Genomic DNA, 45,413 nt, shown 5'->3' on the forward strand with positions numbered 1-45,413 from the left:
AATTATAACGACTTAAGGTGGTTATTGCGGCGGGGCTCACCTCTTCCCATCCCGAACAGAGTAGTTAAGCCCGCCTGCGCAGATGGTACTGCAGTTATGTGGGAGAGTATGTCGCTGCCTTTTTTTATAAAACCCCGTTTCTTACGAAACGGGGTTTTTTGTTTTATAAATGTATAGAATAACTAGGGATTAAAGCAAAAACGGTTCAGGTGCAAAAGTTGGGGATTATGCATAAAGATTGGATAATCTAAACAAGAAAAAATCTATATTTCTCACTCCTCTAAACGCCTTAAAGAAAAGCCTACTTCCTAAAATCAATTTTTTCTACGACATCAGAATATTGCTGGGTCCGGTAGTTGTATCTCCTCAGATGAAATGAATCACAGTTAAATTCAAAATTAATTGTAGTATTTCTGAAAAGTTCGTAGGCTGTTTTCATTTTTTTTGTATCGAGGCCACGCGCAATACTTAAGTGGGCATGCGCGTTTTTAATTTTAAAACCTAAATATAGATGTAGATCTATAATGAGATTATCGAGGTATTGTTGTGAGATTTGATCTAGCGCAATAAAGAAGGTTCTTTCTCCAAAGGAATCCCAAGCGTTAAAAGTCACTTTTTGTGAAATGGCTGTGTTGCAGAATTCTCTAATCCTGTCTAGATGAAGTTGGAGTGACAGTTCGTTTTCAAAGTTGATTACGGTAATATGAGCTGCTGCATTGACACTTCCAAACCAGCCAATATGTTTTTTGAGCAATTGTTTATAAGACATAACTAATGTTGATTGCTCAGATTTAGGAAAAATGACCAACGAGTAAAGTGGCGGAATGGTTTTCATAATTCATAAATAAGGGTTTGGCCGAGCATGAATGAAGGTAGTCTATGAAATAGTTCTAAAAACTAACCCGTTTTGGATACGTTATGTTTCTTTAAATCGTTTTGAATGAATATTGACAATCTTTTATGATTGGACATTCTGGGCATTTTGGAGTGGGGCGACAAATTTCTCTTCCTAAAAATGAAATCGCCATCCCTATTTCTCCCCAAATATTTTTTGGTAAAATTTGCATGAGTTGTTTTTCAGCTTTATTACCATCTTTTGTTTCTGAAATTAATCCAATTCTGGGCGACACCCGAATCACGTGTAAATCAGCGATGATTCCTTCAGCAGGAAGGTTGGCTTCCCGCATAATGACATTGGCTGATTTTCGCCCGATTCCTTTCAAAGCGGTTAGATTCTCCATGGTGAGTGGGATGTTCGTGTCTTCTTGGATAGTCTGCGCAATTTCAATTAGCCAGTTAGCTTTGGTGCCAAAATTCCGAACTTTTGAAATATGAGGAATTAATTCATCGGCATTCGAAATGGAGAGGCTTTTCATGTTGGGAAAAATTTCGAACAAAGCAGGCGCAATTTTATTGATATTGGCATCCGAATCTTGTGCTGACAGAACAACCATAACCATCAGTTGGTAAAGATTTTGGTAATCTAACGGATGCTTTCTGTCTTTGTATTTTTCCAGAATTGGGACCAATTTAGTTTCCAAATCATTTGTTTTTCCAAATAAATCCATTGCGAATAATTTTTGATTAATAATTCACTGATATTAAATTTTATTTCTCAATATCTTTTATAAATTCGTCGTACTCTAAATAAAATAGTTCCAAAGCATTCATTTTTTCATAGAAAAAATCAAAAATTTCATCCCAATATTTGCGGTTGCTTACACTTACATTCAATTTTTCAACCCAAATACGGCTAATGGTTTTTCCATTCTCAAGAGTGTGATTTTTTTCGAAAACTAAATCTTTTACAAATTCTTCTTCGAGTATGTTTTTTAAGGCTAATAATTTTTCGAAATATTGTTTACGCATTTCTGTATTACGCATTTCGATATCGATATGTACTTGTGCCTTGGTATTTTCGACATAGAATTTAAACGAGAAATCTTTAATTTTGGTATCATATAAAACCCATTTTCTAGGATATTTTTGAGCAAATTCAACCCAAAATTCATGTTTTAGTTTTTGATTTTCTTCTTTGCTGTACATATTGTTGTTCTTTGGGTGTTTAAATTTGTTTTGAACCTATTTCTAAAGTATATTTAGGTATTATTTTATTTGCAAAAATAACCTTTGATTATGGATTTTCAAGATTTTTTACAAATTGTTCCTCATTTGGATGCTGTTATTCTTCCTGGAGAAGCGGCTCATAACATTATGGTGCCAATTGAACGTCTTGAAATTTTTAAAAAAATAGATTTTGAACAGATAACGCCAAAAAATGCCGGAGTAATGATGCTGGTTTATCCTAAAAAGGGTGAAACACATTTGGTTTTGATTGTGCGGAATTCCTATAAAGGAGTTCATTCTTCCCAAATAGCTTTTCCAGGCGGAAAATATGAAAAGGAAGATGTCAATTTTATGCATACAGCATTAAGAGAAACTTGCGAAGAAATTGGAATTCACCAAGATAAAATTGAAGTTTTGAAAGCGTTTACTAATTTATACATAGTACCAAGCAATTTTATGGTTTACCCTTTTTTGGGGATTTGCAGAGATGAAATAGCTTTTAATCCCGATCCTATTGAAGTAGCTGGCATAATTGAATTGCCATTAAATACTTTTTTAAGTGATTCCATTGTAATCAATGCAGAAATGACGACTTCTTACTCTAATTCCATTGTGGTACCAGCTTTTAAAATTGACGACCATATTGTTTGGGGTGCTACAGCTATGATGTTAAGTGAGTTGAAAATTGTTTTGAATTCTGTTTTAGATAAAATCAGTTTTTGAATGGTCTGTTTTGTTAAAAGGGTTGACTTTTAATACTAAAAAAGGAAAAATAATCGTAATTTTGCAATCCCAAATCTAAAAACAAATAAACAATCTTATGGGATTATTTAAACGAAATCCTTTCGGACATATATTATTTATAAAAAAATGGCTGATTAGAATCTTTGGATTTATTAGCCATAGACGTTATCGTGGTTTTAATGAACTGCAAATTGAAGGTTCTGAAATTATTAAAAAACTCCCAGATACAAACGTTCTTTTTATTTCGAATCATCAAACTTATTTTGCGGATGTGACAGCAATGTTTCATGTCTTTAATGCCAGTTTAAGCGGTCGTGAAGATTCCATAAAAAATGTTTGGTATATGTGGAACCCCAAATTAAATATTTATTATGTTGCGGCCAAAGAGACTATGAGGGCAGGGTTATTGCCTAGAATTATGGCCTATGCGGGTGCAATTACCGTTGAACGAACTTGGCGTGCTAAAGGACAGGATGTAATCGAAAAAAAGGATGTGAATCCAAATGATACAGAGAATATTAAAATTGCATTGGCTGATGGTTGGGTAATTACTTTTCCGCAGGGAACAACAAAATCTTTTAAACCCGTTCGAAAAGGAACGGCTCACATCATAAAACAGCACAGGCCTATAGTTGTTCCTATTGTAATTGATGGATTTCGACGATCGTTTTGCAAGAAAGGATTGTATATGAAAAAGAAGGGAATTCTCCAGTCGCTTGTCATCAAAGAGCCTTTGGCCATTGATTATGATAACGATTCCATTGATGAAATTGTTGAAATGGTAGAATACGCTATCGAGCAACATCCATCTTTCCTGAAAGTAATTCCACTGGAGGAATTGCAGGAGCAAGAAGAGCTGAATAAAAAGAGACAATGGGAATATTAGAAGAAGTGATTAGTGAATAGTCCTAGTAATTAGCTTAAGCACATTTTGCAAATTACTAAGGACTATTAATTACTCTTAAACTTTACAAATCAATTTTCTTCAATTCTTCGAAGTTATTCTGCAAGCGCTTTAATAAAATACCATAGATTAATTTATAAATCAACCAGAATGCAAAGGTAAAAATTGCTGTGGCCAAAATTAATACAATGAACGATATTAAGGCTATGTTTAAAGGCATTTCGGGATGTACGACTCCGTTTTTAGAAGCTCCTTCCAAGTAGCCTTCGTAAAACAAATAGCCACCAAAAATAATAAAAAACACTGCAAAAAAGGAAAGGTTAAAAGCGATGTATTGCTTTACCACTTTTCGGGTTTTCAATATCGTGGAAATGAGTTTTTTGGTATTATCATCAACCGCAATTTTACGATACATCGTATAAAACTTGAAAATAAAGTACAAAATAACAACATAAAGGATCACAGTAGCGGCTATATAGTAGCCATAAACACCCAAATGCTTAATTAATTCCACATTTTTCTCGTCGTATTTGGTGAACGATAAAGCCAATCCTAAAAATAGCCCTAATCCGAGTTCTATGATACTCACTATAAAAATCCACTTCACTACCGAAGACGATTTTTTGTGAATCATTTTATAAATTTCATTTTCAGATACCTGTTCAAAAGAAGCTGCGTTCTTTTTCCAGTCTTTTTTTAATAAATCCAACTCTTTCATACGCCTAATGGATTTAATATTTTTTTTAATTTCCCTTTAATTCGATTCATTTTTACCCTTGCATTCACTTCACTAATCCCTAAAGTTTCCGATATTTCGGTATAATCCTTGTCTTCCAAATACATAAATACTAACGCTTTTTCAATGTCATTGAGCTGATAAACTGCTTGGTACATCAATTTCAACTGCTCCTCTTCCTCATAATTATATTCTATGTCATGCGTAAAATGTTGTCTGCCTTCGTACTCAACGGTTGCAATGCTGCGCTTACTTTTTCGATACAAAGTGATTGCCGTATTCAAGGCGACTCGATAAGCCCAAGTCGAAAATTTACTTTCTCCCCTAAATTTTGGAAAAGCTTTCCACAGTTGAATCGTGATTTCCTGAAACAAATCCTTATGAGCATCCTCACCAGAAGTATACAATCGACAAATCTTGTGGATTATATTCTGGTTTTCTTGCAGTTGCTTGACAAAAGAAGGTTCTAGATTTTCACTCATATTCCATTAGTACGAAACCCGCACATTTTGTTACAAAACAGTTTTTTTTATTTTAAATAAACAGGGTAATAAGGAGCAGAAATCAGTCATTCATAATAACTTTACTCCCGCTGTACGCTATATCTTTTTATAAGGCAAAAAAGCGTTATAAAAAGGATGCCGCTTCCATCGGGGCTAATCCGGAAATTTAGTTTTTCAGAATATCTTTTTAAAACAGAAAAACTATAACCGAAAAATCACAACGGCCTCACCTCATAATAATTAACCATTAAATTCACAAATTTACTGTAACTGTCCATGCCCTCTTTTTGTTGGTTGATTTTTAGGAAGCGATCATAAAAAGCGTGGAATCCTGTCTCAATTGGGGTTTGGTATTGTTCCCAAAAATCTTCACTTTCTTGGTAATTTTTTAAAATTCCCGGATGAACGGTTTTGAGTAATTTTTTTAATACTTCTTCGTTTCGTACTTGCCAATTCCCTAGACAATAGCGTAACGCCATACTATATCCCGAATATTGAAAATATAAATTGTCATTTTTTATAGAAGACATAAAGCCAATAAAATTACATTCACTTTCGCTCGCATATCCCATCTGATGAGCCATTTCGTGATTGGTGGTCATCGGGAAACTGTACATTGGACCTAAATAATTTACCTGCGCCTCATTGGTAAACGGATTCAGATAACCTCCAAAACCCATATAGGTGAGAGGTAAACTAAAAAGAGATTTCTTAATACTCAAATGCGAGTAAGTGAAAAAAGCATATTCTTTAGACAGGTTCTTATACCCATTTTGATTCATTTCAAAAACTTGGTTTTGCGAATAGGGAAAAACCACTTTTAAACTATCGTTTTTTGTGATTTGACTTTGAATAGCATTCGTTTTTGCGATTAGTTTTTTGGTAAAAGCCAATAAATCGGCATCGGTATAATCTCTTTTGATATTCATTTTTTCGAACAATGGTTGACGATAATAATTCAATGCCCAAAGGAAATGAAAGAAAAAATAAAATACCGAAAGAACACTCAAAACCGTTAGGATGTTATTTTTCCAATTCAACTTCCAAGATTTTCTGTTTTTCCAAAACCATTTTAAAGCAAATAAAATCAGGATAAAATAAATACAATCACCTATAGAAAAAGGAATTTTACCTAAAACAATTCTTGAAAACTTAGAGATAAAAACATAAATCCCGTTGCTATAAAACCGCTCTACATTTTCCGGGAAAAACCGAATGATTTTTAGGATTACAATTTGCATCAACAAGAATAAAGGGAGAATGTAATTTCGTTTCATTTTTTATAAATTGTATTGTAAAGAAACAAATTTTGGTGGATTATTTATTTTAAAATAATTTAAAACTTTTATAAAACTAGCTTTAGGAGTTTGTAACTTTGAGGTTTTATTATTTTAAACGTTTTTAATTAAAAAATATACAGCAGAATGAGTCAAGAGATAAGAAATCTAGAACCAAAAGCACTTTGGAACAAATTTGCCGATTTGAATGCGGTACCTCGTCCTTCCAAAAAAGAAGAACGTGTAATTGAATTTATGAAAGACTTTGGAACCAATTTGGGACTAGAAACTTTTGAAGATGAAATCCGAAATGTAATTATTCGCAAACCTGCAACTCCAGGAATGGAAAACAGAAAAGCCCTTGTGTTGCAAGGACATTTGGATATGGTTCATCAAAAAAACACAGATACGGTTTTTGATTTTGATACTCAAGGAATCGATATGTATGTAGATGGGGATTGGGTTCGTGCCAGAGGAACGACTCTTGGAGCCGATAACGGTCTTGGTGTTGCAACTATTATGGCAATTTTAGAAAGCAAAGACATTCCGCATCCAGCAATCGAAGCTTTGTTTACAATAGATGAAGAAACTGGAATGACGGGAGCATTGAATTTGCAAGGTGGAATTCTTAAAGGAGATATTTTATTGAATTTGGATACCGAAGAGGATGATGAAATAGGTATTGGATGTGCAGGTGGAATGGATGTTACCGCCACTGCCGAGTATGATGAAGAGGAAACTCCTGAAGGTTCTGTTGCTTATTCTATAAAGGTAAAAGGATTAAATGGTGGACATTCAGGAATGGATATTCACAAAGGTTTGGGTAATGCTAACAAAATTATGAACCGTTTATTATTTGACGGTTTTGATAACTTTGGATTGCAAATTTCTGAAATCAACGGAGGAAGTCTGCGTAACGCAATCCCGCGTGAAAGTACAGCGAAAGTAATCATCGCAGCCGTTTACGACGAGGCTTTTGTATTTGATATGCAACAAATTGTAAACGAAATCAAAGCTGAGTTTCAAACTACTGAACCTAACTTGGAAGTGGTTTTCGAAAAATTGGATACTGTTCCTGCAACAGTAATGCCAACAATTGCACAGTTTTATTTCGTTAGAGCGATGTATACAGCTCACAACGGTGTTTATAGAATGAGTGCAGATTTTGATAATCTGGTTGAGACTTCAAACAATATTGCAAAAGTAGTGGTAGGAGAGGGAAAACTTTCTGTTCAATGTTTGACACGTTCTTCAGTAGAATCGTCAAAATTTGATATGGCAAATGCTTTGCGTTCTGCATTTGAACTAATGGGTTGTGAAGTGGAATTCTCAGGTTCATATCCAGGTTGGTCACCAAATCCTAAGTCTGAAATATTAGATGTTTTGGTTTCTATTTATGAAAAACAAAACGGTGAAAAACCAAACGTGGCGGCTTGTCACGCTGGATTAGAATGTGGAATTTTAGGGACAAACTATCCTGATATGGATATGATTTCTTTCGGACCAACTATTCACGGAGCGCACTCTCCTGATGAAAGAGCAAGTATTTCTTCTGCTCAAAAATACTGGAAATTTGTATTGGAAATTTTAGAAAATATTCCTGTGAAATAATAAGGAATAATTAAAACACAAAACCCTCGTTTATTACTAAACGAGGGTTTTTTTAATATCAGTAATTAATCCCTTTTCGGGCTGTTTTTCTTTTCTCTCTTTTCTTCCTTTTTTTCTTTAGCGGTTTTAAGAGGCTCTTTTTTGACGGTTTTCTTAGCGTCTTGACTTTTTGACATGATTCTATGTTTTTTTGTTTGTTTTTAATTCTATTCTAGTAAAGGTACATCTTTTTTTAATTTCATTTAGTTATTACTGTTGTCTGTAAACTTCTACACTATCTTTTTCCAATCTTTGCTTGAGCCAATTCATTAATTTTCTTTTAGAATCTAATTTCAATTCAGTTTTACTTTTGTATAAAAGTACAGGAATAGTTTTTTCTTTGCTCGCATACTGTGTGATAGCAATTGGTTTAACTTCTGGAAAAAGAATTGCGACTTCTTTACTAACCTTTGTATTATTGGCTTGATAATTTGAAATCGTTTTTTGTAAATTATTAATCAGTTCATCTTTATCGGCTCCAGATTTTTTATGACTATTGATGGTATTTAGAATATCATTTTTTAAATCAAAAGTATCCTGTTTGATCAAGAGTTGCGTATTCATTAAATCATATTCTTTTAATTTTTGATTGAAGGATTTAATTTCTGCAGTGCTGAATTTTTTGGACAAAAAAGCCAATTGTATAATTTTTGGATTGGTATTATAATCTGTTTTTTTATAAATAAGGGTATATTTTTTTTGAGGAAACTCATTTTCAATAAATTCTTCTGTTCTTTGTGTGTATTTTTTTTCATCAAATAATCGATAAGCAAAATAAACACTTGGGATAATCATGATTAAAAGAAGTATGGTAATTCCTTGTTTTACTTGTTTTTGATGTTTTAAATCAATTTGTTTTGCGATAGGATATTTTAAAAATTTGACAATGATAAAAGTCGAAATACATATAAAAACACAATTGATAGTGTACAAATAAAGGGCACCTCCAAAAAATAAATAATTTCCAGTTGCCAATCCATAACCTGCAGTACATAAAGGAGGCATCAAAGCTGTGGCAATTGCTACACCCGGGATAGGATTTCCTTTTTCGACTCTCGTAACTGCAATAACACCAACCAATCCACCAAAAAAGGCAATCAAAACATCATATATGTTTGGTGAAGTACGGGCCAAAAGTTCCGATTGAACTTCTTTAAACGGGCTAATGTAAAAGTAAAGTGTCGAAACGATTAAGCTTACAATTGTTGCTATCGCAAGGTTTTTGATTGATTTTTTTACCAATTCAAAATCATACATTCCCAATCCAAAACCGGCTCCAACGATGGGGCCCATTAATGGCGAAATTAACATTGCGCCAATAATTACTGCAGTCGAATTGACATTCAATCCTACCGAAGCAATCACAATGGCACAGGCCAGAATCCACAAATTGGAACCTCTAAAAGATATATTGCCAATAATGTTTTCCAATACTTTTTTCTTGTCTTCTTCTCCTTTTTGAAGATCGATAAAGTTTAGAAATTTCTGAATTATTTTATTCATTCTTATTTTGTTTGAAAGAAGATGGTGTATATTTTTCTGTTGAAAGTAAATTTAAGCAATAAAAAAATCCCCAACTAGTTTATAATTGGGGAATAATCTTAAAAACTGTATTTAGCATTAATTTTTCTTTATAAATAAAATTAAACCGAGCACACTTACAATCAAAACAACCAATGCAGCAAGAACCATTGTCAAATCCCGCACGTTTTTTCCAGCCCAATCCATAAACAAGAACTTATGAAATATAGCAAAAGAATAACCTTCTATTTTATCTGAATTTTCGATAACTGCTGCTAGCCTTGAAGTGGATGTTTCGATAAAGTAAGTTGTTTTTTCAGGTGTGTCATAAGCTAACTTGATAACGGGCAAGCGTTTATTAACAAAACCATATTCTCTACTTTCAAATTCATTTAAAACCTTTGTTTCCAATAAAGGTGTGTCCTCCAGACTTGTTTTTTCAGTTGTACCAGCTTCCATTTCACAACAAGCCGCTTTTGCACCAGTATCACTAAAATAATGAGCCAGGAATTTAGCGTATTCTAAATCAAGGTTTGGTGTGATTTTGTTTGTTTTGGTATTTACATAAACAATTTCCGATTTTGGATTTTCTTTTTTGCCCCATTTGGATTTTGAATCCATTTTTGGTGCCTCATATTTTTTATTTTTGGTTAAGGCTAATTGACATCTATAGTAAATACTGTCATTTAACGTAACGAGACTTACATTTTCCATTCGGTTCCAGTCAATAGCAATGGCATTGTTTGGAGTATGGATGTCTTTTGTTTCAAAAATGGGTTCATACACCATTTTGTCCAAAGTGTACGGATTCCATTTGGTTGTGGCATGATAGGCTCCACTAAAAGCAAATGTCAATGTAAACAGTGAAACCCAAATTCCGATTTGACGGTGGTATTTTCGCAATCCTTTTTTAGGAGCTAAGCTATCGGTTTTTTTGAATTGTTTCCAAAACAGACCATAAATTACAATACCGCTAATGGCTGAAAAAAAGATAATAGAAAGAAATAGAATCATCACTGCAATACGAATACTATTATTGCTAATGGCATCTACAAAAGACCAATTGTGAAAAGTATCAAAAAACCAAATGAAGGCTTGTCTTGATTTTGGGTTAAAAGTGGCGAGTTTACTTGAAGATGTCTCTACATAAACTTCCATTCCGTCAGGACGATCGAATGTAGTTTTGTAAACCGGTAAATAGCGATTGACGTATTTGTATTGAGAAGTAAATTCGGTTACGATATCAGTCTTTACAATAGCGCTTTTTTGGTCATCAAGGAAATAGCGTGACAGCCAATGTGCATATTTTTGATCCCCATTTTCCAATTTTTTTGCATTGAAAGCATTAAAATATGAAAGTTCGTCTTTTACCGTTTTTATTTGGTAAAAGGTTGCATTGTCAAATGAAACGATTCTGAAATTCTTGAATTCGGTTATCTTGTTTTGTTCTAAAACTTCTTGAATTGAGAGCGCCAATTGGGTTTTATCAATTGGTTTGGCTTCAAGTCTTTCGTTGGCGATTGTGGGTTTGAAAAAATGCGCCATAAACGGATGCATCAATCCGGATAATGTCCAGAAAATAACTGGAATTAGCGTAATGATTCCTAATGTACGGTGCCACTTGTACATTTTCTGTTTCAGTTTTTTAACTAGTTTGGAATCTTTCTTTTTTGAAGTTTTTTCTTCTTTTACTGGTTTGTTCATTGTTTCTGTTTTTTAGCCCCGATTACTTCACTGTACTTTTATTTTCATTGGAGTTCAGTGAACTTCGTTTGCAGTGGAAATCCTTTTGTGTTTCGTCTTTTCAGACGTGACACAAAAGATTGCAACGGATAGCGGGATTAGCTCCTAATTCTTATTTTTTTTAATGAAAAATTATACTGCAGTCCGATCATAAATGTTCTTGGCGCAGCAGCGGTATAAGTAGGCTGGGCACTTGTTGTGTTTCCTCTGGATACATTATAAGCGTATAATTTGTCGGTAATATTGATTATGTTTCCGTAAATTTCTATTCCTTTCCATTCGTAGCCAGCTCTGAAATTAAAAATATCATACCCAGCATATTTTACTGTGTTGATTTGGTCTTGGTAATAATTCCCTACTGATTGCCATTCCAGCGAAGTTCTGAATTTTGGAAACCAATTCGGGTAATAACTGATTTCAGAATTTCCGGACCATCTTGGGGCTTGAGGCATTTCATTTCCGTTCAGGTTTTGCAAAACATCTGTCGAATTATCCGAAACTTTGAAGTCGATAAAAGTATGCTGGGCAACCGTTCCGCCAAATCGAATGTTCAGTTGATTAGAAAGCAGTTTGTAATTTCCGCCAAATTCTACTCCTTTGTGTCTGGTTTCTCCAACAGAACGATAGTCAGTTGAATTATCGGGCAGACGCACGCTTAATAATTCGTTTTTGCCTTCCATATAATAAACAGCATAATCAAAGTTTAATTTGCCTTCAAGGAATGATAACCACCCGCCAATTTCATAATTATCAAAAGGCGCCGGTTCCAGATTATAGTAGAACTCTGCTGGTTTTCCTGTTGTTCCTCCAGTTCCAGGTTTGGTTCTAAAAATGGATGTGATTCCGGGAGGAGCAAATCCTTGGGAATAATTTCCGTAAACGCCGGTAAATGAAACAGGATTATAGTTGGCTCCCGCTTTGAAAGTAGGTTTGTCATATATTTTTGTTCCTGCAGAATTGTCTTGTGCATTGTTGTATTCTACTTTTAAATTATCATATCGTGCACCAGCGGTAATAACCAATTTGTCAATAGGATTGAAACTCAATTGTGCATATCCAGCGGTATTGAAAATATCGGCTGTATAATTGGCTAATTTTATATCGGGACGTTCGGCAGTAATTTCATAATAATCTACCGTTTGTTTCCCGGGAGCTCCTAGGTTTAAATTGGCTTTCATTTCCAGTAAGTAAGACCAATATGTAACAGGAGAGTAATCATAAAGAGCTCCGCCAACAATTTTGGTATTTAAAAAATCAAATTTTTGAGTGTGTTGTCCAATGGCACCATAGCTTTTGAAATTATTGGAGTTGACTTCACCTTTTGCTGTTGTTGGATTCACTGTTGGACTCCATCTTATTCCGTATGATGGATTTTGCCCTAATTTGTTGTCACGGAAATAAGCAGTAATGTAACTATTGGCATTATCATTCCAATCGTGTTCTAAGGTCAATCGTGTTCTCAAAGCATTCGATTTACGATACGTAAAATCGGTGGTACTTTTGTAAGTTCTATTGTAGAAGGCATCTTCATTCACAGAACCGCTCATATCAGAATTGTATTTACCCCACATCGTGCTACTGATTAATCGGGTTTTATCGTTTATGTTATAGTCAAGTCTAAAATTAAGATTGTCTTTTTTGTAATCAGAATAAGTCATCCAGCCATTTTCTTGTAAACTGGAAATTCCTGCGACATGAAAACCGATTTTGCCAATAGTGGCTCCGCCAGCCGCTTGAATTCTTTTATAGCCCCATTGGTCTGCTTGGATTCCAAATTTGAATTCTGGAATTATAGAAGGTTTTAGGGAGATTAAATTTATTGTACCACCTACAGCTTCTGGACCATATAAAGAAGAAGCAGGGCCTTTTACCACTTCGATATTTTGAAGATTAAATTGATTAATTTCTAATAAAGCATTGTGGTTGAAAATTCCCATCGGTCGGATTGGTAATCCATCTTCCAGATATAAATAATATGCATTGGTAGTCATTGGCTGGCGAATGGACATCGAATGTTGTTCATTTCCAAGATTTACCATTAACACACCTGGTGTTTTGTTTATGATTTCATAAGCTGCAACGGCTTTGGTTTCGTTAATGGTTTTCGCGGTTAATTTGCTAACAGCTGCAGGTGTTTCTTTTCGTAATGTTGCAGAACGATTAGCAGTTATAAATACACTTTCAAGTTCTAGTGTTTTAGTGCTGTCTTTTTCGGTTTTATTTTGCGCAATAGTGATTTGCCCCAATAATAGGAGGGAAAATAGAATTTTTTTCATTTCTGATTTATATAAATTTGGAATAATAACAATTTTTTCATTGACTTTGAGCCAATGAAAAACATTTCAAAAAAGTTTGAAAAGTGAAATTAGAATTTATATAAAATAGGAGGGTGGGCGAAAGTTTGATAAGGAAACCGAGATTGGTTTTTTATCGAAAGAAAAATAATTTTTTTCGCTGTGAAAAGTAGAAGTAACAATTGAAAAATTAGTTTCCAAAGTATTTTGAATATAAACCAACTCCAATTTTTCTTTGAGGTTGTTTTGCATTTCTTTCTCATTGTCGTCAAATTGTTTTAAACTTTTTTTAAGTTCACAATTTCCGTTACACGTATTGTTAGCTATTTTTCTTTGAATACAAATGGTTTTGGCAATCTCGTCTTGGTTTATTTTAAATTTGGCATATATAATTATGTTTCCAAAAGAAGGAAGCAGTAATATAGAAGAAAGTAATATGACAAAAAATTGTTTCAGGCTGTTTTTGATTTGGATGTAAAAATACTTTTTTTCAAGATAGTTTTATCCTTTTTATTAAAAAAAAATCCCCAACTACTTTCGTAATTGGGGATTCAAATCAAATTTATTCTTTATTAAGAAACCAAAACCCACGCTCCGCTAGCGATTAAGCTTTCGGCTTTCTTGAATTTCATTTCCTGTGTTTGCCCATTGGCTACATTTTGAATAGTTACCGTGTCGTTACGGTTTATTTTTGGCTGGTCGCGAACGATAGTTTCCGTTACTTGTCTTTGCTGTGTTTGTCCAGCTTCTTGATTAGCACCTTCACTGTTTGGAATTTCGTCTTTGCTTAACTGATAATCTTCAACTTGACGTTCAATTCTTGCTTCTTCAATGACAGGAGCATTTTGAGCTGGTAAATCACCTTTGAATAAAAACGAAATTACATCTTTATTTACATTGTCAAGCATACCTCGGAACAAGTTGAACGCTTCCAATTTGTAAATAAGTAATGGGTCTTTTTGCTCGTGAACAGCCAATTGAACCGATTGCTTCAATTCGTCCATTTTGCGTAAATGTTTTTTCCAAGCTTCATCAACAATAGACAAAGTGATATTCTTTTCAAAATCAGCTACCAGTTGTGCGCCTTCCGTTTCATATGCTTTTTTCAGATCAGTTACAACATTGAACATTTTTATTCCATCAGTAAACGGAACTACTATGCGTTCAAATTGATTTCCTCTGTCCTCATAAACATTCTTGATAATTGGATATGCTTCTCTGGCACTTCTTTCTGTTTTTTGAGTATAAAATTCAAGGGTCGCTTTATAAAGTTTACCTGTGATTTCAATTTCGGTTAATTTAGAAAAATCCTCTTGTGATACCGGTGATGTAAAAGAGAAATAACGAATAATGTCAAATTCAAAATCTTTGAAACTGTTTTTGGCTTTATTTTCATCAACAATTAGTTCGCAAGTATCATAAAGCATGTTTGCAATATCTAATTTTAGACGCTCACCAAATAAGGCATGACGACGACGTTTGTACACTACTTCACGCTGTGCATTCATTACGTCATCATATTCCAATAAACGTTTACGAACACCAAAATTGTTTTCTTCTACTTTTTTCTGAGCACGTTCGATAGATTTGGTCATCATCGAATGTTGAATCACTTCTCCTTCTTGAAGTCCCATTCTGTCCATTACTTTGGCAACTCTTTCAGAACCAAATAAACGCATTAAATTGTCTTCAAGAGAAACATAAAATTGAGAACTTCCAGGATCTCCTTGACGTCCTGCACGACCACGTAACTGACGGTCAACACGACGTGAATCGTGGCGTTCTGTACCTACAATTGCCAAACCTCCAGCAGCTTTTACTTCCGGAGATAACTTAATATCGGTACCACGACCTGCCATATTGGTAGCAATAGTCACAACACCTGCTTTTCCAGCTTCTTCAACAATTTGCGCTTCTTGTTTGTGCATTTTTGCATTCAATACGTTGTGAGCTACACCGCGCATTTTTAGCATTCTGCTCAATAATTCTGAAATCTCTACAGAAGTTGTTCCAATAAGAACCGGTCTTCCTGCTTTTGATAATTCGGTTACATCTTCAATAACTGCATTGAATTTCTCACGAGTTGTTTTGTATATAAAATCTTCTTTGTCTATACGAGCCATTGGTCTGTTAGTAGGAATCTCTACCACATCCAATTTGTAGATTTGCCATAATTCACCTGCTTCGGTTACAGCAGTTCCAGTCATACCACCCAATTTGTTGTACATTCTGAAATAGTTTTGCAAAGTAACTGTTGCAAAAGTTTGTGTGGCAGCTTCGATTTTTACGTTTTCTTTGGCTTCAATGGCTTGGTGTAAACCGTCAGAATAACGGCGTCCATCCATGATACGTCCAGTCTGCTCATCTACAATCATGATTTTGTTGTCCATGATTACATATTCTACATCTTTTTCAAAAAGACTGTATGCTTTCAAAAGTTGTGTCAAAGTGTGAATGCGCTCGCTTTTTACTCCAAAATCTTGGAACAATCTTTCTTTTTCTTCTGCTTCAGCATCTTTGTCTAATTTTTTCTTTTCGATAGCAGCGATTTCGGTTCCAATGTCTGGAAGTACAAAAAAGTCAGCATCAGTATCTCCTGAAAGGAATTTGATACCATTATCCGTTAGACCAACTTGGTTGTTTTTTTCTTCAATCACAAAATACAATGCTTCGTCCACTTTTGGCATTTCGCGGTTGTTATCCTGCATGTATTGATTTTCGGTTTTTTGAAGCAATTGTTTGATTCCTTCTTCACTCAAAAACTTAATCAATGCTTTGTTCTTAGGTAAACTTCTGTAAGCTCTCAATAATAAGAAACCACCGTCTTTGGTATTTCCTTCTTTGATTAATTTTTTAGCTTCAGCAAGAAAACCATTTGCTAATTGACGTTGTAATGCTACCAAATTTTCGATTTTTGGTTTCAATTCATTAAATTCATGACGGTCTCCTTGAGGAACTGGACCAGAAATGATAAGAGGTGTACGGGCATCATCAATTAAAACCGAATCAACCTCATCGACAATAGCGTAATTGTGTTTTCTTTGAACTAAATCTTCTGGCGAATGCGCCATGTTATCTCTTAGGTAATCAAAACCAAATTCATTATTGGTTCCGTAAGTAATATCTGCATTATATGCATTTCTTCTTCCTTCAGTACTTGGTTGGTGATTGTCAATACAATCAACTGTCAATCCGTGGAATTCGAATAATGGTGCTTTCCAAGTACTATCACGTTTTGCTAAATAGTCATTCACGGTTACCAAATGCACACCGTTTCCAGTCAAAGCATTCAAGTACAATGGCAAAGTAGCCACCAATGTTTTACCTTCTCCTGTTTGCATTTCGGCAACTTTACCTTCGTGCAAAACCATTCCACCAATTAATTGAACGTCATAGTGAATCATGTCCCAAGTAATTTCTTTACCTGCTGCATTCCACGTGTTCGCCCAGACTGCATTGTCTCCATCAAGGGTAATATAACTTTTTGTAGCCGAAAGTTCTCTGTCTTTTGGGGTAGCAGTAACTATAATTTGTGAGTTATCCTTGAAACGTCTTGCTGTTTCTTTAACTACTGAAAAGGCTTCAGGAAGAATTTCCATCAATGTTTTTTCAGATATATCGTAAGCTTCTTTTTCAAGAGCATCAATAGCGATATAGATATCTTCGCGTTTGTCAATGTCTTCAATGCTTTCTACTTCTACTTTAAGGGCAGCGATTTTGGCATCTTTTTCGGCACGAGCTTGTTTTATTTTTTCTTTAAAAAAAATAGTTCTAGCTCTTAATTCGTCATTTGACAAGGATTGCAAAGCGCTTTCAAAAGTCTTTATTTTGTTTAAATACGGTTGTAAAGCTTTGACATCTTTCTCGGATTTATCTCCAACAAAGATTTTAATGATACTGTTTATGAAACTCATGATTTATTTTTATTTCTATTTAATGTAACTTGTATATCTGTGTAAAATTAAACAAAAAAAAAGCCTCTTTTGAGACTTTTTCTTGGTTTACTTTTTAATATTCATCCTCGTTCCAAAGATAATCTTCGTCCGTTGGATAATCTGGCCAAATTTCTTCCATTGATTCATATATCTCGCCTTCGTCTTCGATGGACTGAAGGTTTTCTACTACTTCTAATGGAGCTCCTGCTCTAATAGCGTAGTCAATAAGTTCGTCTTTGTTAGCAGGCCACGGCGCATCGCTTAAATATGATGCTAATTCTAATGTCCAATACATATTTGTCGATTTAGTTTGTGCAAAAATAAATTTTTTACTGAAAAAGACAAGTAAAAAATGATTTATTTTTTTTAAAGTTAAGAACGTATTTTCAGACAGCAGATTTAAGTTCACAGTTTTCAGATTTTAAAACTGAAAATCTATGCTAAAATACTGTATACTGCTATCCGCAAACTGAATACTTATTTTCTAGGAATCCATTTCACTTCATCAGCGTTTAAATCTAAAGACAACTTTCGTGCCAATACAAAAAGGTAGTCAGAAAGTCGGTTTAAGTATTTAATGGCTATTTCGGCAACAGGTTCATTATGACTTAAATGCACTGCTAACCGCTCTGCACGACGACAAACACATCTGGTTATATGACAATATGACACAGTTTGATGCCCGCCAGGTAAAACAAAATGAGTCATTGGCGGAAGTGATTCTTCCATAGTGTCTATTTCATTTTCTAATAATTCGATGTCAGACTCTACAATTCCAAGTTTTTTTAAACGAAGTTCTCCATTCTTCATTACTTCTTTTTCAGGTGGAGTAGCCAAGATTGCTCCCACAGTAAATAACCGGTCTTGTACTTCAATTAGGATTTCTTTGTAATGATTGTTTATTTCTTGGTCACGAATAAGTCCAATGTAGGAATTCAATTCGTCTATTGTTCCATAACTTTCTATGCGCGCATGGTCTTTTGGCACTCGGGTTCCTCCAAAAAGGGCAGTAGTTCCACCATCTCCGGTTTTTGTATATACTTTCATTTGAATTTCTGATTTCTGATTTCTGATTTTAAATTTAGATCAGAAGTCTCAAGTTAGATTAAATTTAAAACAAAATTACTGTATTAATTCTATTATTGAAGCAACAAACCGTTGTAGAGCACCTTCGCTAAGGTCGAAATACAAATCGGGTTCGATACATTCGATTTCCATTAAATGCAATTCAGTATCAATTACAATTCCATCAACTCGGGCATATAATAATTTGTTATGAAAAGTATTTACGACTTTTTGGGCTTTGTCTATTAATTCTTGGCTTGGTTGTATCAAAGAGTATCTTCCTCCAAATTGAGATTGCACTCTAAAATCACCATCAATTGGTTTTTTATTGACGGCATGGGAGAATTTTTTATTGAAAAAGATAAAAGAGGTTTCTCCCAATGTTTGGATTTCGGGAATGAATTCCTGTAAAAGCAATTCTTTCTCTTGTGCTATTTTAGTGTATTCGTCATTTGTTTTTTTGATATCCGAGACATTAAAAACAGATGTTTGATAGGAACCTGCAGAAAAAGCAGGTTTTAAAACTGCTTTTTTCCAATGTTTTGGAATTATTTCGGCAAGATTAAGATGTTCGGTTTTGTCGATGAAAATAGTGGGAAGAATTGAAACTCCTTGCTTTTCCATTTCACGTAAATAAAATTTATGCTTATTTTCCTTGATGATTTCAATTGGATTGAGTGTTTTAATGCCCAGTTGTTCTATTTGGTCAAGCCAAAGATTGAATTCGGTTTCTTTTTCGAAATAATCCCAAGTATTGCGAAAGATTAAATAATCAAAATCACTCCAATTGATGGTTTTGTCATTCCAAATCACCGCTTTTGCAATGAGGTCGTGTTTGGCTAGCTCTGGAATTAATTGTTGATCTGAGATTGTTAAATCCGGGAGCTTTTCGCAGGTTAGTAAACCAATTGTCATTTGCTTTTGAGGTCTAAGAATTTAAGGAATTGTTTATAGGTTTATTCTAAAAGTGTTATGCTGAATACGGTTATTTATATATTGTTTCTTCAAGATACTGATCCTTCACGGTATCGCTCTCGATAATTCCATCTCTCAATCGAATAACACGATGTGCATAAGCTGCGATTTCTTCTTCGTGGGTTACAAGGATTACGGTGTTTCCATTAGCATGGATATCTCCAAAAAGTTTCATGATTTCCAAAGATGTTTTACTGTCCAGATTTCCCGTTGGTTCATCGGCAAGAATGATTGAAGGTTTATTGACTAATGCTCTTGCGATGGCAACACGTTGACGTTGTCCTCCAGAAAGCTGATTGGGCTGATGATCCATTCTGTCGCCTAGATTTACCTGGTTCAATACTTCGGTGGCACGTGCGTTTCTTTCGGTTTTTGAATAGCCTGCATAAATCATGGGCAAAGCTACATTGTCAAGTGCAGTCGTTCTAGGTAAAAGGTTGAATGTTTGGAAAACAAAACCAATCTCTTTGTTCCGAATTTCGGCCAATTCATCGTCTTTCATGTGACTCACGTCTTTTCCGTTTAGAATATAGGTTCCGGAAGTTGGTGTGTCCAAACAGCCCAATAAATTCATTAATGTCGATTTTCCGGATCCCGAAGGTCCCATTAAGGCTACATATTCCCCTTTGTTAATTTCTAAATCAATTCCTTTTAATACATATACGATTTCGTTTCCTAGTATAAAATCTCGTTTGATATTGGTGATTTTTATAAGTGGGTTTTTCATTAGAATATAGGGTTGATGATTGTTGATTTTAGTTTTTAAAATTACAAAAGACTTTTTGATTTATGATAAGTAGTTACAGTTGATTTTTTGTTACAATTTATAGGGGGTAATATGTTTTTTTGTATTAATAGAATAATTTAATGTGTTTGGTTTAAGTTGATTTTGTTTGATCTTAGTTGCTCTCGGGGTATGCCCAAATGTATTATTCTTGTTCCATGCTTGTGAAATTAGCATTGAGACCTCATTTGTTTCATATTTTTTGGAATTGTTTATATAATTACCACATATAAATTAGATATGATGTAACTAAGGCTACATTTGATTCAGAAATGTAAAACATATCAAAATTATGAAAACTAGAGAAATATTATTAGGAGTGGCAGTGATTGCTTTGGGATTTTCATCTTGTAAGGATGAGAAAAAAATTCAAGCTGAGAAATCGGTAGAAACTTATGTAGTTTACGTAGATTCATTGGGAAAAATGGATTCTGTGGCGACTATAGAAAATTGGGAATCTATTCAATCTACTTATGAATTGCGAAATGCAGAAGCTGAGGCGGCTTTAGCTGATTTGAAAGATGATATAAAAGCCCAAGAGCGTATTAATGAAAGCAGAGCTAAATATGAAGAGTTGAAAGCTAGAATGGATGCAGAAGCTGAGGCTAGAAATAAAGCCATAGTTGCTGATAGCCCAAAACAACGATTGAGAAATGCATTGTTTGGTGTAGGTAAAGTAGGTGATGACATGAATTTTAACTGGGTAAATGCCAAAAATATCCTTAGTGTTTACCAACTCTTTGTTGATACAGCACAGAAAAACAAAGATAGTTACTCACGTGAGGATTGGGATGAAGTGAAGTTGATGTATGAAGCATTGGATAGTAGAAAAAATACTGTGGAAAACGAAGGACTTACTTCAAGTGATAACGGAAAAATTGCATCATTGAAATTGAAATTTGCACCAATGTATACTTTAAACAGAATGGGAGCCAAATCTTCAGAAATGGCTAACGCAAAAAAATAATTTATTATTAATTCAAAAAAATGGCAGTCAGTAATGATTGTCATTTTTTTTAATATTTATTTAATTAGTAAGAAAAAAAAAGTTAAATATATTTATTTATGTATTTTATCGATAGTATTTGTTATTTTATCGTTTTTTAGTTTTTTTAATTCAAATATAATCCGTAGATTTGTAACCATAGAATTTTAATTGTTATACACTTAAATAGTAGTGTGGTTAGTGTAGAACATATTTTGATAATTGCTACAACAAATTAGGTTGATTAGCCTATGAATAAAATCTTATACAAGGTTTTAATGTTTGGTTATTCAAAATGAAAAATTGACAGTCATGGGGGTGACTGTCTTTTTTTTGCTCTATTTCGAAATGTTTTGTCTTTATGGTTAGCTATAAAGAAGTTTAGGTTCGGATTATAAAATGCTGTTTGGGCTGTTCGTATCTAAAGAAAACCAATCCCCATTGAAAAGTATCAATGCTTACGGTTACTTTTGGGTGATTTTTTATAATCTCCCAAGCTTCTTCCATTTCTGCAGACCAGTGAATATCATCAAATATCCAAATGGTTTCGTTTGTAATTGTTGGTAATAATAAATCGAAATAGTCTAAAGTTGCTTTTTTAGAATGGTTGCCGTCGAAGTAGATCAGTTGGCCGTTTTCGGTTTTCAGTTGGCACTTCTGCAGGTAATTATTAAACTCTGTTACAACACATTCTACATTCTTACAATTGAATTTTTTCAGCTGCAGTTCAGCTTGTTTTGCGGTTTCCGGACAGCCTTCTAAAGTTATAATGGATGCCTTCGGATTTCCTAAAGATAGGGCAGAAGTGGCTAATCCTAATGATGTTCCAATTTCTAGTATGGTATCCGGTTGAAAATAATTTACAATCCTAAACAATAATTGGGCTCGTTTCGTTGAAATTCCAGCTGTTTTGGCAATCTGGCCAATTTGTCTGATATTGGATTTAAAAACACGCGAACCCGCACCAAAATCAGTTACTTCGATAGTGTTTTTGTTTTGTAAAAGCTCGTTTCGATACTTTTTTAAAATATCATATTCTGGTTTGAATTTCTTGTCATAAAAACATTTGGTCAGTAAATTAAAGACAAATGGCGAGTGAACAGCATGTTCGTTTTTGGAATGCCAAAGAAAATGTAAGTAGGATTTGATTTGAAAAAACATAGAGATTATTTCACAAAGATTCACAAAGAAAATGCGAAGATACACAGAGATTTCTTAAGTCCTATATATAAACTAAAAACTAAACTTTGCGTGTCTCAGTGCTTTCTTAGAGATTCTTTGCGAATGGTATTTATTAAAGTACATGCCAAAATTGAACTGTCCCAAAATTTAAAACTATATTTGCAAACTTGGAATTTATGGAGCGAATAGCAATGATTTTTTTATAATGATGAACGAAATAATAGGAGACAGGAATGTAATAACTTCCAAAGAAATAGACCAATGTATCGCTATTTTGACTCAATTGAATACTGATACTGACCAGATTTTTGATATTCCGAAAGAGCAAAGAACGGCTTTGATTAAGGCTGCTGGACAATTTTCGCGTCCGGATCGTGATGAACTTTCCCGAAGAAAAAAAGACGGAAAAGCAGTTGCCAAACGCAAACAGGAAAAGAAAGACAGAACGGCTCGTAAGGAAACTGGAATTCGTTCGGCGCGTGAAGCGAGTGTTTTTGTTGCTCCAAAATTGTTGGCTTCGCATGATTTGGCTTCCAAAGAACAGTTGGAACTTGAGACTCCTAGAAAATGTTACGTATGCAAAACGGAGTTTACCAAAATGCATCATTTTTACGATACGATGTGTTCTGATTGTGGCGATTTTAATTATGCCAAACGTTTTCAAACTGCTGATGTAAAAGGGCAAATTGCCGTGATTACTGGTTCCCGTCTGAAAATTGGATATCATATAACTTTGATGCTTTTGAGAGGCGGAGCGACTGTTATTGCTACGACTCGTTTTCCCGTGGATTCGGCTTTGCGGTTTTCTAAGGAGGAGGATTTTAATGAGTGGGGACATCGCTTGAAAATTCACGGATTGGATTTGCGTCATATTCCAAGTGTGGAGATTTTTTGCAATTTTATAGAACAAAAATACGGGCGATTAGATATTTTAATTAATAATGCGGCTCAAACCGTGAGAAGACCTTCGGGATTTTATACGCACTTAATGGAAAACGAAGAGCTCCCAATTGGTTCTTTGCCACAGCAGGCGCAAGAATTATTATTAGATCATACTAATTGTCTGGATGAATTGAAAGTGTTGACTTCGGGAGCTTCGTCCAACCAAAATATGCCGGTAACTTGGCACGGACCCGAACCTGGAATTGGTTTAAGGGCTTCCGCCAAATTATCGCAGATTCCGTATTCGTTTGACAATGCATTGGTAGCACAAGAAGTTTTTCCGGAAGGAGAACTCGATGCCGATTTACAGCAGGTTGATTTGCGAAAAGTAAACAGCTGGAGATTGAAATTGGGTCAAATCGAAACGACCGAAATGATTGAAGTGCAGCTCGTGAATTCGGTTGCGCCTTTCGTATTGTGCAACCGCCTTTCGGAAGTGATGAAGAAAGATAACACAGGAAAGAAACACATTATTAATGTTTCGGCAATGGAAGGGAAGTTTTATCGAGATTTCAAAGAAGATCGTCATCCGCATACTAATATGGCCAAAGCGGCTTTGAATATGCTTACACACACTGCGGCTGGAACTTTAGCCAAAGACGGAATTTTCATGAATGCTGTTGATACAGGCTGGGTAACCGATGAAGATCCTGCAGAATTAGCTAAAAGAAAACAAGAAGAACAGGATTTTCAGCCACCACTTGATATTGTTGATGGTGCTGCAAGGGTTATGGATCCATTATTTGACGGAATCAATACTGGGAAACATTGGTGCGGGAAGTTTTTGAAAGATTATCGCCCGATTGGTTGGTAAAAGCACATAGCCATCAAAGGAGAATAGAAACAAATTATAAAACAAAAAACCACAACAAATTTTTTTCTGTTGTGGTTTTTTGTTGGTCTGAAAAGGGACTGCAGTTAATTAACAGAAATTAATTTTACGTCAAAAATAAGTGCAGAACCTCCTGGGATAGGTCCCATTGTTTCATTTCCATATCCTAAATGAGCGGGTACTAAAAGAATACCGCTTCCTCCGGTTTTGAAATGAGGAATACCTTCTGTCCAGCCTTTTACCACTTGGTCCAAGCCGAAAGAAATTCCCTCTGGTTTACTTTCGTCAAATACACTTCCGTTAGTGAAATAACCTTTGTAAGCTACGGTTACATTAGATGTAGCTGTTGGTTGCGCACCTGTTCCTGGTTCGTTAATTACATAATACAAACCAGATTCGCTTTTTTGTGCTTTTAATTTGTTTTTGGCGATGTAATCGGTGATTTCTTTGTCGTTTTTGGCAACGTAATCAACGGTTGCTTCGTTTGGTGTTTCATTTGTTACTTCTTTATTTTTGTTGCAAGAAATAAGAAGAGTCAAGGCCACTAGGACAGTTAATAAGTGTTTCATAGAGATGGGTTATTTTTTTAAAAGTTGCAAATATAGCCAAAAACGAAAATGATTTTGTTAAAAGTTCGGGTTGTCATATCATTAAGTTTGCCTTTGTTTTTTTCTCGCAGAGACGAAAAGGCGCAAAGTTTGAACTGTTTTCTTTGTGTCTTCGCGTCTTTGCGAGAGTTTGATTTAGAAGAAAGAATAGCTAAAAGTTAAAGTTTACCTGAGATTTTTCACTGTTCAATTATTCCTTTTTTAATATTGGCAAAAAAGCAAAATTTTTCCTTTTAGCCCCGATAGAAGCGAAAATCCTTTGTGGGCTGGGGTTCAGCCCACAAAGATTGCAGCGTATAGCGGGACAGTACTTCCTAAAAATACCCAATCTTTCTGCTCCAAAAAAAATTATCGGACTCAGATTATTAGAATCCTTCTCCGTCATTAAAATAGAAAGTTTTGGAATCACGCCCAAGACCAAAATTAACGATGAAATTGGTGAGCGTGTTTTTGTCAAGCAGGACTCGCAGTCCCACACCCACAGCGGGCTGAACGGATTCGAATGAGGTAAGGCTTTTGGAGGTGCCGCTGGCAGTTGTGGCATTGGCAAATACGGTTCCACTGATCATTTGGTTTTTGGTAATCGGGAAACGGTATTCGCTTTCAACATAAATCAGGTTTGTACCTCTCAAAAGTCCTTGCGTATAACCTTTTCCACTTCGGCTGTTTTGATCCCAGCCTATTGCGGGAAGATTTAAATACGGTAATCTGCCTCTTAGCTGAAACTGACCGTAAGCCCAGATTCCCACAACGTGCTGTTTGTTGGTTTTGCTGATGGGGATAAAATATCTGCTTTCCAGCAATAAGGTTGCACTGCGGTGTCGATTGAGATCTGTTTGTGGATTGTAGCGGTAATTCATGTTTAGGAACAGACCTTTATTGGTGTTTATTAAATTGTCTCTAGTGTCGTAAATCAAGTTTAGGCTCACGCCATTGACTGCATAATTCTTATCGCTAAAACCATAATCTTTGGAATAATTGTAATGGTAGGTGTATTGCTCATTGGCAACATCCAAATTTTTGTCATAGATGTTGGAATAACTGTCAAAATGCATTCCTAAACCAATAAAAAAGGAGGTAAATATGGTATAGGATGCCGTTTCATGAAATTTGAAGTAATTGTAATTCATGGGCTGTTCTATGGCTATGAAATCAAAGTCCTGAAACTCGGCGCCCCAAGGAATAATGCTGGTTCCCAGACCATAATTGGACTGTGAGAAAACATAATAGCGGAAATCACCGCTAAAAAACAATCGGTCATTATTGATGTACATATTGTTTTTTAGATAGAGCAAAACTTGTTTCTCTGTGCTGTATGAAGCACCTCCTGACAGTAATGAGATTTTGTTTTCGGGTTTTATTTTGAAGCTAAACTGGCTGATGAATCCAAAAGTAAAACCGTTTGCAGGCTGATAGCCCAATGTGGGGAAAGCAATTAAATGGTTTTTGGAATCTGGTTTGCTTATTTTTAAGGTATCTTCTTTGGTAAATAAATCAATTATGGATCGTAGCTTATATTTTTTTTCTTCTTCCTTCTTTTCTCCCTCTTGGGAAAGAATAGTTTGAGAACAAAAAAGGAGTAGCAGAAATATGATTTTCGACTTCAAAATAGTTTTAAAATTCATAATGAATATTCTGTGCTGTAATCAGATTTTCTAAAAACAAAATATAAAACTAAACAAAATTTCTATTTAAGGTTACATTATTGCAATAAATGTGTTTTATCATTATATCAATAAAACTATAAAGTAGAAAAACCACAACAGAATATAAATTCCAATTGTGGTTTTTTAAAACTTTTTATAAAGATGTGTTCAAATTTCACAAACTAAAAAACTAACCCTCCAATTTAGCCGAAAGCTCAAACCATCTTTCTTCCTTATTCTCAATTTTCTTGATGATGTTTTCTAGTTCTCTCGCCTTCTTTTCAATGTCGGCATCGGCTACTTTTCCGTCTGAGAATAACTGCTCAATTTTGGTTTTATCGATTTCTAAGTCTTTGATTTCTTTCTCTATTTTTTGAAATTCTTTTTGCTCGTTGAAAGTCAAATTTCCAGTTGGATTATTTTGCTTCCATTCTTTCTTTTCGGTTTTATTATCTTCTTTTTGCGCTATGTCGGCACTGTCTTCGTAGGCTCTAAAATCAGAGTAATTTCCAGGGAACGTTTCGATCTCGCCTTGTCCTCTAAAAATGAATAACTGATCCACGATTTTGTCCATAAAATAACGGTCGTGCGAAACCACCACCAAACATCCCGGATAGTCCAAAAGAAAACTTTCTAATACGTTCAAGGTCACAATATCCAAATCATTCGTAGGTTCATCAAGAATCAAGAAGTTTGGATTCTGAATCAAAACCGTACATAAATACAAACGTTTGAGTTCACCACCACTTAGTTTTTCTACATAATCGTATTGTTTTTTTGCATCAAAAAGAAAACGCTCCAACAATTGCGAAGCCGAAATCAATCTGCCTTTCGTTAACGGAATAAATTCACCGTATTCTTTGATTACATCGATTACACGTTGTCCTGGTTTTGGGTTAATCCCGCTTTGAGTGTAATAACCAATTTTTATTGTATCACCCACAACTACTTTTCCACTGTCCAATGGCATAGTTCCTGTCAAAAGATTAAGGAAAGTAGATTTTCCGGTTCCGTTTTTACCGATGATTCCAATACGTTCTCCACGCTGAAAATCATAACTAAAATTATCTAGAATAACATGGTCTTTAAACTTTTTGGAAATCTTGTGAAGCTCAATAATTTTGCTTCCCATACGTTCCATATTAATTTCCAATTCTACGACATTTTCTTTACGGCGACTTTGTGCTTTTTCTTTAATGTCATAAAAATCGTCCTGGCGGGATTTCGACTTGGTCGTTCTCGCTTTGGGTTGACGACGCATCCATTCCAATTCTTTGACAAACAAGTTTTGCGCTTTATCGACACTCGCATTTTCAGAGGCGATGCGCTCTTCTTTTTTCTCTAAATAATAGGAATAGTTTCCTTTGTATTGGTATATTTTTCCGTTGTCTAATTCGATAATTTCGTTACAAACTCGTTCCAAAAAGAAACGGTCGTGCGTTACCATAAACAGCGTGATGTTTTCTTTGGCAAAATAACTTTCCAGCCATTCGATCATTTCCAAATCCAAGTGATTCGTTGGCTCATCCAGAATTAATAAATCGGGACGGTTAATCAAAATAATGGCAAGAGACAAACGTTTTTTCTGTCCACCCGAAAGGCTTTTTACTTTCAGTTTAAAGTCTTCCAGCTTCAATTTGAACAAAATCTGTTTGTATTGCGTTTCGAAATCCCAAGCGTTATGACGATCCATAGCGTCAAAAGCTTTTTGGTAGGCTTCCTCATCTTCTGGGTTTTCTAATGCTTTTTCATACGCTTCAATCACCTTCAGACTTTCATTGTCTGATGCAAAAATACTTTCCTCAATCGTCAATTCATCCTGCAGTTTATTGTCCTGTGACAGAAAAGCCATTCGGATGCTTTTGCGAAGCACAACCTGTCCTGTATCTGGCTCATCAAAACCATTGATGATGTTCATTATAGTGGTTTTACCCGAACCGTTTTTGGCAATAAAGGCAATTTTTTGATCTTTGTTAATTCCAAAAGAAATGTCTTTGAACAGCGTGCGCTCCCCAAAAGATTTAGATATATTTTCTACTGATAAGTAATTCACTTTGTATGATATGAGTTATAAATTATGAGTTATGAATGATTTGCAGAACATAACTTTTTTGCAAAAGTAAGCTATTATAACACTATTCACGAATAGTTTATTTTGAAACGTGAATTAGTATGTGACAATTCAGCGATTCAACAGTTTAACGATTCAACGATTTAGTCTTTAAATAAGGACTCAAATCAACTGAATGTATTTGTTGTAGAGTGTTTACAAATGGTTTCTTTATAGTGGCCTCATTTGTTAAATAAAACAACAATCCATCTTCGGTTGCAATTCCTTCAATCTGATGGAAGGGGATTTTAATTTTAATTTTTCGTTGGTTTCCAGTGGAGAAATCATTGTTTTTATAATCGTACAATAAATATAGAAAGGGCTGAAGCATTTTCGAATAGCCACACAAAATAATTCCTTTTTTGGTTGGTAATACGGTTACACCCGTTATCAATCCTTGCACATCCAAGCTTTCTTTAAGCTGAGCGATATGTGACCCGGGACTTTTTGGCAAGGAATACACGCTTGTTTTCTCAGTTGTCCATTGTTTGGTAAACAAATAAATACTATCCTGTAAGACCACAAAGGCTTCACAATCAAAATCGGTCGTATTTGTTTTTTGAATATCAAAATCAGTTTGATTAGCATACGAAAAAGCAATAGTGTCAATTACGGGGGCTGTTGTCAAAATCGATTTTTTTTCAATTCTCACGATTTGTAAATCCTTTCTGTTTCCTTTGTAATTATTTCCAAAATCACCAATGTAGAGATACAAACTATCTTGGGCAATTTCTTCCCAGTCGTTATTTTTAAGACCCTGAAGATTAATTTTTTTCTTGGTTTTCCCTTTCGTGTCGATTCCATATAAAGTAGTATCAAGGTCATCATTGTGCGTCCATAATAAATTTTCAAAAACAATTAAACCAGAAGTTTCAGAAATTGAATCATTTATATTTTCCGAAGACTCTGTTTTTATTTTTGCGGAAGCATACTCACAACTTCCATTATTCTCTGTTGCTTTCGGATTAAAATTTTTAGCAAGATGATCTGTACATCCTTGAATTTGGGCATATGAGGTAGTTACAAAAAGTAACAAAAGTAGAATTATTTTTTGCATTGCAGTATTCAAATGAAAATCAAAAGCAAGGTATTAAACAATTCTATAATAAAAAGATTTTTGGGCAAATTATTAGTTTTTTGCAGGCATGGTTCCCGCTCTCATTCTAATCTTTTTATCTCGTCTCGCCTTAAAGATCATAGTAGATAAAAAGGATTTTCCCTTCACACGAGCGAAGCAAACTGGCGAAGCAATGAGGGCTAGTTAAGTTTTATAGTTTTGTAGATTTTTCTTTTTTTGGAGGAGGTTTTATTGCTGCAAGAATATCAGTAATTCCAATCAAATCATCTTATCAGGCTGTTTAGAATTGTGATTTTTTCTTTACATTTGAATAACTGTAAAAAGTTAATTTTCTAAAATACAACCAAAATCTATGGCTTTGATTAAGCGAAATCTGCTTCTGCTTTTTTTTGTTGCTTCTTCCTTTTCTTCCTTTTCACAGAAAATAGATTTTAGAAGTGATAGTTTGGATATGAAACATATTCTGAAAAGTATTTTTGTAAAAAATGACAGCACAAAGAAAAAAGACCCAAGTAAAGTTGCCTTTTCGTTAATGCCCGCTCCCGACATGAAAAGCTCCGAAGGCGGACTTGTTGTGTCGTTTGTGACTACTTTTTTTATGGACGAAAATCACGAAACAACCAAAATGTCCGAAGTCTATTTTACGCCAACCACTAGTTTTACAGGACAATATTCTTTTCCGATACAGTCCTATATTTATACCAAAGACAACAAATATAATTTCATTGGCGATTACAGGTTCATGATTTATCCGCAGTTTACGTATGGGTTGGGCGGAAACAGTTCCAAGGATCCTCAATCCGAAGTTCATTATCAGCAAATTCGATTCTATCAATTCGTTAGCCGAAAAATAAAGGGAGATTTTCGTTTAGGATTGGGTTTTCAATTGGACAATTATAAAGATATTTCCGAAGATCTTGAAATGGAAGGACAAACCGATTTTAACAAATACCAAGAAGGCGACTACACTGATGAACTTTCGTCAGGAATAGCTTTTCAGGCGTTGTATGATTCCCGAAAAAACATTTTGAATCCCACGCAGGGTTATTATTTTGAAGCCGATTATAGAATTAATAACAGCATTTTTGGAAGCGACACCGACTGGAAATCCATTTACATTGATGCCCGAAAATATCATTCGTTCAGTAAAACTCGTCATAAAATTTTGGCCACTAGAGCTTTTTATTGGGCGGTTTTCGACGGGAAACCACATTATTTAGATTTACCGAGTATCGGCTGGGATCGTTATGGAAAAACAGGCAGGGGTTTTACCCGCAACCGCTATAGAAGCAATTCCTTATTATATCTGGAAACAGAATACCGTACAGATATTACCAAAAATGGCTTCCTTGGAGCAGTTTTTTATGCTAATTATTCCTCGGTTTCCAATTTAGATACTTATAAATTTGATAATTGGACTCCAGCGGTCGGGACAGGTTTGAGGATAAAATGGAATAAAGTCAATAATTGTAATCTAGTATTGGATTATGGTGTCAGTAAAGATGATTGGACGTTTAGGGTTGCGCTTTCTGAGAATTTTTAAATTTTTTTGTAGAGGTTTGTATTTATGATAAACTTTGTGTGATTAAAGCTTAAAAATATATCTTTGAAAAATGCAGTTATCCGTCATTATTCTCAATTACAATGTCCGCTATTTTTTGGAACTATGTTTGTTAAGTGTAGAAAGAGCTCTGCAAAACATAGATTCTGAAATTATTGTGGTGGATAATAATTCCCAAGATGATAGTTGTGAGATGATAAAATCTCGTTTTACAAATGTGAAACTCATTCAAAACAATCAAAATGTTGGTTTCCCAAAAGGCAATAACATTGGAGTTGGCCAAGCCAAAGGCGATTATGTCTGTATCTTAAATCCAGATACCGTTGTAGCTGAAGATACATTTGAAAAGGTTTTGGCTTTCGCCAAAAAACAAAATAATCTTGGAATTATAGGAGTCAAACTTATTGACGGAACAGGAAATTTTCTTCCCGAAAGCAAAAGAGGAGTTCCCAGGCCTTGGGTTGCTTTTACCAAAATCATGGGGTTGTATAAACTATTTCCAAAGTCTCCATTTTTCAATAAATATTATGCTCAGCATTTGAACGAAAACCAAACTGGTAAAGTCGAAATTTTAGTTGGTGCTTTTATGATTCTGAAAAAAGAATTGTATGAGGAAGTGGGCGGTTTTGATGAAAATTGCTTTATGTATTCAGATGATATTGATTTGTCATATAGGGTGTTGCAAAAAGGAAAACCCAATTATTATTTCCACGGAACCACTGTGATACACTATAAAGGCGAAAGTACAATTAAGGATGGCACTTATATGAAACGATTTCAAGAGGCAATGGAGTTTTTCTATAGAAAATATTTTCAGGTTTCTAATCTTTTTTCTGCATTTATGAAAATTGGAATTGTGTTTTTTTCTTTAATAAAAAGAATTCAAGGCAGGTCTAAAACTAAAACTACACCTAAAAGTTATTTGCTTGTATCAGCTTCTGATACATTGGTAAAAATAATAGCGCTTCTTGTCCAAAAAAAGGTTGGTTTTCTCGATTTGAAAACAGAAAAAGAGGTAAATTTGTCATCAATTTCAATAAGAAATGGGTCACAGATTATTCTGGATAATGAGTTTGTTTCCTTTAAAGAATGTATTAATATTCATGAAAAGCATAGGAACAAAGGAGTTACATTTAGAATTATTCCCAAAAATGCAAATTTTATCATTGGAAGTGATTCTTTTAATGATAGGGGAGAAATTGTAAAAATCAAATAAAAATTACATTTAGTGAAATTTATATTGATATTTTTTAATAATTTCGCAAACTGAAAATCAAAATCACCTTTTAGATTAACAATATGGCAAGATTTGAATTAAAGCTTCCTAAAATGGGAGAAAGCGTTGCAGAAGCAACCATCACAAATTGGTTAAAAGAAGTTGGCGACAAAATTGAAGCAGATGATGCTGTTTTGGAAATTGCGACCGATAAAGTAGATTCTGAAGTTCCATCGGAGGTTTCGGGTGTTCTTGTCGAAATATTATTTGGTAAAGACGATTTAGTTCAAGTTGGACAAACTATTGCTATTATTGAGACAGAGGGTGGAAATGCTGAGGTTGTAAGTTCAGAAGTATCTCCAGCAATTATTGAGGAAATACAAAAAGCAGTTGAAGTAGCCAAAGAATCGGTTGCAACTCCGGTTGATTTTTCTGAAAGTGATAAATTCTTTTCTCCATTGGTAAAAAACATTGCAAAAGAAGAAGGGATTTCTTTAGGTGAATTAGTAAGTATCAATGGTTCCGGGAAGGAAGGACGTGTTACTAAAGAAGATATATTGAATTACGTAAAAAATAGAGGTTCTCAACCTGCAACTGTAGTTGCAACACCGGCTAAAACAGTTGAAGTACCAAAAGCGGTTTCAGCGGCTACTCCATCACAAACGGTTTCACCTGTTTCTGTAAATGGAGGTGATGAAATTGTGGAAATGGATAGAATGCGTAAACTGATATCTGGTTATATGGTAGCTTCGGTTCAAACCTCTGCTCACGTGCAATCATTTATCGAAGTTGATGTGACTAATATTGTAAAATGGAGAGATAAAGTTAAAAATGCTTTTGAAAAAAGAGAAGGTGAAAAGTTGACTTATACTCCTATTTTTATGGAAGCAGTTGCTAAAGCGTTGAAAGATTATCCAGGTATGAATATTTCGGTACAAGGTGATTTTATTATAAAAAAGAAAGATATCAACTTAGGGATGGCAGCAGCTTTGCCTAATGGAAACTTAATTGTTCCTGTTATTAAAAATGCAGATCAATTGAACTTGGTTGGTATGGCAAAAGCGGTTAATGATCTAGGGAACCGTGCAAAAATGGGGAAATTAAAACCAGACGATACTCAAGGAGGAACTTATACAGTTACCAATGTGGGAACTTTTGGAAGTGTTTTTGGAACTCCAATTATTAATCAGCCGCAAGTTGGGATATTGGCACTGGGAGCTATTCGTAAAGTGCCAGCAGTTATTGAAACTCCAGAAGGTGATTTTATAGGTATCCGTCAAAAAATGTTCTTGTCTCACAGTTATGATCACCGCGTAGTTGATGGTGCGTTGGGAGGTGCATTTGTGAAAAGAGTAGCCGAATATCTTGAGGCATTTGATGTAAATAGAGATTATTAATTCAGTATAAATTGAAAATGAACCCGACAAATTTTTATAGTTTGTCGGGTTTTCTTTTTTTAGTATTTTTAGCATTGACTTTAAATGAAATCAATACCAAATCTTTATATTTGTACCAATTCAAATACAAAAAATGGAACTAAAACTCAATAAGCCAATTTGTTTTTTCGACCTTGAAACTACAGGAATTGACATCGGAAAAGACAGAATTGTAGAAATATCAGTTTTTAAAGTTTTTCCCAACGGTAATAAAGAAAGCAAAACGTGGCTGGTGAATCCAACGATTCCAATTCCACCACAATCAACAGCAATTCACGGTATCAGTGATGAAAAAGTGGCTAATGAACCTACTTTTAAAGAACTGGCTCCTCAAGTTTATAATATGATTAAGGATAGCGATTTGGCAGGATTTAATTCAGATCGTTTTGATATACCGTTATTAGCTGAAGAATTATTGCGTGCAGGAGTCGATTTTGATATGAAGAACAGAGTTTCTGTCGATGTACAGACTATTTTTCATAAAATGGAAGAGCGTACCTTGAGTGCAGCTTTAAAGTTTTACTGCGGAAAAGGACTTGAAAATGCCCATTCAGCGGAAGCAGACACTATGGCAACTTATGAAATCCTAATGGCACAATTGGATCGTTATCCAGAATTGGAGAATGATATGAAATCGCTGTCTGAGTTTACTACCAGAAAGAAAATAGCTGACTTTGCAGGGATGATAGCTTTTGATGCTGATAATGAAGAGATTTTTACCTTCGGAAAGCATAAAGGAGCCAAAGTTGATAAAATTTTGGAAACAGAACCAGGTTATTTTAGTTGGATTCAAAATGCAGATTTTCCTCTGTACACTAAAAAAGTTTTGACAGCCATAAAATTAAGAAAATTAAATACGAAGTAAGTTGCTAAGTTTCTGAGTATCTAAGAATCTCAGGAACTTAGCAACTCAGAAACTAAAAAAAAAATGAAAATAATCTGTATCGGCAGAAATTATGCCAATCATATAGAAGAATTAAAAAATGAACGCCCTTCGGAGCCGGTTATTTTTATGAAGCCAGATTCGGCAGTTTTATTAAAACAGCATCCTTTTGTAATTCCAGAATTTTCAGAGGATATTCATCACGAAATTGAGCTTATCGTAAAAATAAGTAAAGTTGGGAAATATATAGAACCAAAATTTGCTCATAAGTATTATGATGAAATAAGTGTTGGAATTGATTTTACAGCCAGAGATTTACAGACTAAACTGAAAGAAAAAGGGTTGCCGTGGGAAAAAGCTAAGGCATTTGACGGTTCAGCGGTTATTGGAGAATTTTTGCCCAAAAGCCAGTTTGTTTCATTAGAAAATGTTACTTTTGAATTAACGAACAATAATGTTACGGTACAAAAGGGGAATTCCAACATGATGATGTGGAATATTGATGAGTTGATATCGTATGTTTCTCAATTTTTTACTTTAAAGATTGGGGATATTATTTTTACGGGAACGCCAGAAGGAGTTGCAGCAGTAAAACCAGATGATGTTTTAGAAGGATTTTTAGAAGGACAAAAACTATTTAGAATACAAGTAAAATAATGGCTTTAAAATATAATTTAGCAAAAGTGTACGCACTTTCGGATAACGATCCAGAGTTTGTGAATGAAATTTTGAATTTATTTGTTACTGAAGTCCCTGAAGATTTGATGCAAATTGGAGAGGGAATTAAGAACAAAGATCACAAACATACTTATGCCTTTGCACACAAATTGAAACCAACATTGGATTTGCTGGGATTAAATGTGGCATTCGAGGAAATTCTGCAAATAGAAGCCTGGACTAAAACAGAAGGTAAGAAGAAAGAAATAATTGAGACCTATAAAAGTGTTAAAACTCAGGTTAAAGATGCTATTAAAGAGTTGAGAAAAGATTTTGATCTTTAATTCGTCGTTTTAATTTTTTATAAAAATAGAAGATATAAAAGAATCTAACAGTTGTATAGAAAATGCAACAGTTAGATTTTTTTTTAAATATAGAGTAAAAGTTTTTAAAAATATGAAAGCAGCCATAGTTACAATTGGAGACGAGATTCTGATTGGTCAAATTACAGATACAAATTCTGGTTTTATAGCTAAATCATTAGATAGAATTGGGGTTGAGGTTTATGAGATGCTTTCTATAAGTGATTCTCGTGATCATATCTTAAATACATTTTCAAAACTCCAGAACAAAGTTGATATTGTCATTGTAACTGGCGGATTGGGTCCGACTAAAGATGATATAACTAAGAAAACATTATGTGATTATTTTGAAGATAAATTAGTTGTAGACACTGCTGTTTTAGCACATGTAACTCAATTGATAGAAGGTTTTTATAAGCGGGCGATTACTCAAATAAATAAAGATCAGGCGCTGGTTCCTTCAAAATGTATGGTGCTTCATAATCAAGTGGGCACAGCACCGGGATTATGGATGAAAAAGGAAAACACTGTTTTTGTGTCGCTTCCAGGAGTACCATTTGAGATGAAATATTTGATGGAAAATGAAATTATTCCTAAAGTAGTTCGAGATTATCAGCGACCTTATATTCTTCATAAAACGATTCTTACCTATGGTAGAGGAGAAAGTGCAGTGGCAGAACAAATTGAAGACTGGGAAAATAACTTACCCGAATTCATTAAGCTAGCTTATTTACCAGCACCTGGAAGAGTACGGTTACGATTATCGGCTAGAGGAGCTGATAAAGAATTATTAGAAAAAGCTATTGAAGATAATGTGGTTTCTTTGACTGAAATAATAGGAGATATTATTGTTGGTTTTGAGGATGATGAAACACTGGAAGTGAGTCTAGGTAAAATCTTAACGAGGAAAAATAAAACAATTTCTACTGCCGAAAGCTGTACAGGAGGTGGTATTGCGCAGTTGCTGAGTTCAGTTCCTGGGGCTTCTAATTATTTCAAAGGAAGTGTAGTGGCTTATTCAACGGAAGTAAAACAAAATATATTAGGTATTTCGAAGAATTTGATAGAGGAATATAGTGTTGTGAGCGCTGAAGTCGCTGAGGCTATGGTTTTGAGAGTAAAGTCACTAATGAATACTGATTATGCAATTGCGACTACTGGCAATGCCGGTCCATCCAAAGGCGAATCAGATGCTGATGTGGGAATAGTTTTTATTGCATTGGCTACGCCAAATGAAGTCTTGGTTGAAAAGTTTAATTTTGGACAACCACGTGAAAAAGTGATAGATAGAGCGTCAGTAAAAGGACTTGAAATGCTGCTCAAAGAAATTTCCAAAAAAGAGCAATAATTTTTTTGGTTTATAGGTTTATTTTTCTTTTCTTTGCACCCTGATTTTGAATAACGATAAAAGATAAGTATAATGTCAAGAGTTTGTGACCTTACAGGTAAAAGAGCGATGGTAGGAAATAACGTTTCTCACGCTATGAACAAAACTAAGAGAAAATTTTCTGTAAACTTAGTTAAAAAGCGTTTTTATCTTCCAGAAGAAGATAGATGGATTACTCTTAGAGTAGCAGCATCTACGATAAAAACAATTAATAAAAATGGAATCGCTGCAGTTTTGAAAAAAGCGCAGTCAGAAGGATTTATTAAATAATCTTTTCCAAAATAAAAAAATAGCAAGATGGCAAAGAAAGGAAATAGAATCCAGGTAATTTTAGAATGTACTGAGCACAAAACAACTGGTGTTGCAGGTACTTCAAGATACATAACTACAAAGAACAAAAAAAATACTCCAGACAGATTAGAGATTAAAAAATTTAATCCAATCTTGAAAAGAGTTACTGTTCATAAAGAAATTAAATAATAATTAGAAATTTTAAAAAAAAATCTCAAATTTTTACATTTGTGCATTTTATAAAAATTTCAAATAACATTCAATCATGGCAAAGAAAACCGTAGCATCGTTACAAACATCTTCTAAGAGATTATCAAAAGCCATCAAAATGGTAAAATCTCCTAAAACTGGTGCATATACATTCGTAGAATCTATTATGGCTCCTGAAGAAGTTGATGAATTCTTGAAAAAGAAATAATAACTATTACATTTTATAGAAAAGCTACTTTCATTCGGAAGTAGCTTTTTTATTTTCTATATTTACACCTCGAAATTAAAAGATTCTTTTGAGAATTTCGTTAAAGACAAATCGTATTGTTTTTAATTGATTTTTCTTGTTTAAGTTGACAAATGTAAATTCCAAACCATAAACTCAATGAGCTTTTTTAAAAAAATATTCTCCTCAGAGAAAAAAGACTCTAGCCTAAGTCAAGAGGCAAAACAAACATTAGATAAAGGTCTAGAAAAAACCAAAACCAGTTTCTTTTCCAAATTATCCAAAGCAGTAGCTGGGAAATCAAAAGTAGATGATGATGTTTTGGATAATTTGGAAGAAGTGCTAGTTTCTTCGGATGTGGGAGTCAATACAACCTTAAAAATAATTACCCGAATTGAAAAAAGGGTAGAGCAAGACAAATATCTTGGTACTGAAGAACTCAATCAGATTTTGAGAGACGAAATAGCAGGATTGCTATCAGAAACCAATACTGGGGAAGCAACCGAATTTGTTATTCCTGTTATTACCAAGCCATATGTATTGATGGTTGTTGGTGTAAACGGAGTTGGTAAAACAACAACAATCGGAAAGTTAGCTTATCAATTCAAGAAAGCTGGCTATAATGTGGTACTTGGAGCGGCAGATACCTTTCGTGCTGCAGCTATTGACCAATTACAAATTTGGGCAGACAGAGTAGGTGTTCCGATAGTTAGACAAGATATGGGAAGTGATCCAGCTTCTGTGGCATTTGATACGCTGCAGTCGGCGGTAGCTCAAAATGCTGATGTTGTTATTATTGATACTGCAGGTCGTCTGCATAATAAAATAAACTTGATGAATGAACTTTCAAAAGTGAAACGTGTAATGCAAAAGGTGGTTGGTGATGCTCCGCATGATGTAATGCTCGTTTTGGACGGTTCTACAGGACAAAATGCATTTGAACAAGCCAAACAATTTACTGCAGCAACAGAGGTTTCGTGTTTAGCAGTTACTAAATTAGACGGTACTGCCAAAGGCGGTGTGGTTATTGGAATTTCTGACCAATTTCAAATTCCGGTTAAATACATTGGTGTTGGCGAAGGAATCGAAGACTTGCAGGTTTTTAATAAAAACGAGTTTGTAGATAGTTTTTTTAAATAAATAAGTCCATGAATTTTTCTTCTATAAAAAATGCAAGCCCTATATATTTTTACTTTGTAAGTATTGCGGCTTTTGTGTTGGCAAATGTTGTTAGAACAACCAGTGTTGGTTTTTATTATGCTTTACTGATTGTCGGGTTGATTTTTTTCTTTTTAGGATTGATGAGGAGGATTAAGAAGTAGACTACTATTTTTTTGATAGTTATCAGTAATAAGAATTTAGCGGTATTTTGTAATTTATTAATTTACAAAATACCGCTAATTAGTTAAGAGCTTTTTTGTGATAAATGATTCTTATTCCTACTGATACAAAGCACTTATTTTAGACCATAATTCTTCATCAAAACCGGATAGGGCAAAAGTTGGATTATCTGGATTTGCTACGTCTCCCATTCGGATTACTACCATTTTTTTGCTGGGAATTACATAGATTTTTTGGTCGTTTTTGCCTAAAGCCATAAACATGTCATTGGGAGCTGTTGTGACTAAACTGCCTTTAAACTGCAGTTGGGATTGAGGTAAGTGGTAACTCGCTTTGCCATTCAGCCACCATAAATAGCCATATCCTAAATTGATATTTTGTGAAGTGTTTGTCGCCTCATTGAAATAGCTTTCGTTCAGTATTACATTATTTTCCCATTTTCCTTTATTGTACATTAATAGTCCAAAACGTGCCATACTTCTTGTGGTACTGCTGTAAACAATATTGTTGCCAATTGTAAACCAAGTGCCGTTCATTCCGATTTTGTCTCTTAGTTTGGTATTGAAATACGTATTCCAGGATTGTCCGCTGGCCTGAGCGATGACGTCCTGCAGTTTTACATACACATTGTGATATGCCCATCGTGTTCCTGCATCAGCTTTGTAGATAAGTGCGGATGGCGAAACATCATCGGTACTGTCGTCCAGACCAGTGGTCATGCTCAATAAATGTTTACAGGTGATTAGGTTTTCTTTGGCTAGTGGTGCGCTTGTCCAGCCCGTTCCTAGGTATTGTGATACTTTGCTGTTGCTGTTGATAAGGTTTTCCTGTTGGGCAATTCCAGTCATCGTTGCCGTTAATGTTTTGCCGGCACTTGCCCAGTACCAATTGGTTGAAGCATCGTGGCCATTAAAATAATTTTCCATTACGATGCGTCCGTTGACAAGGATGATAAAGCCTTTGGTGTTTTTGAGTTTCAAATAATCCAAAAGTGGTTGTACGGCTGATTGTTTCCAACTAAGGCTTTCTATAGATTTTGTTTCCCAAGCAGTTCCTGTAAGTGGAGGAAAGTAGAGTGTTTCTTCGGGTGTTGGGGCAGGTGCTGGGTCGTTATTGTCGGATGAGCAATTGATGCAAAAAAGTGCAAATACGAGTAATAGTATTGATTTTGACATGGTTGCGGAGGTTAGTTTTGGGTAAGACCAAAAATATAGAAAATAGTTTAACGGGAATGTTTTTTTTTATTTTCTTTGGATTTTTAAAGTTTAACTTTGTCGTTTTAACTAAGGTTGTTGATAAACGAGATGCCCTAGCCCTGATTGCTTCGCCAGTTCGCTTCGCTCGTGTGCAGTGGGAATCCTTGTGAGTCTCGTTTTTTCTAACGAGACTCACAAGATTGAAACGAATAGCAGGATATAGCTCCTTAAAAAAAGATTATTTATGAAAAAAGTATTTGGTGTTTTATTGATTGCCCTTTTATTTGTGGGGTGTAAGCAAAAAATAACTCCTTCAGACGTTGCCAAAATCAACGGTTATTGGGAGATTGAAAAAGTGGTTTTGGAGGATGGGAATGAGAAGGAATATGGAGTGAATGAATCGTTTGATTTCTTCCAAATTGACAAAAAAAGTGTGGGAATCCGCAAGAAAGTGATGCCACAATTGGACGGAACTTTTTTGGTGAATGATACATTTGAGAATGTGAAAATCAGGTTTGCAGACGACCAGGTTTTTATAGATTATAGTACGCCATATATGAAATGGAGCGAGGAAATACTTGTACTGACTGATAAAGAGCTAGTTGTTTTGAATGCAGAGAAAAAAGAATATCATTATAAAAAAACGGGACCAATAAATCTAGATGACTATGGCAAAAAGACTAAATAATCAAAGTTCGATAGGGGACGTTTTGAAGCAAATTATCGAGGTCAATAAATTGCAATCTGGAATGGATGAGATTGATGTGAAAGATGCTTGGCGTAATTTAATGGGGAACGGTGTGAACAGTTATACTAATAATGTTGTTTTGAAAGGTTCAACTTTGTATGTTCAGTTGACATCGGCCGTGTTGCGTGAGGAATTGAGCCACGGAAAATCCAAAATCATAAAAATGATTAATGAGGAATTAAGGAGAGATGTGGTGCGGGATGTGGTTTTACGATAGTATTCAGTGTTCAGTTTTTTAGTGATCAGGCTTAAAAAAGTGTTCAGTAATTAGTTTAAAATAGTAATCAGTTTATCATAAAAAAAAATCCCATTCTAGTCTATAGACTAGAATGGGATTTTTTTATGAAGTTTTTTAAGCATTGTTTTTCACTGAATACTCAAAACCTGAACACTGCTAACTGACTAGAACTGCTCTCTTCCAGCAAAGTGAAATGCGCTTTCAATAGCAGCATTTTCGTCGCTATCAGAACCGTGAACTGCATTTTCACCGATAGAAGTTGCGTATGCTTTACGGATAGTTCCTTCAGCAGCTTCAGCTGGGTTTGTAGCACCAATTAAAGTTCTGAAATCTTCAACTGCATTGTCTTTTTCTAAAATAGCAGCAACGATAGGACCACGAGACATAAATTCTACTAATTCTCCGTAGAAAGGTCTTGCAGCGTGTACAGCGTAAAATGCTTGAGCATCTGCAACTGTCAATTGAGTTAATTTCAAAGAAACGATTTTGAAACCACCGTTCGTAATCATTGCCAATATGTTTCCGATGTGTCCGTTTTGAACTGCATCAGGCTTAATCATTGTAAAAGTTCTATTAGTCGCCATTTTTCTGTGTTTTAAAAATTTGTGCAAAAATATACTTTTTTTATCGAATGATTTTAGCAAATCTTCAATTTAATGACGTAAATCTGTTATTACTGTTATTTTAAACTTTGAAATACATTTTCTTTTTGTAGAAATAGGTCAAAAGTAAAGACCAGATACCTGCATAAAGTAAGGCAAACGTTAATGAAGCTGTCATTGGGTTGCTGAAAAATGGCAACACTTTAAATGTATACAAGTAATCCCAAAGATTGATTTGCTCGGCTGGGAATTTTGGATTTGGTAAAGAAACCATTGCCATTGCCTGCGGAACAATTTGAGAAAGGAAGAAAACAATCATTGGATTTACACCCCAAATTTGGAATAATTTGATTCCCTTTTTATAATCGGCAATATCAATCAAGCTGTATAAAACAGTTAAAGTAACTGTAGCAAGTCCGGCTGTATATAAAACGTATGAACTTGTCCAAAGTGCTTTGTTTATAGGGAAAACAATATTCCAAATTTGTCCCAAGACAATTAGAATTACTCCTATGATGAACATTTTTTTTGCTTTTTCAGTTTTTAATAAGGTACTGGTTAGCAATTGTCCAATCAATAAACCAATAATTCCTGTTGCAATCGCTGGAATGGTACTTAATACTCCCTCAGGATCCCAAGTTTTGGAGGATTCCCACATGTGTCCTTTTAATAGGGTGTTATCAGTCCAAGCTGCAAGGTTTGTTCCTCTTTCAAGGTTTGTGATTTCGAATCCTGGAGCCGGAATTAGCGTCATGATTGCCCAGTATCCTAGCAAAATTCCGATTGCTGTCAGTAATTGTGTTCTTTGAGTAGTTTTTAAATACAAAAGAGAAGCAATGAAATAGACAATTCCGATACGCTGTAACACACCAGGCAGGCGTACCGATTGATAGGCTTCAATGCCACTATAGGCAAGAACCATATAAATAATAAAAATCGAAACAGCTAAATAGGTTTTTAATTTAGCATCGAAATTTCCCATTAGGGCATAGCCAACTAAGGCAGTAATAAGTAAACGGCCAATAATTAAGGGAATACCTTCCAATCCGAAGAGTTGTATACTGCTGAAAAAGTTGAAAAATATTCCCAGACATATCATACGCAGCGAGCGGGTGAATATTTTATTGAGTGTAGTGCTGTCGTAGGTTTTGGTGGGCATTGCAAATGAAATCGCTGCTCCCATGATGAAAACAAAGAATGGAAAAACCAAATCCGTAGGAGTACAGCCGTGCCATTCGGCATGTTGTAATGGTGGGTAGATTGTAGCCCAACTGCCAGGGTTATTGACAATGGTCATTAATAAAATGGTTAATCCTCTAAATACATCAAGCGAAATAAGGCGGTCTTTGGTCATTGGTTTTTTTTGGTTTTATTGTGAATAATCATTTAGTACAATGTAATAATGTTGAAATTTTGTTCTAAAGGATTGAGTTGGTTCATTAATTGAGGAATTAAGCTTTCTCCGCTTTCCAGATAAAATTCCGAAAAATTGGCTTGACGTTCCTGAAGGCTTTGGTTTGGGAACAATTCATTTTGTAAATCAATTATGCGCTGTAATTCGTCATGAAATTTTCTTTTTTGAGCTACAAGCAATTTTTTTTCGAGGTTTTCCAATCCTTTGGTTTGTTTGACTTCTTGTGCTTTTACTGCACCTATGAAAGATTTGTCGGTATGATTAGCGAGCTCTAAAAGTGCTTCAAATTGTTTTCTTAAAGCTTCTTTCTGTTCGGTAAAATCAATTGGAAAATCCGATAGTTTTTGGGTTACTCGATTGACTAAAGTGCTTTGTTTTGAAAATAAATCTGCCCAAGACAGGTTTAATTTATCGGCTTTTTTGTTTTGTTTTTCAGTTGCCAAAAGCACTGAATTTCTCAATAGTAAGATTGGAAAAGTAATTTTTGCGGTAGCGAAAAAAGATTTTAATTCCAACCAATAAGCAATTTCTCCGCCTCCGCCAATGTAGCATAAATTGGGTAAAATAACTTCTTGATACAAAGGACGCATAATTACGTTTGGGCTGAATTTCTCAGGATTGCTCTCTAATAAATCAAGAATTTCAGTTTCAGTAAATTCGATTTTGGTGTGGTTGACTTTGTAAATTCCGTTTTCGAGAATGATTCTTTCGCGTAAATTATCTTCGATATAGAATAAATTAATTTCGCGCGGATTTACCTGAACGAAGTAGTCTTTCATTTTCTCGACAGTTTCTGTTACCGATTTGAAAGACGATTGATGAAGCAATTCCTCTTTTATATACGGAATAAAACTGCGTTTTAAATCCTGATCATCAGCATCTAGAATAACTAAACCTGATGTGCCAAAAAGTTCATTAGCTAAATGTCTCGTGGCATCGGCTAAGTTGCTGTGCTTGAGATAAGAATCTTCAAACAGTTTTATGATGGTTTTTGCATTGATACTGGAGCCTATTTCGAGTGCATATATTTCTAGGAATTCAGTAAGTCCTTCTGTAGATAATCTCCCAACAGGGCCTTTGCTGTCTCTGTTCCAGTGAAACTTTTTTCCTTTGAAACTGAAATAATTAATCTCTTCAAAATCATGGTCTTCAGTTGCCATCCAATACACGGGAACAAAATTGTAGATTGGATATTTCGCTTTTAATTCTTTGGTCAAATTAATCGTCGAAATGATTTTGTACAAAAAATATAATGGACCAGAAAACAAATTCAGCTGATGTCCAGTGGTAACGGTAAAAGTATTTGGATTGTTTAAAAGTTTAATGTTGTTCAAGGCTGCAACTGAAACATCATATTTAGAATATTGTTTTTCTAAAACACGAACTAAAGTTTCTCTTTTGAAACTGTCATTGCCATTGAAATTATTCTTTTTCTCTTCAATCTGTTTTTCAAAGTTTTCAAGAGTTGGAAAGCGATGATATAATGAAGCTAATTCTTTTTTTTGATTTAAATAATCATTCATCAAAGGAGAGAAATACCCAGAATTTTGATAGCTGATACAGTCGGTTGGCATATTGATTTTATTTGATGCTAAATTACCAAAAAATATTATAAGACATTGTATAAAAGTTGTCTTTGAGAATGTAACTTATCTTGAATTTATGAATATTTATTGGAAATAGTATAATGTAAGTTGGGCGCTCTTTTTTTTTAAGTTAAACTTTAGACATTGTAAAAATTGATTAATCAGATTTGATTAAAATTAAAAAAGCAACTCATTAATTGAGTTGCTTTTTCTTCAAATAATTAAAACTAAAAATTTACATATAATTTTGCTTGGTAATTAAAAAGAACACTACAAGCATCACTGCTACAATTAACATCCTATAAATTGATGATTTAAACATTGTCGTACCATTGAGTTGGTCTTCTCTTCTCTGTTTAATAAGGTTAGAAATCATAAATGGGATCATTATTGTTATGGACCCGTATAAATAATATCTCGAATACTCACTATATTCGTTTGAAATGAATACAAGAAGTAGTCCACATAGGGAGATAAT

At 34.6% G+C, this 45,413-nt stretch carries 42 protein-coding genes and 1 rRNA gene; 19 read left to right on the forward strand and 24 right to left on the reverse strand.

Features of this window, described 5'->3' with window-relative positions:
• The first annotated feature begins 13 nt into the window (after positions 1-13).
• A 5S ribosomal RNA gene (rrf, locus tag B0E44_RS13705) occupies positions 14-123 on the forward strand.
• 178 nt (positions 124-301) lie between these two features.
• Here the strand turns inward: rrf and B0E44_RS13710 are convergent.
• The 3 genes from B0E44_RS13710 to B0E44_RS13720 form a co-directional block, all read right to left on the reverse strand.
• The gene (locus tag B0E44_RS13710; protein ID WP_124019336.1) at positions 302-835 is read right to left on the reverse strand and encodes a 2'-5' RNA ligase family protein; all 534 of its coding nucleotides are present in this window, start codon (positions 833-835) and stop codon (positions 302-304) included.
• A gap of 91 nt (positions 836-926) precedes the next feature.
• A complete protein-coding gene (gene nth, locus B0E44_RS13715) occupies positions 927-1,568 on the reverse strand; it encodes an endonuclease III (protein ID WP_077376277.1) in 642 nt (213 codons plus the stop codon).
• Positions 1,569-1,608: 40 nt separating this feature from the next.
• On the reverse strand, positions 1,609-2,046 hold the full coding sequence (locus B0E44_RS13720; protein WP_077376280.1) for a DUF4268 domain-containing protein: 438 nt from the start codon (positions 2,044-2,046) through the stop codon (positions 1,609-1,611).
• Positions 2,047-2,136: 90 nt separating this feature from the next.
• Here B0E44_RS13720 and B0E44_RS13725 point away from each other — a divergent pair, with 90 nt between their 5' ends.
• Both B0E44_RS13725 and B0E44_RS13730 read left to right on the forward strand, forming a co-directional pair.
• A complete protein-coding gene (locus B0E44_RS13725) occupies positions 2,137-2,790 on the forward strand; it encodes a CoA pyrophosphatase (protein ID WP_077376283.1) in 654 nt (217 codons plus the stop codon).
• Between the two features lie 97 nt (positions 2,791-2,887).
• A complete protein-coding gene (locus tag B0E44_RS13730; RefSeq protein ID WP_077376286.1) occupies positions 2,888-3,697 on the forward strand; it encodes a 1-acyl-sn-glycerol-3-phosphate acyltransferase in 810 nt (269 codons plus the stop codon).
• 82 nt (positions 3,698-3,779) lie between these two features.
• Here B0E44_RS13730 and B0E44_RS13735 read toward each other — a convergent pair whose 3' ends face one another.
• The 3 genes from B0E44_RS13735 to B0E44_RS13745 form a co-directional block, all read right to left on the reverse strand.
• On the reverse strand, positions 3,780-4,433 hold the full coding sequence (locus tag B0E44_RS13735) for a hypothetical protein (RefSeq protein WP_077376289.1): 654 nt from the start codon (positions 4,431-4,433) through the stop codon (positions 3,780-3,782).
• A complete protein-coding gene (locus B0E44_RS13740) occupies positions 4,430-4,933 on the reverse strand; it encodes an RNA polymerase sigma factor (RefSeq protein ID WP_077376292.1) in 504 nt (167 codons plus the stop codon). Before B0E44_RS13740 ends, B0E44_RS13735 begins: the two co-directional genes overlap by 4 nt.
• A 236-nt stretch (positions 4,934-5,169) precedes the next feature.
• Entirely contained in the window at positions 5,170-6,231 is a 1,062-nt protein-coding gene (locus tag B0E44_RS13745; protein WP_077376296.1) for a DUF3810 domain-containing protein, read from the reverse strand.
• A gap of 147 nt (positions 6,232-6,378) precedes the next feature.
• Here B0E44_RS13745 and B0E44_RS13750 point away from each other — a divergent pair, with 147 nt between their 5' ends.
• Positions 6,379-7,842 (forward strand): aminoacyl-histidine dipeptidase, encoded by a 1,464-nt coding sequence (locus B0E44_RS13750; RefSeq protein ID WP_077376299.1) that lies wholly within the window; start codon positions 6,379-6,381, stop codon positions 7,840-7,842.
• A 249-nt stretch (positions 7,843-8,091) separates the two neighbouring features.
• On the opposite strand, the gene B0E44_RS13755 is transcribed toward B0E44_RS13750, so the two are convergent.
• The 8 genes from B0E44_RS13755 to B0E44_RS13795 all read right to left on the reverse strand — a co-directional run bounded on the left by B0E44_RS13755 (position 8,092) and on the right by B0E44_RS13795 (position 20,141).
• The gene (locus B0E44_RS13755; RefSeq protein WP_174565133.1) at positions 8,092-9,384 is read right to left on the reverse strand and encodes a DUF389 domain-containing protein; all 1,293 of its coding nucleotides are present in this window, start codon (positions 9,382-9,384) and stop codon (positions 8,092-8,094) included.
• A gap of 117 nt (positions 9,385-9,501) precedes the next feature.
• On the reverse strand, positions 9,502-11,106 hold the full coding sequence (locus B0E44_RS13760; RefSeq protein WP_077376302.1) for a PepSY-associated TM helix domain-containing protein: 1,605 nt from the start codon (positions 11,104-11,106) through the stop codon (positions 9,502-9,504).
• A 137-nt stretch (positions 11,107-11,243) separates the two neighbouring features.
• Complete coding sequence (locus B0E44_RS13765; protein WP_077376305.1) at positions 11,244-13,421, reverse strand: TonB-dependent receptor; 2,178 nt, start codon at positions 13,419-13,421, stop codon at positions 11,244-11,246.
• Positions 13,422-14,011: 590 nt separating this feature from the next.
• Positions 14,012-17,353, reverse strand: a complete 3,342-nt coding sequence (secA, locus tag B0E44_RS13775) for a preprotein translocase subunit SecA (protein WP_077376311.1) — start codon at positions 17,351-17,353, stop codon at positions 14,012-14,014.
• 94 nt (positions 17,354-17,447) lie between these two features.
• Positions 17,448-17,669 carry a DUF2795 domain-containing protein gene (locus B0E44_RS13780; RefSeq protein ID WP_007138072.1) on the reverse strand — a complete coding sequence of 74 codons (222 nt, stop codon included), beginning with the start codon at positions 17,667-17,669 and terminating at the stop codon, positions 17,448-17,450.
• A 182-nt stretch (positions 17,670-17,851) separates the two neighbouring features.
• The gene (locus B0E44_RS13785) at positions 17,852-18,421 is read right to left on the reverse strand and encodes a cob(I)yrinic acid a,c-diamide adenosyltransferase (RefSeq protein WP_077376314.1); all 570 of its coding nucleotides are present in this window, start codon (positions 18,419-18,421) and stop codon (positions 17,852-17,854) included.
• A gap of 75 nt (positions 18,422-18,496) precedes the next feature.
• Positions 18,497-19,354, reverse strand: coding sequence for a RimK family alpha-L-glutamate ligase (locus tag B0E44_RS13790; protein ID WP_077376317.1), 858 nt, complete (start codon positions 19,352-19,354; stop codon positions 18,497-18,499).
• Between the two features lie 70 nt (positions 19,355-19,424).
• On the reverse strand, positions 19,425-20,141 hold the full coding sequence (locus tag B0E44_RS13795) for an ABC transporter ATP-binding protein (RefSeq protein ID WP_077376320.1): 717 nt from the start codon (positions 20,139-20,141) through the stop codon (positions 19,425-19,427).
• 349 nt (positions 20,142-20,490) lie between these two features.
• Between B0E44_RS13795 and B0E44_RS13800 the strand changes: the two genes are divergently transcribed.
• A complete protein-coding gene (locus B0E44_RS13800; protein WP_077376323.1) occupies positions 20,491-21,165 on the forward strand; it encodes a DUF6565 domain-containing protein in 675 nt (224 codons plus the stop codon).
• Positions 21,166-21,564: 399 nt separating this feature from the next.
• Here B0E44_RS13800 and B0E44_RS13805 read toward each other — a convergent pair whose 3' ends face one another.
• Positions 21,565-22,344: an O-methyltransferase gene (locus B0E44_RS13805; protein ID WP_077376326.1), complete on the reverse strand. Its 780-nt coding sequence runs from the start codon at positions 22,342-22,344 to the stop codon at positions 21,565-21,567.
• Between the two features lie 226 nt (positions 22,345-22,570).
• On the opposite strand from B0E44_RS13805, the gene B0E44_RS13815 reads away from it, so the two are divergent.
• Entirely contained in the window at positions 22,571-24,121 is a 1,551-nt protein-coding gene (locus tag B0E44_RS13815; RefSeq protein WP_077376332.1) for an SDR family NAD(P)-dependent oxidoreductase, read from the forward strand.
• 104 nt (positions 24,122-24,225) lie between these two features.
• Here B0E44_RS13815 and B0E44_RS13820 read toward each other — a convergent pair whose 3' ends face one another.
• From B0E44_RS13820 to B0E44_RS13835, 4 genes are all read right to left on the reverse strand, one after another.
• A complete protein-coding gene (locus B0E44_RS13820; protein ID WP_077376335.1) occupies positions 24,226-24,708 on the reverse strand; it encodes an FKBP-type peptidyl-prolyl cis-trans isomerase in 483 nt (160 codons plus the stop codon).
• A gap of 404 nt (positions 24,709-25,112) precedes the next feature.
• On the reverse strand, positions 25,113-26,372 hold the full coding sequence (locus B0E44_RS13825; RefSeq protein ID WP_077376338.1) for a BamA/TamA family outer membrane protein: 1,260 nt from the start codon (positions 26,370-26,372) through the stop codon (positions 25,113-25,115).
• Between the two features lie 211 nt (positions 26,373-26,583).
• Positions 26,584-28,446: an ABC-F family ATP-binding cassette domain-containing protein gene (locus tag B0E44_RS13830; RefSeq protein ID WP_077376341.1), complete on the reverse strand. Its 1,863-nt coding sequence runs from the start codon at positions 28,444-28,446 to the stop codon at positions 26,584-26,586.
• Between the two features lie 145 nt (positions 28,447-28,591).
• The gene (locus B0E44_RS13835; RefSeq protein WP_077376344.1) at positions 28,592-29,560 is read right to left on the reverse strand and encodes a hypothetical protein; all 969 of its coding nucleotides are present in this window, start codon (positions 29,558-29,560) and stop codon (positions 28,592-28,594) included.
• A 373-nt stretch (positions 29,561-29,933) separates the two neighbouring features.
• On the opposite strand from B0E44_RS13835, the gene B0E44_RS13840 reads away from it, so the two are divergent.
• The 11 genes from B0E44_RS13840 (at position 29,934) to ftsY (ending at position 38,950) form a co-directional block, all read left to right on the forward strand.
• A complete protein-coding gene (locus B0E44_RS13840) occupies positions 29,934-31,124 on the forward strand; it encodes a BamA/TamA family outer membrane protein (protein ID WP_254423300.1) in 1,191 nt (396 codons plus the stop codon).
• Between the two features lie 70 nt (positions 31,125-31,194).
• Complete coding sequence (locus B0E44_RS13845) at positions 31,195-32,358, forward strand: glycosyltransferase family 2 protein (protein ID WP_077376347.1); 1,164 nt, start codon at positions 31,195-31,197, stop codon at positions 32,356-32,358.
• Positions 32,359-32,441: 83 nt separating this feature from the next.
• Positions 32,442-33,755: a dihydrolipoamide acetyltransferase family protein gene (locus B0E44_RS13850; RefSeq protein WP_077376351.1), complete on the forward strand. Its 1,314-nt coding sequence runs from the start codon at positions 32,442-32,444 to the stop codon at positions 33,753-33,755.
• 133 nt (positions 33,756-33,888) lie between these two features.
• Positions 33,889-34,659 carry a 3'-5' exonuclease gene (locus tag B0E44_RS13855; protein ID WP_077376354.1) on the forward strand — a complete coding sequence of 257 codons (771 nt, stop codon included), beginning with the start codon at positions 33,889-33,891 and terminating at the stop codon, positions 34,657-34,659.
• Positions 34,660-34,722: 63 nt separating this feature from the next.
• Positions 34,723-35,334 (forward strand): fumarylacetoacetate hydrolase family protein, encoded by a 612-nt coding sequence (locus B0E44_RS13860; protein WP_077376357.1) that lies wholly within the window; start codon positions 34,723-34,725, stop codon positions 35,332-35,334.
• Positions 35,334-35,678 carry an Hpt domain-containing protein gene (locus B0E44_RS13865; RefSeq protein WP_077376360.1) on the forward strand — a complete coding sequence of 115 codons (345 nt, stop codon included), beginning with the start codon at positions 35,334-35,336 and terminating at the stop codon, positions 35,676-35,678. Before B0E44_RS13860 ends, B0E44_RS13865 begins: the two co-directional genes overlap by 1 nt.
• Before the next feature lie 112 nt (positions 35,679-35,790).
• Complete coding sequence (locus B0E44_RS13870) at positions 35,791-37,044, forward strand: CinA family nicotinamide mononucleotide deamidase-related protein (protein ID WP_077376363.1); 1,254 nt, start codon at positions 35,791-35,793, stop codon at positions 37,042-37,044.
• A gap of 72 nt (positions 37,045-37,116) precedes the next feature.
• Positions 37,117-37,353 carry a 50S ribosomal protein L28 gene (rpmB, locus tag B0E44_RS13875; protein WP_024980263.1) on the forward strand — a complete coding sequence of 79 codons (237 nt, stop codon included), beginning with the start codon at positions 37,117-37,119 and terminating at the stop codon, positions 37,351-37,353.
• Positions 37,354-37,380: 27 nt separating this feature from the next.
• On the forward strand, positions 37,381-37,563 hold the full coding sequence (gene rpmG / locus B0E44_RS13880; RefSeq protein WP_007805817.1) for a 50S ribosomal protein L33: 183 nt from the start codon (positions 37,381-37,383) through the stop codon (positions 37,561-37,563).
• Positions 37,564-37,639: 76 nt separating this feature from the next.
• Positions 37,640-37,792 (forward strand): DUF4295 domain-containing protein, encoded by a 153-nt coding sequence (locus B0E44_RS13885; protein ID WP_008468081.1) that lies wholly within the window; start codon positions 37,640-37,642, stop codon positions 37,790-37,792.
• A 177-nt stretch (positions 37,793-37,969) separates the two neighbouring features.
• A complete protein-coding gene (ftsY, locus tag B0E44_RS13890) occupies positions 37,970-38,950 on the forward strand; it encodes a signal recognition particle-docking protein FtsY (RefSeq protein ID WP_077376366.1) in 981 nt (326 codons plus the stop codon).
• A 299-nt stretch (positions 38,951-39,249) separates the two neighbouring features.
• Here ftsY and B0E44_RS13895 read toward each other — a convergent pair whose 3' ends face one another.
• Positions 39,250-40,326, reverse strand: coding sequence for a serine hydrolase (locus tag B0E44_RS13895; protein ID WP_077376369.1), 1,077 nt, complete (start codon positions 40,324-40,326; stop codon positions 39,250-39,252).
• A 265-nt stretch (positions 40,327-40,591) separates the two neighbouring features.
• On the opposite strand from B0E44_RS13895, the gene B0E44_RS13905 reads away from it, so the two are divergent.
• Entirely contained in the window at positions 40,592-41,035 is a 444-nt protein-coding gene (locus B0E44_RS13905; protein WP_077376375.1) for a hypothetical protein, read from the forward strand.
• Entirely contained in the window at positions 41,016-41,312 is a 297-nt protein-coding gene (locus B0E44_RS13910) for a DUF721 domain-containing protein (RefSeq protein WP_077376378.1), read from the forward strand. The genes B0E44_RS13905 and B0E44_RS13910 overlap by 20 nt, the downstream gene beginning before the upstream one ends.
• Positions 41,313-41,497: 185 nt before the next feature.
• Here the strand turns inward: B0E44_RS13910 and B0E44_RS13915 are convergent, their stop codons facing one another.
• The 4 genes from B0E44_RS13915 to B0E44_RS18955 form a co-directional block, all read right to left on the reverse strand.
• Positions 41,498-41,917: a nucleoside-diphosphate kinase gene (locus B0E44_RS13915; protein WP_039111203.1), complete on the reverse strand. Its 420-nt coding sequence runs from the start codon at positions 41,915-41,917 to the stop codon at positions 41,498-41,500.
• A gap of 100 nt (positions 41,918-42,017) precedes the next feature.
• Positions 42,018-43,289: an acyltransferase family protein gene (locus B0E44_RS13920; RefSeq protein WP_077376381.1), complete on the reverse strand. Its 1,272-nt coding sequence runs from the start codon at positions 43,287-43,289 to the stop codon at positions 42,018-42,020.
• A 32-nt stretch (positions 43,290-43,321) separates the two neighbouring features.
• The gene (gene bshC / locus B0E44_RS13925; RefSeq protein WP_077376384.1) at positions 43,322-44,923 is read right to left on the reverse strand and encodes a bacillithiol biosynthesis cysteine-adding enzyme BshC; all 1,602 of its coding nucleotides are present in this window, start codon (positions 44,921-44,923) and stop codon (positions 43,322-43,324) included.
• Positions 44,924-45,170: 247 nt separating this feature from the next.
• Positions 45,171-45,413, reverse strand: a 243-nt coding sequence (locus B0E44_RS18955) for a hypothetical protein (RefSeq protein WP_217341310.1), incomplete at its 5' end; no start/stop codon positions are given.

The sequence above is a fragment of the Flavobacterium sp. A45 genome (genome assembly GCF_002001005.1).
Taxonomy (GTDB): domain Bacteria; phylum Bacteroidota; class Bacteroidia; order Flavobacteriales; family Flavobacteriaceae; genus Flavobacterium.

Bases quoted from the DNA above. Each gene is read 5' to 3' on its own strand.
- B0E44_RS13760 (WP_077376302.1), bottom strand. From the start codon at position 11,106: ATGAACAAACCAGTAAAAGAAGAAAAAACTTCAAAAAAGAAAGATTCC.
- B0E44_RS13740 (WP_077376292.1), bottom strand. From the start codon at position 4,933: ATGAGTGAAAATCTAGAACCTTCTTTTGTCAAGCAACTGCAAGAAAAC.
- B0E44_RS13840 (WP_254423300.1), top strand. From the start codon at position 29,934: ATGGCTTTGATTAAGCGAAATCTGCTTCTGCTTTTTTTTGTTGCTTCT.
- rpmB (WP_024980263.1), top strand. From the start codon at position 37,117: ATGTCAAGAGTTTGTGACCTTACAGGTAAAAGAGCGATGGTAGGAAAT.
- B0E44_RS13725 (WP_077376283.1), top strand. From the start codon at position 2,137: ATGGATTTTCAAGATTTTTTACAAATTGTTCCTCATTTGGATGCTGTT.
- B0E44_RS13755 (WP_174565133.1), bottom strand. From the start codon at position 9,384: ATGAATAAAATAATTCAGAAATTTCTAAACTTTATCGATCTTCAAAAA.
- secA (WP_077376311.1), bottom strand. From the start codon at position 17,353: ATGAGTTTCATAAACAGTATCATTAAAATCTTTGTTGGAGATAAATCC.
- B0E44_RS13870 (WP_077376363.1), top strand. From the start codon at position 35,791: ATGAAAGCAGCCATAGTTACAATTGGAGACGAGATTCTGATTGGTCAA.
- ftsY (WP_077376366.1), top strand. From the start codon at position 37,970: ATGAGCTTTTTTAAAAAAATATTCTCCTCAGAGAAAAAAGACTCTAGC.
- B0E44_RS13860 (WP_077376357.1), top strand. From the start codon at position 34,723: ATGAAAATAATCTGTATCGGCAGAAATTATGCCAATCATATAGAAGAA.
- B0E44_RS13895 (WP_077376369.1), bottom strand. From the start codon at position 40,326: ATGTCAAAATCAATACTATTACTCGTATTTGCACTTTTTTGCATCAAT.
- B0E44_RS13800 (WP_077376323.1), top strand. From the start codon at position 20,491: ATGAAAACTAGAGAAATATTATTAGGAGTGGCAGTGATTGCTTTGGGA.
- B0E44_RS13815 (WP_077376332.1), top strand. From the start codon at position 22,571: ATGATGAACGAAATAATAGGAGACAGGAATGTAATAACTTCCAAAGAA.
- B0E44_RS13790 (WP_077376317.1), bottom strand. From the start codon at position 19,354: ATGACAATTGGTTTACTAACCTGCGAAAAGCTCCCGGATTTAACAATC.
- B0E44_RS13795 (WP_077376320.1), bottom strand. From the start codon at position 20,141: ATGAAAAACCCACTTATAAAAATCACCAATATCAAACGAGATTTTATA.
- B0E44_RS13845 (WP_077376347.1), top strand. From the start codon at position 31,195: ATGCAGTTATCCGTCATTATTCTCAATTACAATGTCCGCTATTTTTTG.
- B0E44_RS13780 (WP_007138072.1), bottom strand. From the start codon at position 17,669: ATGTATTGGACATTAGAATTAGCATCATATTTAAGCGATGCGCCGTGG.
- B0E44_RS13735 (WP_077376289.1), bottom strand. From the start codon at position 4,433: ATGAAAGAGTTGGATTTATTAAAAAAAGACTGGAAAAAGAACGCAGCT.
- B0E44_RS13910 (WP_077376378.1), top strand. From the start codon at position 41,016: ATGGCAAAAAGACTAAATAATCAAAGTTCGATAGGGGACGTTTTGAAG.
- B0E44_RS13745 (WP_077376296.1), bottom strand. From the start codon at position 6,231: ATGAAACGAAATTACATTCTCCCTTTATTCTTGTTGATGCAAATTGTA.
- B0E44_RS13920 (WP_077376381.1), bottom strand. From the start codon at position 43,289: ATGACCAAAGACCGCCTTATTTCGCTTGATGTATTTAGAGGATTAACC.
- B0E44_RS13850 (WP_077376351.1), top strand. From the start codon at position 32,442: ATGGCAAGATTTGAATTAAAGCTTCCTAAAATGGGAGAAAGCGTTGCA.
- B0E44_RS13865 (WP_077376360.1), top strand. From the start codon at position 35,334: ATGGCTTTAAAATATAATTTAGCAAAAGTGTACGCACTTTCGGATAAC.
- B0E44_RS13820 (WP_077376335.1), bottom strand. From the start codon at position 24,708: ATGAAACACTTATTAACTGTCCTAGTGGCCTTGACTCTTCTTATTTCT.
- B0E44_RS13825 (WP_077376338.1), bottom strand. From the start codon at position 26,372: ATGAATTTTAAAACTATTTTGAAGTCGAAAATCATATTTCTGCTACTC.
- B0E44_RS13720 (WP_077376280.1), bottom strand. From the start codon at position 2,046: ATGTACAGCAAAGAAGAAAATCAAAAACTAAAACATGAATTTTGGGTT.
- B0E44_RS13765 (WP_077376305.1), bottom strand. From the start codon at position 13,421: ATGAAAAAAATTCTATTTTCCCTCCTATTATTGGGGCAAATCACTATT.
- B0E44_RS13710 (WP_124019336.1), bottom strand. From the start codon at position 835: ATGAAAACCATTCCGCCACTTTACTCGTTGGTCATTTTTCCTAAATCT.
- B0E44_RS13905 (WP_077376375.1), top strand. From the start codon at position 40,592: ATGAAAAAAGTATTTGGTGTTTTATTGATTGCCCTTTTATTTGTGGGG.
- nth (WP_077376277.1), bottom strand. From the start codon at position 1,568: ATGGATTTATTTGGAAAAACAAATGATTTGGAAACTAAATTGGTCCCA.
- B0E44_RS13750 (WP_077376299.1), top strand. From the start codon at position 6,379: ATGAGTCAAGAGATAAGAAATCTAGAACCAAAAGCACTTTGGAACAAA.
- B0E44_RS13785 (WP_077376314.1), bottom strand. From the start codon at position 18,421: ATGAAAGTATATACAAAAACCGGAGATGGTGGAACTACTGCCCTTTTT.
- rpmG (WP_007805817.1), top strand. From the start codon at position 37,381: ATGGCAAAGAAAGGAAATAGAATCCAGGTAATTTTAGAATGTACTGAG.
- B0E44_RS13855 (WP_077376354.1), top strand. From the start codon at position 33,889: ATGGAACTAAAACTCAATAAGCCAATTTGTTTTTTCGACCTTGAAACT.
- bshC (WP_077376384.1), bottom strand. From the start codon at position 44,923: ATGCCAACCGACTGTATCAGCTATCAAAATTCTGGGTATTTCTCTCCT.
- B0E44_RS13805 (WP_077376326.1), bottom strand. From the start codon at position 22,344: ATGTTTTTTCAAATCAAATCCTACTTACATTTTCTTTGGCATTCCAAA.
- B0E44_RS13885 (WP_008468081.1), top strand. From the start codon at position 37,640: ATGGCAAAGAAAACCGTAGCATCGTTACAAACATCTTCTAAGAGATTA.
- B0E44_RS13915 (WP_039111203.1), bottom strand. From the start codon at position 41,917: ATGGCGACTAATAGAACTTTTACAATGATTAAGCCTGATGCAGTTCAA.
- B0E44_RS13730 (WP_077376286.1), top strand. From the start codon at position 2,888: ATGGGATTATTTAAACGAAATCCTTTCGGACATATATTATTTATAAAA.
- B0E44_RS13835 (WP_077376344.1), bottom strand. From the start codon at position 29,560: ATGCAAAAAATAATTCTACTTTTGTTACTTTTTGTAACTACCTCATAT.